The sequence below is a fragment of the Microcystis sp. M20BS1 genome (assembly GCF_020245305.1).
Classification (GTDB): Bacteria; Cyanobacteriota; Cyanobacteriia; order Cyanobacteriales; family Microcystaceae; genus Microcystis; species Microcystis ichthyoblabe_A.
Genome location: NZ_JADBUZ010000061.1, coordinates 1 through 57128 on the forward strand (window position 1 = coordinate 1; position 57128 = coordinate 57128).

Here is a 57128-nt window from a genome sequence, read left to right on the forward strand (position 1 = left end):
ATCTAATCGGAAAGCTAGTTGTTTGACTTCTTGGGAAGTAAATCGATAATTGCTAACCCTAGCATCGGGTTGAGCGATTAATTCAAAGAACGAATCGGGAAAATCGAGAAACATTCGATAGAATATGCTGTCAGTTTTCATACTGCCACAAAATTGCCTGTAATTTCAGCTTAATCCGCCTATGATCATCCCATCATTTCTGCAACCCGGTGCTAAAGTTTCTCTGGTGGCCACCAGTGGAGCCGTCAAGGAATTAGCCGCCCTCGAAAAAGGCGTAGAAATCTGGCGATCAAGGGGTTATCAAGTGGAATTTAGCGAGAATTGGTCTAATCGTCTCGGTTATCTCGCCGGTAGCGACGAGCAACGTCGTCAAGCTTTAGCCCAAACATGGCAAGATGACGATTGTCAAGCAATTCTCTGCGCTAGGGGAGGTTACGGTAGCGCTCGCCTCTTGGAAAATTGGACATGGGCAAAAACTAACCCGAAATGGTTAATCGGTTTTTCCGACGTGACGGGGATTTTATGGAGTTTAGCGAAACAGGGCATTTGTAGCGTTCACGGGCCAGTTTTAACCACCTTAGCCCAAGAAAGTCCCCAATCAATCGATCGCCTCTTTTCTCTTCTGGAAGGTCGTCCTTTAGCCCCTCTTATCGGTCAAGGTTGGGGTGGGGGCAAAGTGCGGGGACGCTTATTACCAGCCAATCTAACCGTAGCCACCCATCTCCTCGGAACCTCGGTTCAACCCACCCTAGAGGGGGTAATTTTAGCCCTAGAGGACGTAACCGAGGCCCCCTACCGGATCGATCGAATGTTAACTCAGTGGCGAATGCTGGGCATTTTCTCCCAAATTAAAGCCATTGCTCTCGGTCGTTTTAGCCGTTGTCTGGCAGCTCCCGGTAGTGATAGTCAAACCGTGGAGGAAGTCTTAAAAGAGCGTTTGGGCGATTTAGGCATTGCGGTTATTGCTGAGTTACCTTTCGGTCATGATGGCGATAATGCCGCTTTACCTGTGGGAACAATGGTAGAACTGGACGGGGATCGGGGAATCTTAGAATTTTTCTATCCCTAAATGATCCACTTTTTTGATACTATCTTAGAGAAGTGTTAACAAATGTAACAAAAAATTAATTATAGATGAAAGTATTAGTTGTCGGTGCGACGGGAACCCTAGGGCGACAGATCGTGCGTCATGCCATCGATCAGGGACATCAAGTGCGTTGTTTGGTACGCAGTCAGAGAAAAGCGGCTTTTTTGAAGGAATGGGGCGCGGAATTAGTCGGGGGAACCCTGCGGGATAAAAATACCATTATTGCTGCTTTAGAGGGAATGGACGCGGTGATCGATGCCGCTACAGCCCGGGCGACGGACTCAGCCAGCATTAAACAGGTGGATTGGGATGGTAAAGTTAATCTGATTCAAGCGGCTAAAACCGCCGGAGTTGATCGCTTTATTTTCTTTTCGATCCTCAATGCCGAAAGATATTCCAACGTGCCTTTAATGGAGATAAAACGCTGTACCGAGAAATTTCTAGCAGAATCGGGTTTAAAATATACAATTCTGCGTCCCTGTGGCTTTATGCAGGGTTTAATCGGTCAATACGCCATCCCGATGTTAGATAATCAAACCGTCTGGATCACGGGGGAAAGTACAGCGATCGCCTACATGGACACCCAAGATATCGCTAAATTCGCCGTTCGCGCTTTAGAAGTCCCCGAAACCGTCGGTCAGTCCTATCCCGTGGTCGGCAGCAAAGCTTGGAAAGCTGAAGAAATTATCGAAGTTTGCGAACGCTTATCGGGTAAAGAGGGGAAAATTTGGCGTTTACCCATGGGATTACTGCGTTTTATGCGAGGAATAAGCCGTTGTTTCCAATGGACCTATAATATATCTGACCGACTAGCTTTTGCGGAAGTTCTCGCTAGTGATCAAGCCCTTGATGCCCCCATGGCAGAAGTTTATCAAGTATTTGGCCTTGATCCGAGTCAAACAACTACTTTAGAATCCTATTTACAAGAATACTTTAGCCGCATTCTCAAGAAGCTCAAGGAAATCGACTTCGAGAAACAAAAAGCTCAGAAGAAGAAGAAAACTCCTTTCAAAAAGAAAGCGTGATTCAGCAGTAGGAAAATTTGTCAATGCCCAAAATCGGCATTATTTACAACGATATTAAGCCTATCGCTTGTAAAACAGCCAATCAGATACAAGATCAGCTACTTTCCCTAGGTTGCCAGGTGTTTATGGCTACCGGCAGCGGTGGTCTGCTAGGCCATTCTAAACCCTCTCGTCCGGTTTGTTTTACCCCGATCGATCAGTTAGTCCCCCCCCACTTCGAGCAAGATTTAAGTTTTGCGATCGTGCTGGGGGGCGATGGTACAGTCCTATCGGCAGCCCGGCAGTTGGCCACCCTTAATTTGCCCCTGTTAACGGTCAATACGGGACACATGGGCTTTTTGACCGAAATTTACCTAAATCAGCTTGAACCCGCCTTAGAGCAGGTTCTAGAGGGGAAATACACCATCGAAAATCGCTCGATGATCACGGTGCGACTGTTTCGCGAAGATACCCTCCTCTGGGAGGCACTTTCTCTCAATGAGGTGGTCGTCCACCGGGAACCCCTCACCAGTATGTGTCATTTTGAGATTCAAATTGGTGAACACGCACCTGTCGATATCGCTGCCGATGGGGTTATTCTCTCCACTCCTACTGGTTCTACTGCCTATGCTCTCAGCGCCGGTGGCCCGGTAATAACTCCCGATGTGCCGGTATTACAATTAGCTCCCATTTGTCCCCATTCTTTAGCTTCGAGATCCTTGGTATTTTCTGACAAGGAAACTGTAAATATTTTCCCAGCAACTGCTAATCGGATGGTGATGGTAGTGGACGGTAATGGCGGTTCTTATATCTTGCCAGAAGATCGAATTAATGTGCAGAAATCGCCCCACCAAGTCCATTTTATTCGTCTGCAATCGACGGAATTCTTCCGCATCCTTCGGGAAAAATTGGGTTGGGGTTTGCCTCATATTGCTAAACCAACTTCGGTGGAATTACCTTAATCAGTTATCAGTTATCAGTTATCAGATGCGAGCTTTCAGTTCATTGATTGCTAGTTACTGTTTACTGATAGCTGAATTTATGCTCTCTTTTCGTGCCAAGATAGCTTTTTATTTAGAGGATGTCACCACGGCGATCGGACTGACGGTAAATCTGCTTATCCTAGCATTAATTTTACTCTCGTTGGGGATTTATGTGGCTCAAACCTATCCCTTATCCGCCACTTGGCAAATGTGGTTACGTCAGCTTGATTGGGGAATTTTAAGCTTATTTTCCCTAGAGTATTTAATTCGGTTTTGGTGTGCGGAATCAAAACTAGGCTTTGTTTTTAACATTTTTTCCATCCTAGATTTATTATCAATCCTGCCTCTATTTTTTGGTTTTTTTGATATTAGGTTTTTTAGAATTTTTCGCTGGTTTAGAATTTTGCGAGTGATTCGTTTTTTTGGTTCCGATCTTTCTATTTTTCAAATTAAAACTTCCGATCAGATAGTATTTACTCGCATATTACTAACTCTATTTTCGATTATTTTTGTTTATGCGGGTTTAATTTATCAGATCGAACACCCGATTAATCCTCAAGTCTATCGGACATTTTTTGATGCTTTTTACTTCGCCGTTGTGACTATGACTACCGTGGGATTTGGGGATGTGACTCCCCTTTCTGATGGGGGCAAAATGGTGACAGTTTTAATGATTTTAACGGGAGTTTTGTTAATTCCCTTGCAAATTAGCACTCTGACTAAACAAATATTAAAATCTGGCACTCAAATTGATTATCCTTGTCCAGATTGTGGTTTACCCCGTCACGATATAGATGCCAACTTTTGTAAAAACTGTGGCGCAAAACTCTTAAAAAAACCTGATTGAGACTAATTCTGGCGAAATGGGTAGATGGGGAAGTGGGGAAATGGGGAAATGGGGAAGTGGGGAAATGGGGATAATAAAAAAAAGTAATCTCCTGTCTCCTGACTCCTAACGACCGACGACCGACGGAATCATGACAATTTACAATTGCTTAATAATTGTTGCCGCTGCCGTGATAATATGTCTTGTGGCTTACCTGAGCGTCATAGCTGGGAAAGCAATCCAGATATTGAGATTAGTCTATCGCTGATTTAGGTGTACCTTGTCTGACCCATCGATCGAATCTCCCCCAACCCCAGAAACAAACCCGCCGTCAGATCCGATGCGGGAATACTATCAACTACAAAACACCTTATTGATCACCACCCTGATCTTAAGCGGTCTGATCTTTATACCCGTGTGGCTGTTTTATTCCCTCAATACCGCCCTTAATTACCTATTAGGGGCAATGGTGGGAGTTGTTTACCTAAAACTCCTCGCCGGGGAAGTGGAAAAATTGGGGGTAACGAAAAATCGCGTGGGCAAAAAAGGATTAGCCCTATTCGCCGGATTAATCATCATCGCCAGTCGTTGGCAAGAACTGCACATAGTGCCAGTTTTTTTGGGGTTTTTGACCTATAAAGGGGCGATCATCGTCTATACCCTGCAAACCATCTTCAAGCTGGAGCAGAAAGCCGATTCCTAAACCCTTTGACCGTTAAAAATAACCCTGATTTGCGAACCCGAATCTCTCTAAGGTAGAAATGTTAGACAGTTTAAGTGTGCTTAATTTTTATAGCCTCGCTTCTCTGGAAGTGGGACAACACTGGTACTGGCACATCGGCGGACTAAAAATTCACGGGCAAGTGATCGCGGTCTCCTGGATCGTCTTCGCTATCTTAATCATCGCCTCGATCGCCGCTACCCGCAAAATCCAGAAAGTCCCTAGCGGTATTCAAAACCTCATGGAGTACGTTCTCGAATTTCTGCGCGATTTAGCCAAAAACCAGCTAGGAGAAAAGGAATATCGACCCTGGTTGCCCTTCATCGGCACCCTATTTTTATTTATTTTCGTTTCTAACTGGTTAGGGGCCTTGATTCCTTGGAAGTTAATCGAACTGCCCGAAGGGGAATTAGCCGCCCCCACTAACGACATCAATACCACGGTGGCGTTAGCCCTACTGACTTCCCTCGCTTACTTCTACGCAGGCATCAGTAAAAAAGGACTCGGTTACTTCGCTCACTACCTAGAGCCGATTCCCGTGCTATTACCGATCAAAATTTTAGAAGACTTTACCAAACCCCTCTCCCTCAGCTTCCGTCTTTTCGGAAACATCCTCGCGGATGAGTTGGTAGTAGCAGTATTAGTCTTCCTTGTCCCCCTAGTCGTACCCCTACCCCTGATGGCTCTCGGTTTATTTACCAGCGCTATTCAGGCCCTTGTCTTCGCCACCCTTGCCGGGGCCTATATCCATGAGGCACTGGAATCGGAACACGAAGAAGAACACGCTTAAAAGCGAGAGACGAAAACAGAAAAATTTCTTAGGGAAAAGTGTCCAAATAATAGGATAATAACTAAGAAATTATTGGTCGAATTCAGGATGAGCAACTGAATTCCAGGATCGTTCTTTCCCAAAAACTCTTTCGGGAGTTTTGAGCAGAAAACCAGCCATTTTTTACGGCTGAGAACGCGCTCTGTAAACAACAGATTGAAATTGATTAGTAAATAGAGGAAAAAATCACCATGAACCCCACAGTAGCTGCCGCTTCCGTTATCGCCGCCGCCCTCGCCGTTGGTTTAGCCGCTATCGGCCCCGGTGTTGGTCAAGGTACCGCTTCTGGAGAAGCTGTTTCCGGTATCGCCCGTCAACCCGAAGCTGAAGGAAGAATTCGTGGTACCCTTCTCCTCAGCTTGGCATTCATGGAATCCTTAACCATCTACGGTTTGGTTATCGCTCTCGTTTTACTGTTCGCTAATCCCTTCGCCTAATTAAAAAAGCAGTGGGCTATCAGCCCCCAGTCCCCAGCTTGGCAGCAGAGTTTTAAAAACTCTCAAAAAACGCCAAAGCAGCCCACTAAAAAATCTGGTTTTTGGGACGGAAGGCTGATAGCTAATTAAGGGAATTTTAGTGATTCCCCCTGACTGTTTATTCTTAAAGCAGGGGGATCATCTTCCTTTTTTGAACCTGTCTATAGCTTCTATTTATCAGGAATAAATCAATGTTTGATTTCGATGCCACCCTGCCAGTGATGGCACTACAGTTTATTCTTTTGGCAGTGATCCTGAACGCCGTTTTTTATAAACCCCTCAGTAAAGTTTTAGATGAACGGGCGGAGTATATTCGGCAAACGGAAGGCGGAGCCAAAGAACAACTAGCCAAAACCGAAGCACTGGTACAAGAGTACGAATTGCAATTAACTTCGGCTCGTAAACAATCCCAAGAGATTATCGCCCAAGCGCAAGCTGAGGCCCAAAAACTAGCCAGCGAACGAGTTGCCGCAGCCCAAAAAGAAGCGATCGCCCGTAAAGAAGCCGTCGCCGCCGAAATTGCCCAACAGAAAGAAGAAGCCTTTCGTTCTCTAGAAGGACAAGTGGCCTCTCTTTCCCGTCAAATTCTCGAAAAACTCCTCGGCCCCGAACTCGTTCGCTAAACCCCAGCCCTTGGTTAATAAAAGTGATCAGTAAAAAGATAGAAGTCAGTCGTCAGGAGTTAGAAGACTGATAACTTACCTCTGATAACTGATAACTGAATAACCTACTCCCCGCCCTCAATAACCATGATCATCGACACAGTTTTATTATTAGCCACGGAGGCGAAGGAAGCGGCAGCAGAAGGATTCGGCATCAACACCGATATCCTAGGAACTAACCTATTTAACCTCTCGATTCTGCTCGGTTTAGTCATCTTCTACGGCCGCAAAGTTCTCGGACAAATCCTCGGAGAACGTCAGTCGAAGATTGCTGAAGCTTTAGCCGAAGCTGAAGACCGGAAAAATATTGCCGCTACCGCCCTCGCCGAAGAACAGAAAAAACTCGCCCTAGCAAAACAAGAGGCGGAAAAAATTATCAATAATGCTCGATCTAGAGCTAAAACTGTCACCGCCGACATCGCCGCCCAAGCCGAACTCGATATTCAAAGAATGCGCGAAAGTGCCGCTAAAGATCTCTCGGCAGAACAGGATCGCGTTTTAGTAGAATTACGCCAAAGAATTACCGCTTTAGCCTTAGCTAACGTGGAATCCCAATTAAGCGCCGGCCTGGAAGAATCGGTACAACAAACCCTAATTGATCGCAGTTTGGCCAACCTAGGAGGTAAATAGATGCAGGGAAGTTTAATCAGTTCAGAAATAGCCGAACCCTACGCCCAAGCATTACTTTCCGTCGCCCAAAGCAGCGGACAATTAGAAGCGATCGGCGGCGAAATAAAATCCCTCTTAGAATTGTTGGAAAATGCTCCCGATCTAAGAGCTTTTATCGGCAATCCCGTCATCAAAGAAGAAGCTAAAAAAGCCGTTCTTTCCCAAGTAATGGGGACCAATGCCAATCCCTATTTAACTAACTTCATGATGTTATTAGTCGATAAACGTCGGATTCAATTTTTAGCACCCGTTTGTCAACAATATCTCACCCTGGCTAGAGTGCTGACTAACACCGTTTTAGCGGAAGTTTCCTCGGCCACCGAATTGAACGATAGCCAAAAACAAATCGTCATCGACAAAGTGAAAACCCTGACCGGGGCGAACGTGGTCGAACTGAAAACCAAAGTTGATGGCAGCCTAATCGGTGGTGTGGTGATCAAAGTCGGTTCTCAGGTCTTTGATGCCAGCATTCGCGGTCAACTACAACGCCTCAGCCTCTCCCTGCGCTAAGGTCATCTAATCTCTCTTTTTTGCCGTTTTTTCACCTTCTTAATTTTTTACTTTTTCCCAGATTAAACTATGGTAGCTATCAGACCCGACGAAATTAGCACGATTATTCGTCAACAGATCGAATCCTATAACCAAGAAGTACAGGTCTCCAACGTGGGAACCGTCCTGCAAGTGGGTGACGGTACTGCCCGCATCTACGGCCTACAACAAGCCATGTCGGGAGAACTATTAGAATTTGAAGATGGAACCGTCGGCATCGCCCTTAACCTCGAAGAAGATAACGTCGGTGCAGTGTTAATGGGTGACGGTTTCGGGATTAAAGAAGGCGGTACGGTGAAAGCTACCGGTAAAATCGCTCAGGTTCCCGTGGGTGACGCCTTAGTCGGCCGCGTGGTTGATGCCCTCGGTCGTCCCATCGACGGGAAAGGGGACATCCTCGCCAGCGAAACCCGTCTGGTGGAATCCCCCGCCCCCGGTATTGTCGCTCGCAAATCCGTCTGTGAACCGATGCAAACCGGCATCACCGCTATCGATGCCATGATTCCCGTCGGTCGTGGCCAACGGGAGTTAATTATCGGTGACAGAAAAACTGGTAAAACAGCGATCGCCATTGACACGATCATTAACCAGAAAAGCGAAGACGTGATCTGTGTCTATGTCGCCATCGGTCAAAAAGCCTCCACCGTCGCCCAAGTAATCGACACCCTCACCCAAAGAGGCGCCATGGATTACACCGTGGTGGTGGCCGCTAACGCTAACGACCCCGCCACCCTCCAGTATATCGCCCCCTACACCGGAGCTTCGATCGCCGAATACTTCATGTATAAAGGCAAAGCGACCCTAGTTATCTATGATGACCTCACCAAACAGGCTCAAGCTTATCGTCAGCTATCCCTGCTCATGCGTCGTCCTCCCGGTCGGGAAGCTTACCCCGGCGACGTTTTCTATCTCCACTCCCGTTTACTAGAACGTGCCGCTAAACTCAGCGATGCCCTCGGTGGTGGTAGCATGACCGCCCTGCCGATTATCGAAACCCAAGCCGGTGACGTTTCTGCCTACATTCCCACCAATGTAATTTCGATTACTGACGGTCAGATCTTCCTCTCCACCGACCTCTTTAACGCTGGTTTCCGTCCCGCGATTAACGCTGGTATTTCCGTATCCCGCGTGGGTTCGGCGGCCCAAACGAAAGCAATGAAGAAAGTTGCTGGTAAATTAAAACTCGAATTAGCCCAGTTTGACGAATTAGAAGCTTTTGCTCAATTCGCTTCTGACCTTGATGCGGCCACCCAAGCACAACTCGCTCGCGGTCAACGTCTGCGTCAAATCCTGAAACAGCCCCAAAACTTCCCCCTCTCCGTTTGGGAACAGGTGGCGGTGGTTTATGCCGGTTTAAACGGTTATCTCGACGATATCGCCACCGATAAAGTTATCGATTTCTGCACCGGTTTACGGGAATACCTGAAAACCAGCAAACCTCGCTACGTTGAGATCGTCAGCACTGAAAAACAACTCAACGACGAAGCAGAAGGCCTGCTCAAAGATGGCATCAACGAGTACAAACAGGCTTTCAAGTAAACTTCTGTGAGCTTTAAGCTGTCAGCCTTTTCAGTTATCAGTGACCAGTAAACAGTGATCAGTAAACAGTGATCAGTAAACAATGAAAAGATGGCAAGAAACTGCTATTTAATACTGCTCACTTAACACATACTGCTCACTTAAAACTCCAATCTGATAACTGATAACTGATAACTGATAACTGATAACTGATGACTGATAACTGATAACTGATAACTGAATTATGCCTAATCTCAAAGCGATTCGCGACCAAATTCAATCGGTCAAAAATACCAAAAAAATTACTGAGGCCATGCGTCTGGTGGCGGCAGCAAAAGTGCGTCGCGCCCAAGAACAAGTTCTCTGTACCCGTCCTTTTGCCGATGCCCTCGCTCAGGTACTTTATAATCTCCAAGGTCGTTTAGCCTTTAGTGATGTTAATTTACCCCTGCTGGCCCAACGGGAAGTAAAAACCGTGGCTCTGTTGGTAGTCACAGGCGATCGAGGTCTTTGTGGCGGTTATAATACTAACGTCATCCGTCGTGCCGAACAACGGATGAATGAATTAAAAGAGCAAGGGATTAACTATCAATTAGTTATTGCCGGCCGGAAAGCGGCACAGTATTTCGAGCGCCGCAATGCTCCCATTGCCGCTAAATTTATTAACCTCGAACAGATTCCCACTGCTGACGAAGCTGGCACGATTGGGGATGAATTGCTTTCCTTATTTTTATCGGAAACAGTTGATCGCGTCGAGTTGGTTTATACTCGTTTTATCTCCCTGATCAGTTCCACCCCGGTGATTCAAACCCTGTTACCTTTAACTACCCAAGGTTTAGCGGTACAGGATGACGAGATTTTCCGTTTGGTGACTAAAGAGGGAAAATTTAAGGTACAACGGGAAAAAATGGCCAGCCAACCGGCGCAGGTTTTTCCCCAAGACATGATTTTTGAGCAGAATCCCGTCCAAATCCTCGATTCTCTCCTACCTTTGTACTTAAATAACCAATTACTGCGCGCCCTCCAGGAATCGGCAGCGAGTGAATTAGCAGCCCGGATGACAGCGATGAGTAACGCCAGCGAGAACGCCAGCGAGTTAATTGGCACTTTAAGCCGTACCTACAACAAAGCGCGTCAAGCAGCTATTACCCAAGAATTGTTAGAAGTAGTAGCGGGGGCAAACGCTCTCTAGATTTAAGCCAGTTTTTCTTTTGATTATCAGTAGGAGTGATTATTTTCACTCCTTTTTTTATATAGGGCTTGCGGCAAAAAGTAGGGACGGTTAGATAACCGTGGTTTAGACTTCTCTGCCCCGAATTAGGTTCAAATAGAGTCAGGGCAATCCCTTTTCTGATATCTTCTGGCCCCTTGAAAAGCCCCATCTCATCCTGTATTGTAAGTCAGCGTGAGAACTATAAATGTCAATCGATTAAGCTAGATATTAAACTATAATCCTTAAACTATAATCATTACCCGATCGCCCGGTATTGGAGGAACAAAACAACTCGTGAGTATAACTGATTTAATCCAAAAAGGCGGAGTGGCCATGTGGCCGCTGCTTTTTCTGTCTATTTTAGCTCTTAGCACTATTATCGAACGAATTTGGTTTTGGAGTCGCACCCTCCTCAGTGAAGGCCAGATTTTAAATCGGATTATGGAATCGGCCACCCGTAACTGGGACTTAGCGGCAAAAGTCGCTAGGGATTCCCGCAATCACCCCATCGGTAGCTATCTCTACGCACCCCTGCGCTTAGAAAATCCAGATCCAGAGGTTTTTCACTTTGCCCTCGAATCGGCTGCCGATGAACAATTATCCCTAATGAAACGGGGCGATAAAATCCTTGAGGCAGTCATCGCCCTTTCTCCCCTGCTAGGATTATTAGGGACGGTACTCGGTTTAATTACCTCTTTGGCCAATATTCAACTGAGTGACCTGGGAACTTCCTCCACAGCCGGAGTAACTTTAGGTATTAGTGAAGCTTTAATTTCCACCGCTACCGGCTTAATTGTCGCTATCTTTAGCCTCGCTTTCTATCGTATTTTTCAGGGACTCTGGTTCAATCAAGCTAGAATTTTTCGCAAGGCCGGCAGTGATTTAGAAATTATCTACCGTCAACGTTGGCTAGATGGAGAAGACCAACAATACTCCCTCAGTGCTAACCTAGAAAAACCCCTCGATCGCTAAGTCTCCCCCCTATAACCCATGGCCGAAACTAAATCTCTTAACCACAAAAAGCCCAAAAGTAGCCATATTACGGCTCGTCCCCTGAAATTATGGCATGATCAACACCGCATTCAAGAGGATGTGCAGGTTAACATCATTCCCTTGATCGATGTAATTTTCTGTATTCTCACCTTCTTTATTCTCGGTGCAGTGGGATTATCTCGCCAACAGGCTATCAGTCTTGATTTACCGAAAGCTAGTACCGCTACCACCCCGATGCGGGAAATGTTGGTGGTTAGTCTCGATGATTTCGGACAACTCTACGTCGAAAAACAGATGGTGACTCGCCCCCAGTTATTCGAGGCAATCAAGAATTATCATCAATATAGTCCCAATGGACTGATGGTACTGAATGCTTCGCGTAATGCCAGTTATAACGAAGTGGTTGGGGTTTTAGACCTACTGCGACAGGTGGGTGGCGATCGCGTGGCCTTAGCCACTCTATCGGGGGAAGCTAACAATCCCACAATAGAAAATGGCAATCCTTTGCCTAATTTACCCACTAACCCCACCTTACCCGGTTTAACCAATCCTCTGGGCAGAAATTAACTAGGAATGGATGCGATAGCTGAGTAATTGTTCTTCGAGAGCTGCAATGCGATTGTAGGCCGCCGTCAATTGTGCCGTTAATCGGCGAATTTGGATTTCATCGGAAAAAGAATTATCGCCATTGACAGCCGGGGATTGTTTGCCACCGTGATCTCGGAGAATATCTTTATGATCGTAGAGGCTATTATCGGATAACTCGGAAAAACCGACCATTTCCAAAGATTCACGCGGAGAACGACTCGATTTATCCCCAGCTAGGATAGCAATTTGCCGGCTGAGGCTCTCGACAATATCCTGTAGATGATCGACTTTCCGATCAAGACTGATAATCTGTTGTTGTAGTCCATTCATGCAATTACCTGGGTATAAAGGAGGCTTCCCCTCTATGCTAGGCTCTGGAGGAAATGGACTATGACAATTTATGATTGATTTAACGATTCCTTTACTGCCCTTAACTAATCTTAATATATTGCCCGGGTCAACCGGCTGCACCCGATAGCACTTCTATTAGAAATTAAGGTAAGCTGTTGAGCAGTAAGCCTCGATTTTAAGGAAATAAATTATGTTTAAAAATTGGTCTTTCGATGATTGGATGAATCATATCCTTTTTCTGGCTACAATTTTGGCTTTGCTGACGATTTGGCTGGGTAGATAAATAAAAACTATTTTTCTTTCCTGGTTTACCGAAAATTTGGGTTTAAGTTTCCCCGTCCATTTTACGGCAGGGAGTGTCAAAATAAGAAACAAAACCCTCAGCGATCGATATGACTGACTCAAACCCAAAAATTTGTATTCTCGGTGGTGGTTTTGGTGGACTCTATACTGCTTTACGTTTGAGTCAATTGCCTTGGCCCGATCAACACCCCCCCCAAATTACCTTAATTGATAAAAGCGATCACTTTTTATTTTCTCCCCTTCTCTACGAATTAGTCACCTCAGAACTGCAATCCTGGGAAATTGCTCCCCCTTTCAGCGAATTGCTCGCTAATACCCCCGTTGACTTCCAACAGGGAACCGTCACGGCGATCGATGTTAATAATCATAAAATAACCCTTGACAATAAAAACGATATATGCTACGACCGCCTCGTGATCGCCCTCGGTGGTCAATCCTCCCTTGAATTCCTACCCGGGGCCAGAACCCACGCTATCCCCTTTCGTAGTCTAGAGGATGCCTATCGTCTTCGGGATCGACTCAAAACCCTAGAACAATCCGATCGCGATAAAATTCGGGTCGCCATTATCGGGGGCGGTTATAGCGGCGTAGAATTAGCCTGTAAGCTGGCCGATCGTCTCGGAGAAAGGGGAAGAATTCGTCTGATCGAAAGAAATAGCGATATACTTGGCCCTTCAACCCAATTTAACCGCGACACCGCCAAAAAAGCCCTAGAAAAACGTCTGGTTTGGTTAGACCTAGAAACCACCGTCGCCGATATCCAAGCGGATCGCCTCTCCCTTGACTACAAAGGACAGATCGACAATATCCCCGTTGATCTAATTCTCTGGACCGTTAGCCCGATCGCCTCCCCACTGATCGCTAATTTGCCAATAGCACATAGTGAGCGCAAATTACTAAAAGTTAATCAATATTTACAAACTGTCGAAAACCCCAGCATCTACGCGATCGGTGATGCGGCCGATAGTCGCGACCAAGAGGATAAACCATACGCTGCCACGGCCCAAGTGGCCCTTCAACAGTCCGACTACTGCGCTTGGAATATTTGGGCGAGTTTCCACGATAAACCGGCTTTACCCTTCCGTTATCAACCTTTAGGCGAAATGTTGACCCTCGGCATCGATGAAGCTACGATTAGCGGTTTAGGACTAGAATTAGCCGGTCCCCTTGCCCATCTTACCCGTCGCTTAGTCTATCTCTACCGTCTGCCCACCCTTAACCATCAAATCGCCGTAGCATTCAACTGGATTACCCAACCGCTTCTATCCCTCATTTCTGAATAGCGAGTTCAGATATTCCTCCACTAATAAACTATCTCGATCGGTCAATTCCTGACCATCGAGACGATTTAAAAGCATTACTGCACCAAATAACCGATTATTAACCCTAATTGGCACAGCTAAAGCCGTTTTTATCCCCAAAGCCACCGCTATATCCTGACGGATGCGATTATCTCCGAGAGTTTGTCCCACCACCACCGGACAACTACCCTGGTAAACCACCGTACACAATCCCGACGTGGCAATATCACCCCTTTTGCCCACAATTGCCCCGGTGTTTTTACCCGCACCCGCCCGATAATAAATACTATCACCGTCAAATTCGGCAATGATAACCGTTTCTGTTGGAATTAAACCTAAAATTTCTTCAGCAATGCGATCGAGATTAGTTAATTTTTCCATAATGGGTTAGGGGTTGAGGAAATGGGGTGTTATACTCAAAAAAACAGTAATTCATTAACTTTAGTCTATAGTTTGTGAACTCAAATGAAAGATAACACCCCCAGAGTAACAAGTCTCAAATCTTATCTTCAGCATTTGCCTCAAGATGCGTCGGAAGCGATCGTTAGCACCAACTTTGCACGTTACCTGATATCATATTTAGGATTTTCAACCACGGAGATAATCCCACAGTACGACACGGGAGGCGGTGGGATTACCGACTTTGCCACTCGGAGAAACCCAGAAAACGATATTTTTTTGCAGACAAAGAGTAATCCTTTTCTGCTGATAGAGTTAAAGGGTAGAGATATTAACCTAACTGAAAATAGTCCAAGTTATAAGGCAACTGTCAATCAGTTAAAGCGTCAGTTATTAGGGAATAACTGTCAAGCAGCCCAATGGGGAATTATCAATAATAGTTCACACATCCAGTTATTTAGAAAACATGGTAAAACCATTTTTCCTGCCACTACTTGCATAGAGCTAACTCCTGATAACATTGATGACACTATAGCTCTAATCAAGACAAAAATTGACAGCACTCCCAAAGCACTAACGGTTACTGTTTACAATAATAAAGGCGGTATAGGCAAAACCACCACCACCGTAAATCTTGCAGCTTTCCTTGCCCTTTTAGGTAAAAAAGTTTTAGTTTTAGACTTTGATTTTAATCAACGAGATTTAACTAAATCTATCCTAACTATAAACCCAGAAGATGGACTACTAGAAAAGGCTTTAACTGACCGCAATATTGATATAAAATCAGTGATCATTCCCTATATTTTTAAGAATTCAAAACGACAAATTACCTTCGATGTTGTTCCTGCTGATCCTAAAATGGCAGAGTATCCGGAATTTCAGTATAATTCTCAAATGAAAATATTCACTCTCCATAGAAAATTAGACTTAGCTAGATATGAATATGATTACATCTTTATAGATGCAGCTCCCAATTGGCGATTTCCTAGCCAGCTGGCTGTTTATGCTGCCGATGTTGTCCTCTTACCCACAAAACATAACAATTCATTCTCCCTTAATAATGCAGCCACTGCCATCAAGGAGTTTCTGCCGCAAATGCAAAAATTAAAAAAAGATGGGACTCCCATAGCCTTACCAATTTTTTTCAACGGTGAGAAGATTACTCAACCACAGTTAGAGCTTGCCCAAAAAGAAATTAATCAAATACTCAAAAATGACAAAAACCTTGTACACTATTTTTATCCCAGATATACTAATGCCAAAAAAGATTTACATATTCATCACCTGCCAGAATACGCTATTATAGCCAGTGCTGCCTTCGCTCGCGTGCCAGCCGTTTATAAAAATCGTTCCGCTTATGACTATTACAAAGACTTAGCAAAGGAGTATTTTTTACAATGATGGAATATACCGATATTGGTACTTTAAAGTATCTCTACTTAGATGAAATAGAAATTACCAATGGGACCGATGCTGATAGTTTTTTAATTGAAGCTACTGCTAAACTATTACAGCAGACAGGTGGACGCAATTGGCTGCCTGTAATCGTGAAAGAACTATCAGAGGATCGCTATGAAGTTATCGGCAACTCATTTGTTTATGCTGTGGCTGAAAGGGCTGGACTAGAAAGAATTTGGTGTATTATTGCCGATGGAACAGAAGATGCTAGGAATATATCCAGAGTTTTGGCAAGAGAAGAAACACCAAAACTCAATCTGTCAACAGCTTCAAGAGAAGAAATTAAATCTGCTTTACAGTTCTTAATTGAACAACCGAATAGCCCCCTAAAAACAGTTAAATTAGCTACTGCTACTGCTAGGATTGATGAGGCTCCCCGTCAATTCTGGAAGAGTTTAGATTCAATTGTTGCCCTCAAGTGTGGAATTACAAAAGGGAAGGGATTAGATTTACTCAAAACTGTCTTTTATCTCACTCCTCAATCTCAACAAGATGCAGTGATTGAGGAGTTTTCAGAAGAAACTCTCAAACTCAAGACTGTTTCTGAATTAAAGACTCTAGCCAAAGAAAAAGGAATCGTTGGTTTAAGCAAGATGAAGAAAGCAGAGCTAGTCAGAATATTGGCGCAATCAGAAAAAGGAGTATGAATTATGAATTATGAGTTAGGAAGTGGGAAGAAAAAAGCTGCCGACTGCCTCCTGACTTACCCTTTCAGCAATAAATCGCCAATTTCCGACTGACAATGACTAATTAAACGATTAAGGGCTTTTTTTCCTTGTTTACCTTGATAATCTGAGCGATCGCTTTCAGTAATTCCATAGGGACGACCGATCGCCACCTTGACACGATGATAAAAGACAACGGGATGCCAACCATCTTGATCGAATAAAGGTTCTGTGGTATCTAATAAGCGCAGCAAACGCACGGGAAAAGGACTAATAGTAGTTTCCGACTCGGAGAGAATAGCCACAGGTAAGACAGATAGATTCTCCACGGGACAACCCAAGGCTAAATGGGCAAATCCGCTTTGAAAACGGCTAATTTGACGAGGAGCAGTCAAATTTAACATCGGCGATCCACCTTCTGGAAATAAACCGATCCATCGTCCGGACTGTAAAAAATCCGTTGCTTGCCGAAAAAAAGTCTGGTGGCGCTTTTCGGGGGTATCAAAGGGAAAACAGCCCAATTCTCCGATTAATTCCCGCAAAAGCGGCGTTTTTCCCATGTAGTGATGACAGGCGATCGGGAGAGTTTTGCCCAAAGCTTGAATTAAGATCGGCGCGTCCAAAAAGCTGCGATGGTTACTTACCACGATCGCCACTCCTTGGCCGGGTAGATTTTCTTGACCGACGGTAAACAGACTCGTGCGCGTGGTATCAAGAATTAAACGAGAGGTAGATAGGGGGGTAAGCAGCGTCATGGAGAAAAAAAATCGGCCTTAAGATTGTTTTTATTGACTTAGATCACAACTAAAGGATAAAACAGAATTAGAGGATCATAAAACATAGGGATTGTCTCCCAATCATCTACGGATCAGCCTTGGGGCAGCCTCGTCTATTTAAAAAAATAAATTTCATGAATGATTTGAATGAGCGAAAAACATTTGCTTTAACAACACCTCTTTATTATGTCAACGATATCCCCCACATCGGTAGTGCTTACACGACGATCGTAGCGGATGTTATGGCACGATGGCAGCGGTTACAGGGCAATTCTGTCCTCCTGATTACAGGAACCGACGAACACGGACAGAAAATCGAACGGACTGCGGCAGCCAAAGGACTCAATCCCCAGGAACACTGCGATCGCATCGCCACCAGTTTTGCCAATCTCTGGGCCAAGCTACACATCCAGTATGATCGCTTTAGTCGCACCACTGCCCCCCGTCATCAGGCAATTGTTAACGAATTTTTTGAAAGAGTCTGGGAAAAGGGCGATATCTATCTCGATCGCCAACAGGGTTGGTATTGCGTCGCCTGTGAAGAATTTAAGGAAAAAAGAGAACTGTTAGATAATGGCTGTTGTCCCATTCATACTAATCTGGCCGCCGAATGGCGCGACGAGGAAAACTATTTTTTCCGTCTCTCTAAATACCAAGCACAACTAGAACAACTTTACCAAGAACAACCCGATTTTATTCAACCGGAAAGCCGACGTAATGAGGTTCTCAACTTCGTCAACCAGGGACTACAGGACTTCTCCATCTCTAGGGTTAATGTGGCTTGGGGGTTTCCCATTCCCCACGATGGTCAGCATACCATCTACGTTTGGTTTGATGCCCTTCTTGGCTATGTTACCGCCCTTCTCGACCCCGAAGACGAACCCACTCTAGAAAATGCCTTGGCCAAATGGTGGCCGATCGATCTGCATCTGATCGGTAAAGATATATTAAGATTCCATGCCATTTATTGGCCGGCTATGCTAATGTCGGCGGGTTTACCCTTGCCTAAAAGAGTCTTCGGCCACGGCTTTTTGACCAAAGACGGGCGGAAAATGGGCAAAAGTCTCGGTAATACCCTCGATCCCTTCGATTTGGTTGATCGCTATGGGGCCGATGCCGTCCGTTACTATTTCGTTAAAGAGATTGAATTAGGACAGGATGGCGATTTTCAGGAAACCAGATTTGTTAATATTCTTAACGCAGATTTAGCCAACGATTTAGGCAACCTCCTCAATCGCACCCTAGGCATGGTTAAAAAATACTGCCAAAATATCCCCCCCCAGTTGACTGGCGTAGATATCCCCAACGATAATCGTCTTAAGAATATGGGGATCAATCTAGGGGGCATTGTTGAACAGAAGTACAATGCGCTACAATTTGATCAAGCCTGTGAGGAAATATTGGCGTTAATTCGTGCTAGTAATAAGTTTATCGATGAGAGTGCGCCCTGGAGTTTATTTAAACAGAAACAACAAGCAGCAGTAGAACAGGTTCTCTACGCAGTTTTGGAATCAGTAAGACTCTCTGCCTACCTACTCTCACCGATAATACCGACCTTAAGCAGTAAAATTTATCAACAACTAGGTTTTGTTATTGATTTTAATACTTTCAGGTCGGAGGATGGGGAAAACTTCCCTGATGGTGTCTCTTTTTCCCAACACTGTCAATGGGGATTACCCACAAATCCACAACTAGGAACACCTGAACCGATCTTTTCTAAACTAGAACTGCCGTTAAACGATTCCTAAGGGAATTTTTTGATAACTCTATTTTTTAAGGTCTGTTGTCCTTTGGGACACAACTGGCAAACACCCAACACTAAACTTTTAACAAACGAGGAAAAATAAAATGTTTGATGATTATGACACAGCCCCAGTCTTCACCCCCGAACAAGTGCTAGAAAATCGCGGTCGTGTGGCGATTTTCATCGATGGTTCTAATTTATTTTATGCGGCTCTGCAATTAGGTATCGAAATTGACTACACCAAATTACTTTGTCGTTTGACTGCCGGTTCTCGTCTCCTGCGCGCCTTCTTTTATACTGGAGTTGATCGCACTAACGAAAAACAGCAGGGATTCCTCCTCTGGATGCGTCGCAACGGTTATCGAGTCATCGCTAAAGATCTGGTACAATTACCCGATGGTTCCAAAAAAGCCAATCTCGACGTGGAAATTGCCGTAGATTTAATGGCGCTAGTGGGTTCCTATGATACCGCAGTAATTGTCAGTGGTGATGGGGATTTGGCCTATGCTGCCGATTCCGTCAGTTACCGTGGTGCGCGAGTGGAAGTGGTTAGTTTGCGATCAATGACCAGTGATAGTTTAATTAATGTAGCCGATCGCTATGTTGATCTAGATCAAATTAAAGAAGAAATTCAAAAAACTAGCAAACATCACGTTGGTTATAATAATTTCCCCGTCAGCGTCTTAGACCAAGATCGGAGCAGTCGCTAGAAAAATTCAGCAAAAATCAAGTTTAAGGTGGGTAATTCCCACCTTTTTCAGTGATCAGTGATCAGTGATCAGTGATCAGTTATCAGTTATCAGTGATACTAAATCCGGTTATTAAAGACTGATTATTTATTCCCTCTTTTGCCTCTTACCTATTGCCTTTTGCCTGTCCTGATATGTAGCCTATACTCAACAGATTTACTATCAAGCGATACTACTGCGTTTTCTCGCTTCCTTATAAGATGTTCCCACATCCTGTAAACCGACTTTAATCATCTGTTGTTCCAAAAGGGCAAAAAAACGCAAGCGATCGCCACCTTTAATCACAGCTAAATTGTGCGCTTCCGCTAAGGCGATCGGATAACCATAACCTTTTAACACCTGGGCCAGTAAAATACTCAAAGAGCGATCGAGTAATTCTCGCTCCTCCACCACCCAAGCAGGAACCTCTACCCTAGCGATTTCCGTCCCCACATGGAGATAACAGAAGTAAATGCGATGCTCATCCCCATAAAGATCGAGTATTTTCAAAGAACTGCGCCAAAAAGGACTTCTTTGTCCTGGTTCCAATAAATAACCCCAGAGAGAAGCATCTCGGAGAGGATCGACAACGCGACAAGGGGTTTTTTCTGGGTCTAGATCACCGCAATTGATCAAGCAATTGGGAGTATCATGGGGACAAGATTGTAAACGGAGGAAATTTAAGCTTTCCGTGCTACGAGAAGCACTAATATAACCCATAAGCGGGATTCTAGCTGATTTTAAATCGTCCCAAGACTGAAAAATCGGTGGCAAAATTAAATCTTTTGCTTCCGGGGGGAGACTATCGATAAACCAATAGATCAAAGAACCATCCACGAGGGCTAAATTTGGTTCATAATGGGCCCCAGGGGGTTTTACCCAACGGGTAGCCATTTCTGCTAACATTTGGCTTTCTAATACCGTCCGACGATAACTCATCCACTCATCCACGCGAATACCCCACTGTTTAGAAATGTAGAGGTCTTCTGATTTGTAATAGACTTCGGGAATGCTATCGAGGAGCGGGTGCAAATTTTGACCATAGTGCAACATAATCCTACCGATATTAATTAGATAACAGTAGGCGATTTCGTGGTGAGAAGGGGCAATTTGGGAACCATCCGTGGCAAAAACGCTATGACTTTCGGGAGCGGGAAGGATAGTAACGCGGGTGTCGAGAGGTTCGATCGGTAGTGCAACGGAGAAAATTAGGTGATCGTGCCAGTTATGATAGAGTTCTAGCAGTTTTTCCTGTTGCTGTTGAGCCTGTTCTAAAAGAATTTTAGCCCGTTGCACGCGCTCGCGACTAGCTGCCACTTCCTGTTGAAAATGTTGACTGATTCCTGGCATTTTTGCCGCTAATTTCGCAAGATCGAGCATAGCTATCCTCTCCCTGACTTTTTTTGATTTTATCGCAATTTTGTCACTTATTGCCAAATTTATCCATAGTAATCTCCGCTTACAGCAGTTATCTCAAGGGTGAGATAGGAAGTTTTCCTTTTGGGGAGTCGCTCGTCAATACCAAAAAGGAATATTGCGTATTTAGACAATATTTGTCCTTGAGATCATTGCAGTTTTGATAAGAAATAATTTGCTCATGTTGCATTCTACCCACAATAATACCAGGGTGTATTTCTAGTTGTTCAGCAAATTGATTAATAGCTTTTTTACTGAGAGAATTATTGGCGATAAATCTCTGCCAATCTCCAGGATCAATTAAGAAATTAGCCGCAAAAACATCCGCCTCTTTTTCTTTAATTTTATCTTGAATATCTTGCCCCTCTAAAAATAAAATTCGTTTCCCATGTAATAAAATATGACCAGCTTCATGAAAAAAAGAAAACCAAAAATGATCATTTGTTTTGTATCGATCGCTCAATTGAATTAAAGCTTTCTGAGAACCTAACCAACGGGTAGCACCGTGTACCCTTGTTTTCGGAAGTTCAGGAACAAAAACCAAGGCAACTCCCGCTGCCGCACAAAGCTCGATAATTTGCGGTTGAAATACCTCGATAGACTTAATAGTTAACGAACGAATTTGTCGCAAGGCATCTCTGAATTTCAACTCGTTGTAATCAGCACAATTAATTTTCGATGCTTCTATTTCTCCTTGACGTAACCATGCTGTTATTGCCCCTCGATCGCTATCAAATGCTTGAGACTTTCTAAAATCAATCGATAAATTTCTCCCCCAAATCTCCTCCCATTGCTCAGGGGAAACAACGGCAAAAAAATTCAAACTCTCCCGTAATTGCTCTATTTTATCCTCATAAAACTTGAGCCAGCCTAGTTTAGTCATCTGGCGATAAGGAATTTGTTTTAACCAGTCTAAATAACCTTTTAATCTTTGAGTCTCGTTTTTTCTCGCTAAATATTCCCGATAAAGTCTTTCGCGCTCTATCCAGAAACTGGCGGGAGTTCCTAACACTAACTGTATCTGTAAGGCGGTATCGATAGTAATCTCCGCTTTACCTTTTATTATCTCATTGATAGTCTTTTTTGGTCTGCCCATGCGTTGGGCGAGTTCCGATTGAGACATATTTCTTTCTTCTAGGATTTCGGCAAGGGTTTCTCCCGGTGGAGAAATAAAATCCGGTGCATATCTGTTCTCAATAGTATTAGTCATGGGTGTCATCTATGCCAATAATTACGACTGCGGTTACTTTCTTCTAATCAATTCCCCCGTCTGCTTTTTGAGGAATCGGTATATTAGCCGGCTCAAAAATTAGTCTGAGAGGATGAACTAAATCTAGGGATAGTTGTCCAGCAAGGTTATATAACAATTCGTGGCAACGTCCCGGCAGCGATCGCATTTCCTCCAGGACAATAACTGCTTTTAAGTCGTCGAGTCTTTGCCTGATTTTCTTAGCCATCTTCTCTCCATACTGTTTTTTCAGTAGTCTTTGGCTATTGCATTCGTTCTCAAATTTTTTTTCCTTAAAGACAATATCCATTGTAGATGACCCTTGTAATATTGTTAACCTCAAAGGTTAACAATATTTTATGGTAGCCTGTGGTGCATCCAGTACAAAAGCTCTAAATATAGCGTTAAGAGCTAATAGTCTAGACACCAGTTCTGAAAATGAGGTTAGCTAGAGACAGTTTTTCAGATATTAGCCGATTAATCAGGTGATAATTATCGCTAAAATTGCACTATCAAGCCAAAACAACGAAGCTGTAATTTTATCGTCTAATAACGCCAGAATTGAGTGCCGCCGCTGCCCAAGAAAAAGACAATCTCTAACCTCCGAAACCAGAGAAAAGCACAATAAGCGACTTGACAACAACAGCGGCAATTTGCTATAATGGCCTTTTGTCAACGATTTGACCTTCGGTAACAAGGAGTTCAGAGTAACCTTAGATACAGCCCTATCATGCCCACCATTCAGCAATTAATACGCGACGAAAGATCCAAAGCGAAAAGAAAAACCAAATCTCCCGCCCTCAAACAATGCCCCCAACGTCGGGGAGTTTGTACAAGAGTATATACCACCACACCCAAAAAACCCAACTCAGCCCTACGGAAAGTGGCTAGGGTACGTTTAACCTCTGGATTTGAGGTGACAGCCTACATCCCGGGCATCGGTCATAACCTGCAAGAACACTCGGTCGTCCTCATTCGCGGCGGTCGGGTCAAAGATCTACCCGGAGTCAGATATCACATCATTCGCGGCACCCTCGATGCCACCGGGGTGAAAAACCGTCAAAAGGCGCGCTCTAAGTACGGAACCAAACGCCCCAAACCCGCCGCTAAATAAACAGGGAATTGATTAACCAAAAAAATACTCCCACCGAGTCGGTCAAAGTTAACCCAAGAGACTGAAAACTCGCAGGAGAGGGTTTGAGATGGGCTGTAATCATCCGACTGTCAAGCAAAAGTTAAAGTTAACCTAGAAAATTCAGGAATACTCCGATGTCTCGCCGTAAAAACGTCAAAAAACGTCCTATTCCCCCCGATCCCGTTTACAATAGCTGTTTAGTCAGCATGACCATCCGCCGGATCATGCGATCGGGCAAAAAATCCTTGGCCGCTAACATCGTTTACGATGCCCTAAAAACCGTCGGCGAACGTACCGGTCAAGAACCCCTAGAAGTATTTGAAAAAGCCGTTAAAAACGCCACCCCCCTAGTGGAAGTGAAAGCCCGCCGGGTCGGTGGAGCCACCTATCAAGTGCCGATGGAAGTACGCACCAATCGTGGTAGTACATTAGCACTACGCTGGTTAGTCCATTATGCCAGAACCAGAGGCGGCAAAACCATGGCTGGTAAACTAGCTAACGAGATCATGGATGCGGCCAATGAAACCGGCGGCACGATCAAAAAACGGGAAGAAACCCACCGGATGGCAGAGGCAAACAAAGCCTTTGCCCACTATCGTTACTAAAAAGATACTTTAAGGGCGGTGGACTACACCGCTGCCGCCAAAAAACTGTCAAGAAAAGTATAGAATTGTAAATAGTGTAAAAAATCCTAGAACAAAATCCCATCACTGGCAAGCAAAGCAAGGAGGTTGCTGTGGCACGGACTATCCCGCTAGAGAGAGTGCGAAACATCGGAATCGCCGCTCACATAGACGCGGGCAAAACAACGACAACAGAAAGAATCCTGTTCTATACGGGAGTCGCTCATAAACTGGGCGAAGTCCACGACGGAACGGCAATTACCGACTGGATGGAACAGGAACGGGAGCGAGGAATCACCATCACCGCCGCCGCCATCAGTACCAGTTGGCAAGATCATCGCATCAACATCATTGATACCCCTGGCCACGTCGATTTCACCATTGAAGTGGAACGTTCCATGCGGGTACTCGATGGCGTGGTGGCGGTTTTCTGCTCTGTTGGTGGTGTACAACCCCAATCGGAAACCGTCTGGAGACAAGCCGATCGGTACAAAGTACCCCGGATTGCCTTTATCAACAAAATGGACAGAACGGGAGCGAACTTCTTCAAAGTTTACGAACAATTAAGAGATCGCCTTAGAGCTAACGCCGTTCCCATCCAAATGCCGATCGGCGCAGAAAGCCAACTGAGCGGGATCGTTGATCTCGTCAAGATGCGCGCCTATATATATAAGGACGATCTAGGGAAAGACATAGAAGAAACCGACATTCCCGAAGACTTATTGGAAAAGGCCGAAAAATTCCGCGTGCAGCTGGTGGAAGCAGTAGCGGAAGCTGATGAAGAACTCCTAGAAAAATATCTAGAAGGTGAAGAACTCACCGAAGCCGAAATCAAACGCGGTCTCAGAGAAGGGACGATTGCTGGTACAATTGTTCCCGTCCTCTGCGGCTCGGCTTTCAAAAACAAAGGGGTACAACTGCTCCTCGATGCCGTTGTCGATTATCTGCCCTCACCCTCGGAAGTAGCCGCCGTTAAAGGGATTCTCCCCGATGGTAGCGAGGCAATCCGGGAAGCCAAGGACGATGCGCCCTTCTCGGCCCTCGCCTTCAAAATCATGGCCGATCCCTTCGGTCGTTTAACCTTCCTGCGGGTCTATTCCGGTGTACTAGCTAAAGGCAGCTACGCCTACAACTCCACCAAAGGAACCAAAGAACGGATCGCTCGCCTGATCGTCCTCAAATCCAACGAACGGATCGAAGTGGATGAACTGCGCGCCGGTGATCTGGGAGCGGCGATCGGACTGAAAAACACCATTACCGGGGATACCCTCTGTGATGAGAAGAACCCAGTTATCCTAGAATCCCTCTTTATCCCCGAACCGGTTATCTCCGTGGCGGTGGAACCGAAAACCAAACAGGACATCGAGAAACTCAGCAAAGCTCTGCAAGCTCTCTCCGATGAAGATCCCACCTTCCGGGTCAAAGTTGATCCCGAAACCAATCAAACGGTAATCGCTGGAATGGGAGAACTGCACCTGGAAATCCTAGTCGATCGAATGCTGCGGGAATACAAAGTCGAAGCAACCGTGGGCGCTCCCCAAGTTGCCTATCGGGAAACCGTGCGGAAACCTGTACGGGCCGAGGGTAAATTTATCCGTCAAAGTGGCGGTAAAGGACAGTACGGCCACGTCGTCATCGAACTCGAACCGGGTGAACCGGGGTCGGGCTTTGTCTTCGTCTCCAAAATTGTCGGTGGTGCTATCCCCAAAGAATACATCAACCCGTCAGAACAAGGGATGAAAGAAGCTTGCGAATCGGGGATTGTAGCGGGTTATCCCGTCATCGACCTGAAAGCAACCCTTGTGGATGGTTCTTTCCACGATGTGGACTCCTCCGAGATGGCCTTTAAGATTGCCGGTTCCATGGCGATTAAGGAAGCGGTGATGAAAGCTACCCCCGTTCTCCTAGAACCGATGATGAAGGTCGAGGTGGAAGTACCCGAAGACTTCATCGGTAACGTCATCGGTGATCTTAACTCCCGTCGGGGACAAATCGAAGGTCAAGAAACCGAGGCCGGCATCGCCAAAGTCTCCGCTAAAGTTCCCTTAGCGGAAATGTTTGGTTACGCCACTGATATTCGCTCCAAAACCCAAGGACGGGGCATCTTCACCATGGAATTTAGCCATTACGAAGAAGTCCCCCGCAACGTGGCTGAGGCGATTATCACCAAAAGTAAAGGGAACGGTTAATCAGTTGCCAGTGACCAGTGAGCAGTGGGGATAAACCGATCATTTAAATTCGATCGGTCAACCCTAATAACTGCTAACTTAAAACTGATCTCCAGTAACTGATTACTGTTCACCCAGCTGAAGAAGAAAAAAAAACAAAGGAACAGAAAGTAAATGGCACGCGCTAAATTTGAACGGACGAAACCTCACGTTAACATCGGTACGATCGGTCACGTTGACCACGGCAAAACTACCCTCACCGCCGCTATCACTATGACCCTAGCGGCTCTGGGTAATGCCCAAGCTAAAAAATACGATGAAATCGATGCCGCTCCCGAAGAAAAAGCCCGCGGGATCACCATCAACACCGCTCACGTTGAGTACGAAACCGCTGATCGCCACTATGCACACGTGGACTGCCCCGGCCACGCCGACTATGTAAAAAACATGATCACCGGTGCGGCACAGATGGACGGTGGTATTCTCGTGGTCTCGGCCGCCGATGGCCCGATGCCCCAAACCCGGGAACATATCCTGCTGGCTCGTCAGGTGGGTGTACCTAACCTGGTGGTCTTCCTCAACAAAAAAGATATGGTGGACGATGAGGAGTTACTGGAACTCGTAGAACTGGAAGTACGCGAACTTCTCACCAGTTACGACTTTGCTGGCGACGATATCCCCATTATTGCCGGTTCTGCGAAAGAAGCCCTCGACTACATGACCAAAAATCCCAAGGCCCAAAAAGGCGATAACGAGTGGGTGGACGCAATTTATGAATTAATGGAAGCGGTAGATAGCTATATCCCCACCCCCGAACGGGATATCGATAAACCCTTCCTGATGGCGGTAGAAGACGTATTCTCGATTACTGGTCGGGGGACGGTGGCTACCGGTCGGATCGAACGCGGTATTGTGAAAGTGGGTGATAACGTGGAATTGGTCGGGATCAGAGAAACTCGCCCCACCACCGTCACCGGGATCGAAATGTTCAAGAAAAGTCTTGAGCAAGGGATGGCCGGTGACAACGCTGGTATCCTCCTGCGTGGTATCCAAAAAACCGACATCGAGCGCGGCATGGTGATCGCTAAACCGGGTACAATCAAACCCCACACCCAGTTTGAGGGGGAGGTGTATGTGTTAACTGCAGGAGAAGGTGGTCGTCACACTCCTTTCTTTAAAAACTATCGTCCTCAGTTTTATGTACGCACAACCGACGTAACTGGCACTATCAAAGACTACACCGCCGATGATGGCAGCACTGTAGAAATGGTCATGCCGGGAGACCGGATCAAAATGACCGTGGAACTGATCAACCCGATCGCTATTGAACAGGGTATGCGCTTCGCTATTCGCGAAGGTGGTCGCACCATCGGTTCCGGCGTTATCTCGAAAATTATCAAGTAGGCTAATCTACTAATTAACGGGGCAGTGAATTTAAAAGCTGCTCCGTTACTGTCTTTATTTTGTACCTTGACAATTGCAATAGGTGAAATTATGGCTACGCTACAACAACAGAAAATTCGCATTCGTTTGAAAGCTTTTGACCAGCGCTTACTCGATACTTCCTGTGAGAAGATTGTCGATACTGCCAATAGAACTAACGCCACAGCGATCGGACCGATTCCCCTACCGACAAAAAGAAAGATTTATTGTGTCCTGCGTTCCCCTCACGTTGACAAGGACTCCCGTGAACATTTTGAAACCCGCACCCATCGCCGCATTATTGATATTTACCAACCCTCTTCTAAGACAATCGATGCCTTGATGAAATTGGATTTACCCGCAGGGGTTGATATTGAAGTTAAGTTGTAAATGCCAAAAAGATGTTAGCGATAACATCTTTTTTTCTTTCCCACTATCCTATAACTTTTAAACAGGATTTTTGATAAAAGGAAGTTATTAAAAGAAGGGCAGTACAATTGGTAGGGGTGCATCACCAAAGATGCCCAGATCGCTAGACCTTTTGTAGGGGAAAACCTAAAGCTTCTCGTTGCTGTAAATACAATTGAGCAACCTGTCGAGCTAAATTGCGAATTCTGCCGATATAACGGGTTCTTTCAGCTACAGCAATCACACCTCTAGCATCAAGTAAATTAAAAGTATGGGAACATTTGAGAACATAATCTAGACTGGGAATCACCAGAGAGCGATCGATTAATTGTTTAGCTTCCTGTTCATATAAACTGAATAAACTAAATAATAACTCAGGATTAGAAGCCTCAAAATTGTAGGTACATTGTTCGATTTCATTTTGTAGAAAAATGTCACCGTAGAGGATATTTTCATTCCATTGAATTTTATTAATTGCCTCCACATCTTGCAGATACATGGCTAATCTTTCTAAACCGTAGGTAATTTCGATCGCCACGGGACGACAATCGATACCTCCACACTGTTGAAAGTAGGTAAATTGGGTGATTTCCATCCCATCTAACCACACTTCCCAACCCACACCCCAGGCGCCGAGGGTGGGAGATTCCCAGTTATCTTCCACGAAGCGAATATCGTGATCTTCTGGGTTAATTCCTAACACCCGCAGGGAGTCTAAATAGATATCCTGAATATTATCGGGAGAGGGTTTAATTAGGACTTGATATTGATAGTAATGCTGAAAACGATTGGGATTTTCGCCATAACGGCCATCCGTAGGACGACGACAGGGTTCCACATAGGCAACGGCCCAAGGTTCCGGACCAATTGCCCTTAAAAAAGTGTGGGGACTCATGGTTCCTGCACCTTTTTCGGTATCATAGGGTTGAGCAACCAAACAACCGCGATCAGCCCAAAATTCATTTAATTTAGCGATAACAGCTTGGAAAGTTAGAGACATGGGAAAAAGTAAAAAAGCGGGTTAGGGGTTGGGGAAGTGGGGTGTAGGGTGTGGGGTGTAGGGTGTGGGGTGTGGGGTGTGGGGTGTGGGGAGATGGGGGGTTGGGGAGAAAAAAGCTGCCGACTGTCTCCTGTATCCTGTCTCCTGACGGTTAAAGTCATTGACTTACTTTTAACTGCAAGCGAAAGTGAACGGGGGTAGAAGACTGGGGGAGAATAACTAATTCATAAAATCCCTCTTCGGGTAATTGACCAGACCATTGCCGATCGCTAGACTTATCTAAAAGGGTAATATTACCCGTGGGAGAGTAGAAAGATAGTAAAACTTCGCCTTCCGCCTCTAAATTTAAGTTTAACCGATCACTGGAACGCAATTTTATTGCATAGGCTTTTCCTTGTCCCTCGCTGAGAATTGCCTCGATAACTTCCTCCCCCCCCGCGTCTAAACTTTCGATCGCTTGGTAGGATAGGCCAGACTCTAAAGATTGTAACTGATTCCAGGCCAAACCACTCCATAGTTGACCCAGGCTTGTATCAAAACTTGGTCTTTCTGTCAATTCGGGAAATAACTGAAAAAAGGCAGTATCAGTGAGTAAATTAAAGACTCTACCGCTTAAGCGTAATTGATTCACTTGTTCTCGCCATTTTTCTCGCTGTTGCTCGTTGTAGCTGCCTAATGCTTCTCTAGTGCCAGAATCGAGACGTTCTAAGCGATCGAGTATTTCTGCTCCTAGAATGTCTCTTTGTTCCTGTTTCTGTTTTTCCTCTTTGATATCCCCATAGCGGAGGTTAAACAATTCATTGACGAGATTTTTAAAAAACTGACTATCAATTCCCAACTCTAGACGACGCTTTCTCATCTCAGTTTTCCGTTGCCATGCCCTATCTGTGGCAGAATTAAAATTATTTTCCTCCGTGGCAAAAACTGGTTTAACGGTTTCGTGTTGATTGCTGTGTTTAACCCACTGTTTCCCAATTAACCAGCCTATTGCCGCCGATAATAACATCAAGAGGCAAAAAATAGCGATTCTGCCAGAACAGCCGAGAAAAACGGGCGATTTATTCCGAGAATTGGCGGCCATTGTCTTCTTAGACGATTTAGGGTTTTGGTCTGTAAAGATGAGATTAACACAAATAATAGGCTAAGACGCATTTTAATCGCCTATCCTGAGATTCGCCGAATCTTCCCCAATCCCTTCACCAATGCAAAAATGAAAAGCATCATTGAGAAATTGTTTGAAAATAGGGAATAAATTGTGAAAAAATTAAATGAACCTTCAGACCGATCACAATTAACCCCAAAGAAGTCAAAAATCCCCCTTCAGAACCCCGTGACACTAATAACTAATAACTGAATAAAACTACATTCCCATAATTTCGTAACCGGAATCTACATAAATAATCTGACCGGTAATACCACTAGAAAGATCACTGGCTAAAAAAGCGGCCGTATTTCCTACCTCAATTTGTGTCACGGTGCGATGTAAAGGAGCGATTTCTTCCACATGATGGATCATATCAAGAATTCCCCCCACGGCCGAAGATGCTAAGGTGCGAATTGGACCGGCAGAAATACCATTAACTCGGATCTTTTGGCCACCTAATTCCGCAGCTAAATAGCGAACACTCATTTCTAAACCGGCTTTTGCCACCCCCATTAAATTATAGTTAGGAATTACCTTGACACCGCCGAGATAGGTAAGAGTGATAATACTTCCCCCTTCCGTCATCAAGGGTTTAGCCGATCGCGCTAGACGGGTTAGGGAAAAAGTGCTAATATCTAGGGATTTAGTGAAAGCTTCCCGGGGGATGGCGGTAAAATCGCCCGTTAAACCCTCTTTATCGGCAAAAGCGAGACAGTGAATCAAAATATCCAGTTTACCCCATTTTTCCGCCACTGTAGCGAAAGTATCTTCTACCTGTTGGTCATTTTGGACATCGCAGGGGACATAAAAAGCGGGATTAAGTTCATCGGCCAATTCTCGCACTTTTTTCTCAAAACGGCCTTTTTCGTCGGGGAGATAGGTGACACCGATATTTGCACCAGCTTGATGGAGTTGTTGAGCAATTCCCCAAGCGATCGAGCGATTATTGGCAATTCCTGTCACTAGGGCGTTTTTTCCCGTTAAATCTAACATAGTTCTCGTTTCTCTTACAAAAATCTCCCCAATAGCCGACCCCAGCGAGATTCGGTATAATAGGGATACAGATAACGGGGCAGCAATGATCACCCCTCCCCTATTGTCTGGCAAAAAGCGCCCAAAACTTTTCCCAGTTTAGCGAGCGGTTGTGTTTAATAGAGGTGACACTCGTTGGATAATAAAAACAATTTTCCCCTTTTTTGGATGTGAGATGGACTTATCATTAATACAAGATAAACCCCTAGCAGATGTGTTCCGTCGAATCGGCAGCGGCAATTTCCCCCCGGTGGTGGAGTTGTTCGAGCGTGGCAAAACGATCTTTTTCCCGGGAGATCCCGCCGAAAGAGTCTATTTTTTGCTGAAAGGAGCCGTTAAGTTATCGCGAGTCTATGAAGCGGGAGAGGAAATTACCGTGGCTCTACTGCGGGAAAATAGCGTCTTTGGTGTGCTATCCTTACTGACTGGTCAGCGATCGGATCGTTTTTATCATGCCGTGGCTTTTACTCCGGTAGAATTACTCTCGGCCCCGATCGAGCAGGTAGAAAGATCCCTCCGCAATAATCCCGATTTATCAATGTTGATGCTGCAGGGGTTGTCCTCGCGGATTCTGCAAACGGAAATGATGATCGAAACCTTAGCTCACCGGGATATGGGTTCACGTTTGGTCAGTTTTTTATTAATTCTCTGTCGTGATTTTGGGGTTCCCACCACCGATGGCATCCGGGTGGATCTAAAATTGTCTCACCAAGCGATCGCAGAAGCGATCGGTTCTACCCGCGTCACTGTCACCCGTTTATTGGGAGAGCTGCGGGATCAGGAAATGGTCTCAATTTACAAGAAGAAAATCACCGTCCATAATCCCGTCGCTCTCAGTCAACAATTCACTTAAATTCTGGATGACTAGCGCTTATATTTTAGTTTTGGCCATCGTGGTTTTAGGTGGTCTGATAGCGGCGATTGGCGATCGTATAGGTAGCCGTATCGGTAAGAAAAGGATGCGTTTATTTAATCTGCGTCCGAAACAAACCGCAACTTTGATGACGATTGTAACGGGAATTTTGATCGCCGGTTCGACTTTAATTGTCTTATTTGCTTCTAGTAAATCCCTGCGTCAAGGGGTTTTTGAACTGGATCGTCTCTTAAATGAACGTCGTGCCGCTATCAAAGATTTAGAAAGTCAGGTAAGAAAAACCACCGAACAAAAAAATCGAGTGGAAAAGGCTTTAAAAACGGCTAAAAGTGAACAGATAGCTGTGCAGAAACGTCTAGAGGTTCTTAATAAAAATTATCAAGCTTCTCGTCAACGTTTGCGATTAGTTTCGGGACAGTTGGAAAAGTTTCGCAAGGAAGTGGCTAATTTAAATAATGAACGAGTTATTTTAACTAATCAAAAAGCGCAGTTAATCAGTCAACGGGATCAATTGTCCCAACAAAAATCAATTCTTTCTAGTCAGATCAATCAACTACAAACCACCCTTCAAGTTAGAGATAAAGAGTTAGCTAATCAACAAAAATTATTAACAACCAGACAAGCGCGACTTCAACAGTTGGAAACTCAACAAAAAACCCTACAGCTAGAAATTGATCGCCGGGATCAACGTATTGGAGAACTCGATCGATCGATTGTGGATAAAAATTTTGCTTTGGAACAGCGCGAGGGAAAATTAAAAGATTTAGAAACCCAAATGGCTTTTCTTAAGCGGGAAGTGGAAGTTTTAGAACAATACTATCAAACCTATCAAGAATTGCGGGAAAAACAAATCGCTATTTTCCGGGGACAGGTGTTATCTTTTGGAGCTTTTCGTATTGTCGATCCCCAAGCTATTGTCGCTGTTATTGATAAGTTATTGCGGGAAGCGAATATAAATGCTATCCGTGCCACCCAACCGAATCAGCCTAATTTTGACCAGCGTTTAGTTAAGATCACAAAAGCACAGGTAGAACAGTTAAGTCAACAATTACAGGACGGTAAAGAATATGTGGTGAGAATCCTTTCCGCAGGTAATTATGTCTTAGGAGAAAGCGAGATTCGTGTCTTTGCTGATGTGGTTCCCAATCAAAGAGTTTTTGAGGAGAAACAGGTGATCGCTACCGTTTCTATTGATCCCCAAAATATGACAGAAGAAGATCTACAAAAGCGATTAGATTTACTCTTAGCTTCGGCTCAATTTCGCGCTAGAAGTGCGGGAGTTTTAGGGTCAATTCAAGTGGAAGATGGTTTATTAACTACGGTAGTTAACTTTATTGGTCAAGTGAAAAAGTCGGGTAATTCTATCGAGACACTTGAGGCAGTTGCTGCTAGTAAAACTAATACATCTGGACCTTTAACTTTGCGTTTAGTAGCGGTAAAAGATGGTAAAATTGTTTTTAGTACGTCTTCTTAAAAGATAGCTAAAGTTAGGATTTGAGATTAAAATCAACTCCTTCGTAAATATCGGCAAGATTTAAGCTAATTCCTAAAGAATCTAGGGATATAATTCCCCTTGCTGGGGTGTATTCTTGCAGTAACCAATTATTTTCCGAGGTTTTGCTATAGGATTCTATTAGTATCTCCTCTTGACTGACGAGAAGATATTGGTTTAATTGGGGTATAGAACGATAATAACGAAATTTATCACCCCGATCATAACCAGAGGTGGAAGGAGATAAAACTTCGATAATTACACAGGGATTTAAAATTTCATCGTTGCGATTATCACTAAATAATGGTTCCCCAGCAATGATCATTAAATCTGGGTATAAACCGCGATTATACTGGGGTATCCATAGTCGTAAATCACTGGGAAAGACTTCATAAATAGTTTTCCTTAAAGCATTGTCTAACAAGCGAATTAAATTGCGTACCAGTCGATTATGATTGATGCTTCCCCCTGTCATCTCGATAATTTCCCCGTCGTGATATTCCTGTTTAGTTTCCGCTCTAGTTTCTAAATTACGATATTCTTCTAAGCTGAGGGTTTTGGTAGGAGATCGAGTTAGCATTTTCTCTGTCACAGAATTTTTAATCCTCCCGATTATAACCTAGATCACAGAAAAAAGGTTATCATTCATCAATTATTCTTCAATTAAAATCAACTCCTTCGTAAATATCGGCAAGATTTAAGCTAATTCCTAAAGAATCTAGGGATATAATTCCCCTTGCTTGGGTGTATTCTTGCAGCAACCAATTATTTTCTGAGGTTTTGCTATAGGATTCTATTAATATCTCCCCTTGACTGACGAGAAGATATTGGTTTAATTGGGGTATAGAACGATAATAACGAAATTTATCACCCCGATCATAACTAGAGGTGGAAGGGGATAAAACTTCGATAATTACACAGGGATTTAAAATTTCATCGTTGCGATTATCACTAAATAATGGTTCCCCAGCAATGATCATTAAATCTGGGTATAAACCGCGATTATACTGGGGTATCCATAGACGTAGATCGCTAGATTGAAGACGATAATTAGTTCCTCTTGAAGCTAATTTTAGCAGGACAATAAGATTAATGAGAATACTATTATGATTGATGCTTCCCCCTGTCATCTCGATAATTTCCCCGTCGTGATATTCGTGTTTAACCTCGGCAATGGTTTCTAAATTACGATATTCTTCTAAGCTGAGGGTTTTGGGAGGAGATTGAGTCAACATTTTTCCAGATTAGATATTCTTTTATTTAATCATAACACAATTAATGCTACCTATTTAATTCTAATTCCCCTTGGAGAAAATCAACAAATTGTCTGGCAGTTCTTCCCGATCGCCCATTATGTTGGGTTGCCCATTGTTTGGCACGAAATTCTAAGTCTTCTAAGCTAATTTTTAATTTAGCTAAACTGGCTAAATGACGCACTATTTCCAGATACTTTTCTTGATTAGCTGGTTCAAAAGTTAGGGTTAACCCAAAGCGATCACTAAAGGATAATTTTTCTTGTACTGTGTCCCAATTATGCACTTCATCCCCATCTTTTGGTCGGGGTCGATCGGCAAAAAATTCTCTGACTAAATGTCGGCGATTAGAAGTGGCATAAACTACGACATTTTTCGGTCTAGCGGTGATACTTCCCTCTAAAACAACCTTTAAAGCTTTAAAAGCTTCATCGTCTTCTTCAAAGGATAAATCATCGACAAAGATAATAAATTTTTGCGGTAAATATCGCAGAATTTCAATAATTAATGGTAGGTCTTTTAATTGGGATTTGGCCACTTCAATTAAGCGCAATCCTTGACTATGGTATTTTTGCAATAATCCCTTGACTAGAGAGGATTTTCCCGAACCACGACTGCCATAGAGTAGCACATTTAAAGCGGGATAACCTGCTAATAAAAACTCAGTGTTTTTAATCAAGGTTTCCTTGGGCATTTCATAACCGACTATTTCTTGAATCTGCACGGGATCGGGATGAGTAATTCCTTGTAATCGACCTTCTTGCCACCTTAAAGCTTGATAACGGGCAAAAATTCCCGTACCACATTCGCGATAATAATCTGCTAAATCTTCAACTAATTCCCTCCAATCTAAACCGGAATGTAAAAAACTTTCTAATTTATTGTCCATTTCCCAAGCGGGGAAACTGAGAAATTTAATTTGTTCCAAAATTGTCGAATTGCTGAGGCTATAAATGCTAGAATTATAGAGAGATTGAAGGATAGATAAATCCTGTTTCACGCCATTAATTAAAGATTCGGGTAACTCCCAAAAACTTTTTTTCTGTACCTGTTGACTAAAGGGATTGTCATCTAATAAAATTTGTTCGACTAGAAAATCATTCCAACTGATATCTTTAGATGCTAAAGCTTGAAACCATTGACCATAGGCTTTAAGAAAATCGGCAATATTATCCGTAGATAATAGGGTAATAAATGCCTTGCCAATAGCATTATCAAAAACCCCTTGATACAAAACTAACAAGCTGACTTTTTGGTAAATTTCAGAAATCATTTTTTATTCTCCACTAATAACTAACATTTCATGGCTGTTTTTTTGTAATTCCTAATTCGATTTAATAATTGCCGTCCTGTAGCTAAGGGAATGCCAATCAGTTGTTATTATATCAAGATAGGTTAATCTTTGCAAAATTAAGGTTAAAAAAGGGAAAATACCTACCGACTAATTCCCCAGATTTCTTGAGATGAGGTACAAGGTTTTCCTTTTGGGGAGTCAGGAGAAGGCTCTTCTAGGTTCTGTGTGATAAGTTAAACTTACAATATGATCGATCAATCTTTGTGTCCTTTGTGTCTTTGTGGTTCGTTCCACCCCCTCGCTCTTGAGAATGTATCTTAGAATACATTATCCAAGAGAGCCAGGAGAAGATACCCTGTCGGGCTACACTTCCTCTTGATGAGAAACGTTATATTTGATAAAATTTAACCAATCTTGGATTTCCTGTCCTAACCAGAGACATTCATCCTCGCGGAGATTCTGGCCGATAAGATAGTAATTTTTAGCTGTCCGCAGACGAATCTGATAGTTACCTTCTGTACCATTGCTATGAAGAAAAATACCCCATAAGTCTTGAGTTTTGAAAGCAAATTTTTTGTAGATAAAATTGAAAAGTTTATATTTAATTAAAACTTCTTGAGGTGTAAGAATTAATTGCATCTCCCGCGAAAAAATAAAACCAATCAGAGCTATAATAAAGGTAATAATTGGGGAGATAAAGACAGTGACAGTAAGGAAAATCGCCAAAGACCAGAGAGTAGGCGCATCGGAAGGTAGCTTAATTGTTGGTGGTAAATTAATCTCTAAATTATCCCGGTGTTTAGCGATACGGATGGAACTGTGGGGAGGTTTTGGTAATTTCTTAGGATCGATTAAACTTGATACTTGACGATAGTAGGGATGTTGGAGAATTTTCAGAGCTTCTCTGGCACTTTTAAACCGCTTTTCTACTGCCATATCGGTCATAGTTTCTAACCAATCGATTAAATCATCATCGATTGTCACCAGTTGGCGAAATTGAATTTTAGAGTCGCGGTAGGGCAGTTCTATTGGCACAATTCCTGTCAATAAATGAATTAAAGTCATACCCAAGGCATATAAATCAGAACCCGGAACTGCTCGGCCCCAAAATTGTTCTAGGGGTGCATAACCACTCGTCCCCACCACGGTAAAAGTAACTCCCGTCACTGCACCCCTGGACTGGACTGCCCCAAAATCCACTAAATAAACGTTATTTTCCGAGTTAATAATTAAATTACTAGGTTTAATATCTCGATGTAATACTGGGGGCGATAATTCATGCAAATAGATGAGAATTTCGAGAACTTCTTGGGCAATAGTCCGAATTACCGTAGCGGTGAAATGTTGCCCCCTTTCTAAGTGATCACTTAAGGATTCTCCCGGTATATAATCTTGTACAAGTACAAACCAAGGAATCCCATCACCTTGATTTTTATCGAGGGAAAAATAATCGCGATAGCGGGGAATACGGGGATGATGGAGAGAAGCTAAGACGGCTGCCTCCCGTTCAAATAATTTTAATTCTTCCCACTCCATCTGGGGACTAAAAGCGAGGAGTTTAATAATTACCGATTCTTGAGATAATACATCGGTAGCTAACCAAGTTTGACGACCGATAGCGGTATTTCCCAGGCGTTGTTGTAGTCGGTAACGTTCCGCTAAAAAAGAATCAGAAGTAAAGGTCATAGTGGCTTTTCCCTTATTTAGACCTGTTTTTTGTCAGTAAAACTGCTGTGGAGGTACTAATTAATATCGATTTGTTTTTTTTCTGTCCAACAAAGGGCGATTCCCTTTTCTTTGTAGGAAGATTCTCCGACAAAGATAGGATATAATTCAGATTCACCACGATAGATAATTTCCTGACCATCAAATCCTAGAAAAATCGGTTGATTGGGTTGAATTGCCTGATAATCTCGTTGGAGAATCTGAGGATGTAACATGGCTTTAATTTCACCCTGTTCATCCCTAGGATAATCGATCGAGCCTAAACGTTGGTAAACTGTTAGGGATTCGCTGAAAGTATCGAGATGGGCAGCGAGATAATTTTCCTGTTCGATGTAGTCTAGGATTTGATAAATGAGTGTTTCGGTTTGACGAAAAAGATAGGGACAGATGACACCATGGTTAATTGGACCGATTTCTAGGGTAAAAGCTAGGGGACAAATTCCTTTCAGAAAATGATTTTCTTCCTCGCTGACGGGATGATAAATTAAGCGCACATCAGGATTAATTTTAGTCAGATAGGTAAAGAGTTTTAATAGCCAAGGATGGGGATTAGAATAAATAATCGCCAGCATCATGTTAGATGTGGTGCTGTGAATATCGATTAATAAATCAATGGATTTTTCTCGGATTTCTTTGACTATTTTTTTGGCTCGTTTTTGTTCGTATTGCTGACAATCGGGATTCACTAAATCTTTCTGGTTAAAACAACGATTTAAATCCGTATCGATATATCTAACTCGTTGCTTTAGGGCCAAGGGGTTAGCGATGAGACTGTGGGATTGAAAACTGCTGCGAGCAATAAGATTAGGTGAGTTTTGCAGGTATTTAACCAAATAAGCGGGAGTTAGTTCATTGCCATGCACACCGGCAATTAAAGCCAGATTTTTAATAGTAGTTTTTTGATCGATCATTTTTTATAAGTTTTGAGAATTTGTAATTATTTATCTAGGGCAAAATTGCCGTAATTAAATAACAATTATAAGCCTTAAAAAAGGGTAGTCTAGAGGGGCAGGTTTGCCAACCCACCCCTATAACTGATTTAGAAAAACCAACCGTAGGAATGAAGACCTTTACCTAAAAGATTCACTCCTAAATAACATACCCAAACCACAACAAAACCACTCGCTGCTAGAATAGCTGGTTTTCTTCCCTGCCATCCCCGGGTAATGCGGGCATGGAGATAAGCGGCAAACACTAACCAAGTGATTAGCGCCCAAGTTTCTTTCGGATCCCAACTCCAATAGGAACCCCAAGCTTCATTCGCCCAAACTGCTCCGGCGATGATACCGATAGTGAGAAGGGGAAAACCGAGACCAATGACCCGATAACTGATATTATCGAGGGTTTCCGCCAAGCTAAGACGTTGGGGCGAAAGAGTCGCCATCGCTGTTAGGGTGGGAGTTAAAAGGGCGGTTGTGCCACCGTTAGCCGTTTCCATGAAAACTGGCGCAGAAAGAGTGGTAGATAACTTATTTTGGAGACGATAGGCCCCCGTACCCACGGAACTGCCTTTTAACTCGATATTTTGACCTCTCGTGACGATCAGAAAAGCGATCGCCATCAGGGAACCCACCATCAAAGCAGCATAACTTAACATCATGACGCTAACGTGCATCATCAACCAATTCGATTTTAAAGCCGGAACCAAGGGCGCCGAAGTTTGCATTTCTCCGGGTAAGGACAAAGTGGCAAAAGCAGTAATCCCCATGGCTACAGGAGTCGTCACCACCCCCACCAGGCGACTGCGGCTAGTGTACTCAGCAATTAAATGAACCGCAGTTACACCCCAAGCGAGAAAGAATAAAGATTCGTAAAGATTGCTAATGGGGAAATAACCCGCTTCTAACCAACGCGCTCCCAATAAAGCGGCGATACAGAGGTTAGCGATGGCCACTCCCGTGCTGCCCAGGCCCGGCAACAAAGGTATGCTAGGAAAGGCTGCCCCGCCCCAATAAACCAGCATGGTTAAAAACAGGACTAAAAAAGAAGTGTTATCGAGAAAGTTCTCTAAGCTAACTAAATTCATGGGATTTCTCTCGTTTGTCGCTCGCTCGCTACCAAGTATTCCATCCTCTATCCTATCCCATCGGTAAGGCGATCGAGACAGGGAATTGTTAGTATAAACTTTGCATTTTCACTCTGACCCACCCTAAAAATTATGACTAATCAAGAAGATAATCAATTTTTCTGGTCGCGTTTGCCTCTGTTAGGCAAAATCCTGATCATTTGTTCTGGTGTTGCCGCTTTAGGCTATTTTCTTATCCCTCGTCCCTCAGAATTATCCAATATTCCCCTCGAACCCTACAGCGAATTTATCAATAAAGTGGAACGGGGCGACATCAGTAGGGTCAGAATTGGCAATCAAGTCATCTTGTATCAATTAAAAAATCCTTTAGAATCCCTGGCTATTCCGGGTAATCCCCCCCTTAATCCCCCAGAATCAAGTAATCCCTTTCACAGTGATTCTAGTTCTCTGGCCAGCAAACCAAGCAGTAATCTAGCCCCCGGACGAGTATTGGCCACAATTCCAGTCGATAACCCCCAATTACCCCAACTATTACAGCAAAAAGGCGTAATATTCGAGGCGATTCCCGTAGCCGAAAACAGTTGGATCAGCACTCTCCTCGCTTGGGTGGTTCCCCCCTTAATTTTAGTCGCCGCTATGCAGTTTCTGCTCTATCGCAACGATGACACGCGTAAATCGCTGCTTTTTAACAAAAATCTCGCTAAAGTTTACGGAGACGACGAAAAATATCCGATTACCTTCACTGATGTGGCCGGGGCCGAGGAAGCAAAAACCGAGTTAAAGGAAATCGTCGAATTTCTCAAGGATGCCGAGCGCTTTAATAAAATTGGGGCGCGTATTCCTAAGGGTGTTCTCTTAGTCGGACCGCCGGGGACAGGAAAAACCCTCTTAGCAAAAGCGGTCGCGGGAGAAGCGGGAGTAACTTTTTTTAGCATTTCGGCCTCGGAATTTGTGGAATTATTTGTCGGCACTGGGGCAGCCCGGGTGCGGGATCTATTTGCCCAAGCGAAGAAAAATGCCCCTAGCATCATTTTTATTGATGAATTGGACGCGATCGGTAAATCAAGAAGTTCGGGATCGGGAACTAGCGGCAGTAATGATGAGCGCGAGCAGACTTTAAACCAACTTTTGACAGAAATGGACGGTTTTAGCCCCAAAGAAGCCGTCGTCATCGTTTTAGCCGCCACCAATCGCCCGGAGACTCTTGATGCCGCTTTATTGCGTCCGGGGCGCTTTGATCGCCAAGTTTTGGTGGATCGTCCCGATTTAGCGGGACGATTGGCAATTTTGGAAATATACGCCCAACGAGTCCAGATGGGTGAAGATGTTAACCTCAAAGCGATCGCCACCCAAACCCCCGGTTTTGCCGGTGCCGATTTAGCCAACCTCGTCAATGAGGCTGCTCTCTTGGCTGCCCGTAATAATCGGGAAAAAGTCAGTCAAATCGACTTTAAAGAGGCGATAGAAAGAGTTATCGCTGGTTTAGAAAAGAAAAGTCGGGTTTTATCGGAAAAAGAAAAGAAAATCGTCGCTTATCACGAGGTCGGCCATGCTTTAGTTGGTGCTGTCATGCCGGGAGGTGGTCGCGTCGAGAAAATTTCCATCGTTCCCCGGGGTTTATCCGCTTTGGGTTATACCCTGAAAATTCCCACGGAAGACCGTTTTTTGATGACAGAAACCGAATTTAAAGAACAAATTACTATGTTATTGGGCGGTCGGGCAGCCGAAGAATTAATCTTTGGCAGTGTCACTAATGGTGCTTCCGATGATTTACAAAGGGCGACGGATATTGCGGAAAGAATGGTGACAATTTATGGTATGAGTAAATCCCTGGGTCCCCTAGCCTACGATAAAACGGGACAGGCTAATTTTTTAGGTAATAATCAGGGTAGTCCCCGGCGTTCGATCGGGGAAAATACGGCCAAAGCGATCGATGAAGAAGTCAAACAAATTATCGAAGCTAGTTACCAAAAAGCCCTAGCAATTCTTAGTCACAACCGCAATTTATTAGAGTCGATTACTGCTAATCTTTTGACCACGGAAGTAATCGAAGGAGAAAAATTGCAAGAATTCTTAAATCAAGCGCAAATGGTCTGAGCAATCCTCATAAACAGGGTCTGCTGAAAAAGTTTTTCGTGGGGACAGGGTGTGGGGTGTGGGGTGTGGGGAGAACAAAGCTGCCTTTTGCCTTTTGCCTTTTGCCTTTTGCCTTTTGCCTTTTGCCTTTTGCCTTTTGCCTTTTGCCTTTTGCCTTTTGCCTCTCCTCATAACTAGGGTCTGCTGAATAAATAGTCGAGAATATCTAACTTAAGGAGAAGACAGAATCAAAGCATTAGAAAATTGATATTTCCCTGCTTTGACGGTTAATTTGCCCTCTTTCCATCCTAAAGAAACGGGAGAGTTATCTCGACTTAAACTGTTATAAAGGGCGAAATTTTTTGACCAATCGTGCTTTTGACCGTTACGAATTAACATCGGCAGTAGATTGATTTGATTATAGGTCAATTGTAAACTCTGCCCTTGACTGCCTTTAAATAAAACCCTGCCTTGCTTAATTTGAGTTAAATTTACTTGACTTTTTTGCTTAAATATGCTCTTGAAATTCTCATAACTACCCTGGGTTGCCGCTTCCCCCACTTCCAGAGCAAAACCCGCATAATTGTTACCTGTGGGTAAAGCTTGGTAGGTATTATCATCGGGATAAGGGGAATTAGGAATCTCGATCATTTCAGGAGAAGAAAGATTTATTAATCTCAGGGCTAACCAAGTTTTTTCTAATTGAATAAACCAGATATTATCATCTTTTTCTACCTTGGCAGTTTTCGGTAATTGCCAGAAAAAAGCTTGGTCTGCTGGACGTAACCAGATTAAAAGATTACGATATTGTCCGATTTCATCCCCGGGATTTTTGCCCGGTTTTACGCCATTTTTGCCAGTGTTAGCCACAAAAAAATCCACACCTTTGTGTTGATTAAAGGCCATTAATTTAAACGGGGCCACATCGCCATCGGGGAAAGTTCCCGCCAGACTACCCATTTGATAACTAGCCCCAATAAATTGAGTTTCCCAATAACCCGGACTCTGATTATTGCCCGGTTTCCAGTTTTCATATAGGGGTTTACTGGCGAGAATTTCTACCGGTTTATTAAAGTTTTTTCGGGCTAATTCCATCACTGCTAAAGGAGGACGATAACCACTGGTAATTAGATAAAGAGAGTCCAATTCCTGGCGATTATTGGCGACGGGAGTATCACCAAAGTATAACCAAAAAGTGCGACCTGCGTGTGATCGCATTACGCCATGGCCATCACCATAATCACGTTTTACAGGGCCACCCCAACCACCCCGATAATATTTAACACTAGCGGCCATGGATAACCAATCTAAGGCCATTTTTGCCCATTGTTTAACTTCCGTATCTTGAGAAAAATCGTAGAGATTGAGATAGGCAGCAAAGGTATGACCTTGATAAACTTCTGAATCCCATTCTCCCATACCGATGTTATATAAAGCTGAAACGTAGCGCTTAATTTTACTTTTATAAAGTTGACGAGTTGCCTCATTTCCTGTTTCTTCGGCCATCAGATAAACCGATGTTTCGCGCATCGCTCGCAGGTTATCAGTATTGCGACTATCTACCCATAAACCCCGTCTTTTCATACTCCAATCATTACCCGTTCCTTGGCCGGTGCCGTGGATAGGATGGGGCCGTTGTAAAGGGTCGGTTTCTGTCCAAATTTTCGCCGCATTATACATTCTCTGACGATAAACTGGATCGAGATACTTTCCGAGAAGAAAATATTTTCTAATTTGTCCTTTTAGGGTAAAAGAAAAATAATAATCTATATAATCAGTGTGGGACTGTTCCCGTTTTTGTGGGTCATCCTGCTGCAGGAAATCTAGGGCTTTTTGCCTGTTTCCTGCCAAGAAATCAAACATGGCCATAGCATAGGATTTTTTCTCGTTTTCTCCCCACAAATTGCCATAACTTTCTGCCCTAGCAAAATGGTTAATAACTTGCTTTGCCCTTTGTTGAAATTCTGCCTCTAATTCTGGTGTCCAATCGTTAAGATATTGGGCTTCAACTTCGGCAACAGGGAAGGAAGCGATCAAGTTTTGAGAAACCGAATAGAGGGAGTTAAAGCCTACAGTAAATAGGGCAATGATTCCCGCTAAAATTAGATATTTAATTCTAGATCCAATCGTCATCTTCGGCAAATTCATCGATGTTTCCTTGATTTTCTGGGGTCTGAGTTTGATTCTCTTTATCTAATTGTAAAGGAACTGGTTCAGGAGCGATAATTTCTGGTAATAATTCTTCGGGTTTTTGACCATCTACCTCCACCACAATTATTTCTGTGACGGGAAACCAAAGTATCCGGCCTTGATCATCACAAACCGTCACCGATCGCGATTTATCTGGAGTCTCGGTTGCGAAGAAATCTCCTAACATTTTGGTGGGTAAAATATTCTTACTTTCACCCCCACTAACTCCTAGGAATATATATTCGTTACCTGTGGTCAAATGTTGAACAATAATCGCCATAGTTAAAAGGTTTTAGTCAATGAAATGTACTGATTGATAGTTGACTCTTGAATGATAGCTTTCAGCCCGAAGCTTTCCAATGATAACTGATAACTGCTTACTGCTTACTGCTTAACTTGACTGCCGTGACTGCGGGGATCGGTTTGACTAGCACCCACAAGGATATTAAAATCAGAAGTCTCTCCCGTAGTGGTGGCATAGGGTAGGGTAGAATTAGTTAAAAGTGCTTCTAAATTAGCAGTTAAAATTGATTTTGGTTGTTCTCCGATCGCTTGGGCAACCGGTTGTCCTTGGTTATTTAAAAATACAAAATGGGGAATTCCATCCACACGATAACGGAGAATTTCCGGCAACCATTTATTATTATCAACGTTGAGCATAACAAAATTAATGGCATTACCGTATTGTTTTTTAATTTCGGCAATTTCAGGGGCCATCGCCTGACAACTGGTACACCAATTAGCATAAAATTCTGTCAGGGTGGGTTTACCATTGCTGACGGCAAGATCGAAAGGTGTCGCTTTTTCCGCTTGCGCTTCCAAAGATACAGAACTAGCGGTGGTTTGAAACCCCAAGAAAATCGCTACACTAAGGATAACTGCCGTTACTGCCAGCAGAAGATTTCTGGTTTTGTTGGTGGGTGTGGTGGCTGTCATGGATATTTAATCAAAGTTTACTTTGTCCTATTGTAACGACTGCTGCGCTCTTTTAGTATTGGTGTCGATTGAGTTACAATTAAGTTAGAGATGGGTAATAATTATGACAGAAGAAAGACTCGATCGAATAGAGGGACAGCTAAAAAGGCTAGGAGGGGACGTTCATACAATTGAGGGGCGATTAGAAACTTTAGAAAGTAACGTTCAAAACATTGAAAAAAAGCTAGGAGACGTGATCAACCAAATCCGTGAACTTAGTCTTAGCATCGATACCTACCAAAAAGCTGATCAACAGGTAGTTAATTTGGCTTTTGGTCTGATCGTTGCCGCCACTGCTACTATTGTAATTCCAGCCGTTTTCGGCAAATAAGCAAAAAAAGATTCTTTGATTGGAAAGGCTGCATGAAAAAACGCGTTACTCTCACTTTTCCCAAAAAAGCCGTCCATATGCCCGTTACCTATCGACTGGCAAAGGATTTTAACGTCGCCGCTAATATTATCCGCGCCCAAGTTGCCCCCAATCAAGTGGGAACATTAGTATTAGAATTATCGGGAGATATCGATGAGTTAGAAGCGGCGATCGAATGGTTACAATTACAAAATATTGGCGTTTCCCAAGTTAGTCGCGAAATCGTTATTGATGAAGAAAAATGCGTCGATTGTGGCTTATGTACGGGAGTTTGTCCCACGGAAGCTTTAACCCTTGATCCCGAAAGTTTTCGTCTTAAGTTTTTGCGTTCCCGTTGTGTGGTTTGTGAACAATGTATCCCCACTTGTCCCGTGGTGGCAATTTCCACAAACTTGTAAAATAGAAATTATTAAATTAATTTTTTTGCCCATTTAAATAATAGCCATCTCTGGAGATTTTAAGCCTTGATGTGTTGCCAAGGAGGTTAATCGCCACAAATATCCCGCTCGCTTTCTGCCTAAAGACCCTTTCTCCGATACCATAGTTAAAAAGAGAGCCTTGACTCTGGCCACATCTGTGGGGATTACATACCATTAATCATGGTTTTTTTTGCAAAAAATACAAAAAACTTGACATGACTTCTGCCGTTCCTCGCCTTTCCTATCCTGATAGTCCGATTGCTGATCTTCGCGGCCTCTATAACTTTATCCTCAACCCGCAACTGTTAGCCGCAGAAAAGGGAAATCGGTCGATCGTCAGTTTTTGTCAAAAAATTTCCCCCCTTGATCTCCTAGAAATTCTCTCTCGGATTGCTTCTAGCTATCCCACCCATTGTTATTGGGAAAATCCCGAACGAGAAACTGCTTTTCTCGGCTACGGCATCGCTTTTACTGCTACTTTCCACGGCAAACAACGTTTTTTAAAAGCTCAAAAATTTATTGAAAACTGTCAACAAAGAATTATTAAAATTGATAACTATAGCGAGATTACTCCCCGCATCTTTTGTAGTTTCACTTTTTTCGACTCGGCAACAGCTACCCCCTTTCCCTCAGCTACCCTAACCCTGCCTAAGTTTCAAATTATCAAAAAACAATCGGAATATTTTTTCCTGACTAATCTCTTAATCACCGGCGAAAAAGAAATAGAAAACTCCCTCGAAGAAACTATTAATAACCTCAAAATTATCCAAAATAACTCCAGCAATTGCCGACAAAATCCTCACCAGGATTCCTGTAGTTATTATATTCGTCCTACCTATAATTTTCAAGCGGCTGTTGCTGATGCCATCCAATCTATCCATGCTCAAAAATTTAGCAAAATTGTCCTCGCTCACGCTCTTGACGTGATTTCTCCTCGTCCTTTTCATCTAGTAAACTGTCTCGATAATTTGCGTCAGCGTCATCCCGATTGCTACACTTTTTCCCTCGGCAATGGACGGGGAGATCATTTTATCGGTGCTAGTCCCGAACGATTGTTAACTGTCCATCAGGGGCAATTAATCACCGATGCTTTAGCGGGATCCGCCCCCCGGGGAGAAAATGCGATCGAAGATGCTCTCTTTGCCAATAAACTCCTCGCTAGTGAAAAAGAACAACGGGAACATCGGGCTGTTAGTGACTTTATTAACCAAAAACTGCGACAAATTGGCTTAAATCCGCAAAATTCTCCCTCTAGATTGTTAAAACTCTCCAATATTCAACATCTCTGGACTCCTATCCATGCCAAACTAAAACCCTCTATCCATCCCCTCGAAATTGTTGCCCAACTACACCCCACTCCTGCTGTTGCTGGGGTTCCCACCGAGATCGCTTTAGCACAAATTCGTCATTATGAAACCTTCGATCGCTCTCTTTATGCCGCTCCTTTGGGTTGGATTGATTGTCAAAATAATAGTGAGTTTATTGTTGGTATTCGTTCGGCATTAATTAAAGGCGATCAAGCGCGATTATACGCCGGTGCGGGTATTGTTGCCGGCTCCGATCCAGAAAAAGAACTAGCAGAAATTCAGCTGAAATTTCAAGCTCTCTTAAAAGCTTTAACTTAAACTGTAGCTTTTTAGCGAACTAATAACTTAAATAAGTTTAATTTACCCTTAAAAGGCGGATATTTTAAAGCGGGATTGAACCAAAGAGGTGTTTTCATAATCGCTTTTTGGTGACTAAAATTCTCAAAGGAAAAACGACCATGATAGCTACCAATACCGCTATTTCCTCGACCACCAAAGGGTAAACTAGGATTAGTAAAATGAAAACTATTGTTGTTAATACAACCTCCCCCAAACTGGACTGATTCTAACCATTTCTTTTCGGTATTTGCCTTGGTAGTAAACAGATAAAAAGCTAGAGGGTTAGGGTTTTTAGCAATAATTGCTAAAGCTTCCTCAAAAGTGCTAAAGGCAATGATCGGTAAAATTGGACCGAATATTTCCCCTTGCATAATAGGAGCATCAAGGGAAACATTAGTTAATAAAGTTGGTTGAATATATAAATTTTCTCGATCAGTTTTGCCACCAAAAACAATCTCACCATCTTTGAGCAAGTCAATCAGGCGATCAAATTGTTTATCATTAATTATCTTACCATAATCAGCACTTAATCTGGCATCTTCACCAAAAAAATTAACAATAGTATTAGCTAATTCTCTGATCAAATTCTCCTGCTGGGATTGATGTACTAAAACATAATCAGCTGCGATACACATTTGACCACAATTAGAGAATTTTGTCACGGCAATGCGACGAGTTGCCACGGAAATATTAGCATCAGCTTCGATAACACAGGGACTTTTTCCCCCTAATTCTAGAGTAACAGGAATTAACTTTTCTGCCGCTAGTTGATAAATAATTTTTCCTACCCTTGTACTGCCAGTAAAAAATATATGATCAAAGGTGAAACTGTCTAACATATTCGGAATTACTTCCGCACCATCTCCGGGTACAATTAACACATATTCTTCAGGGAATATTTCTTGAATTATTTCAATTACTAATTTTTCCGTCGCTGAGGCAAATTCACTCGGTTTTAATACCGCACAGTTACCGGCAGCAATAGCACCAACTAAAGGCACTAATAACAATTGGAGGGGATAATTCCAAGCACCAATAATTAACACCACTCCCAAAGGTTCCCGAATAATTTGACTGGAGGAAGGAAAATTTAAGAGATTAGTTTTAACAGGTTTGGGTTGCATCCATGAGCGCAAATTTTTTAAAGCGTTATTAATTTCCCCCAAAAGGAAACCATTTTCAGTAATCCAACAATCTTCGGGACTTTTCTTTAAATCCCTATATAAAGCTTGATATATCTCTCCTTCATATTTAATAATTGCCTGTTTTAACTTCTCTAACTGCTGACGACGGAATTGATAGGAACGAGTGGCACCACTAACAAAATACTGACGCAATTTGGCTAATTTTTCTGAGTTTGACAGCATCGAAATAATTCCTAACTTAATGATGGTAATTCTATGGCATCCACTGGGGACGAATTCCCGCTAGAGGTAATTCAATTAAATCAGATTTACTTGCTTTCACTCCATCTTGTAGGGGAGGAATTAACATCCACAAACGACCACCGATAATTGTTTCTCCTGAGTCAGTAGTCAAGGGATTAGTCGGATTAGTATCATAACTGGTGCGAAGTTGATCAAAAATAATCGCTAAACTATCGGGAGATAAACTAATGTGAATATCACGATAATCGGCTAATTCCAGTAGGGGAGTCACTTGACCAGTCTTCACATCTATTTTAGCAAAATAGGGTTTTTCTTTGTACTCTTGACTGTTAGTAACTAACTCAGTTAACAAACAATATAAATCACTACCAGTGGCATTAAATTGACAATCTATAATCGAACCTTGTAGATTGAGTAAGCGTTTTTGTAATCCTTGATTATTGACATAAAAAAGCGATCGAATATAACGCATTTTGGCATTATCAGTATTAAAATTCACCATTGCCGCAGCCGTACCATCAGCAGAAAAATTCAAAATTCGCCCAAATTTTGGTAAAAAATCTAGGGGTTTTGTTTCGGGTTTTAAGGGCAAAAGCGCAATTCCTTCCCCCTGGGTGACAGCCAAAGTTTTACTATCAGGTGCGATCAAAAATTCGCCACCTTGAATGTTTAATTGTTGGGGTTTTTCCCCCGATTTAACTGCCCATAAATCGAAGTTAATCGGATTGCGGCGCTCAATTCTCTGCACGACAATAGTTTCCCCATCTTTAGATAAATCAAAATGATTATTTTGATAATCTTTATTGTCTAGTACTAACTCAATTTTTGGGGAAGATTGGCCAAAATCAACTTGGTAAAGCTGTAGTTCACGAATTCCCTGTATTCCCTGATTTTTCGCCACAGCCGAAAAGAGGATTTTTTTACCATCAGGATAGAATTCAAAAGCCATAACGGTCAAATTTGCGGGGGTTAAGAGGGTTTTCTTCTCCTCGGTCAAGTTATAAAAAATTAATCTTCCCTGTTCTTCCCCATTAGTGCCAATATAGGCAAAAGCACGATCCCGACTTTTAAATTCTCTTTCAAAAATTGCTAGGGTTTGTCCTAATCGATTACCGCTGGGAAATTGTTCCCTCGCACCTTCAATTTGCAGATGATATTTTTCTCCGTAGGGAATGGGAGAAGTGAGGGTATAAGCTAATCGTCTTCCGGCCCAACTAAACTTCCCCGGCAGCGCAGGATCGATAACTAGATTTTTTTCTACACTAGCATGATCCATGGGGCGATCAAAAGTGATAATAAATGCTTGATCTTCCACTCCAATTTCTCGATTTTCCCAGCTAAATTCCTTGACTCTTGGACCAGTTTGTAAAAGACATTGATTACCACAGCTATTACCCAACCAAATTAAGCCACCAATTACTAAGGTTAGGGATACAATTAATGTTATCGCTAATTTATCAATCGGTTGTAGTTGTAAGGTTTTCAGCATTATAGTAGATGGTTAGTAACAACAACTGCTCACTGCTCACTGATAAGTAGGGAGGCACAATTATTTGTAGGATGGGTTAGCGGTAGCGTAACATGATTGGGCGTTGGGTTTCATGCTTCAACCCAACCTACGTTCATCTTATATTTAATTCCACCCACCTACTTAACTGATAACTGATAACTGATAACTGTTAATATCCGTAGGGATCCGCAGGAGTGGGTATAGGTTTCACGGATTTGGCCTTAATTACTAATTGTCTTCTGGTGGTTGATTTTCCTACCTCTACGGGTAAAGATTCCGTGGCCATTTCTCCGGTGATTTCTAACCAGGTATCATTGGGATATTGACTGCGACTTCCTGATAGTTTCACTGGTAAACCCACGGGATAAGCATCCACGGCACAACAGGTAAGAATAAAGCGACTAATTAATAAATAATTATCGGGTAATTGGGGCAATTGCACCACAAAACCTGTGACTTTTACCGGTTGTCCTGTGTAAGCATCAGGTTCAGGGTAAGCATTCAAAGTTCTTACCCATTCAATTAAACTTTTTTCCTCCGGTTTAACGGTAGTACCAAAGGATTGAGTTTGCACGCGAGTTAGGGGTAAAGATTCACTAATTCCCCTCTGTAATGCGATTTGACTACTGAGGGGCTGCGGGGCGATAAATAGGCCTAAAATGGCAGTTATTACTAATAAACCTGAGCCAAAATGTTGAGGAAGAATAGTAATATGCGATCGATTATCGTTACTATCTAAATTAATCTTTTTTTGCCACTGTTTTAATAATGTCCAAAGCTTGACCAATCCTAGGGCAAATAAAGCAATACTGGTGATGAGAACCAGAATAAAATAATTAGGATGGATCAGTAAATTTAACTGTCCAGTTATCCAGTATTTAAATAGTAATGAACCCCAACCGATTAGGGCAATAATATCGATAAATTGGGGGGCGATTATTTTTAGACGTGATGAATTCATGGGAAAAACTATCTAGGGACTGACCTAAAATAAATAACTGTGAGCCAAGGTGAGTAAAAAAGTCATTTGCGCTGCTAAAGCAAAGAGATAAATTAACATTCTCGGTTTAAAAATAGACAACATTAAACCAATCCCTTTCAGGTCAATCATTGGACCAAACACTAGAAAAGCCAGCAGGGAACTACTGGTAAAACTAGATGCAAAGGAGAGAGCAAAAAAAGAATCAACTGTGGAACAAATCGAAACAATGACCGCTAACAGCATCATTGCCAAGATCGAAGTAATCGGATCCTGACCCAAATTAAGAATAAATTCCCGGGGAACAAACACCTGTAAACCAGCCGCTATAGCACTTCCTAAGATTAACACTCCTCCTAATTCCCGTAATTCCATCACCACGTTTTCCAGAAAAGTTAACCAGCGCCTTTTCATCGGGATAGCTTGCACTGCCGGTAGGACAGCAGTAGCGGCAAAACTTTCGTCTAAGCGCAAAGTTTTGCCGGAATTACCGATCAGAAAAGAACCGGATTGTAGTAGTAGTGGGATAGATTCTTTTTCCGGTGTTTGCGGTTGCCAATTGAGACTTTTTGCCAAAGAGGTTTGGAGGAGCGGTCGGGGATCTTTTTGGATACTAAAGATAATCCCGATAACCGTAGCGATGAACAAAGAAAAGATAACTCGATAGAAAACAATTTCCGGTTGATCGCGAAAAGCTACCCAAGTGGACCAGATAACAATCGGGTTAATTGTCGGCGCTGCTAAGAGAAAACTAACCGCTACTGCATTCGGCATTCCTTGCACAAGTAAACGTCGCGCCACTGGCACATTGCCACACTCGCAGACGGGGAACAAAAACCCAATACATCCCCCCACAAATGCTCCTAAAACAGCATTGCGAGGCATCAAGGCAACTAGGCGACGTTCATCGACAAATATTAAAAGAATACTAGAGAGAATCACCCCTAGCAGTAAGAAAGGCATCGCTTCCACCAACAGGCTCAGGAATAGGGTAAAGGCATTTTGTAGTTGACTCATCTATCCTCGCCTTGGCAATTAGAGGTTTAAGGGTAAAGACTTAGGAACCCTAGAAAAAGGTTCATCTATCAGTTATCAGTGACCAGTTATCAGTTATCAGTGACCAGTTATCCGTTATCCGTTACAGCCTTTCTCGTCAAGATGAAGTATAACTCAATTTGGTATTGACGACCAGCGACCGGCTCCCCAAAAGGAAAACTTCGTACCTCACCATTAAGATAACTGTTAGAGCAGATTTGAGTTTTCAGTCCACTGATTACTGTTTACTGATCACTGAACTAGAGGACTCGATTAAGCTTGCCGCTTTGATAACCTTCTAGATCGAGGGTGACATAGATAAAGCCTAATTTTTGCAGATCAGCGACTAATTCGCTTAAATTTGTCCGATTAATAAAGTCGGGAATTTCCGCTGCCGGTAATTCAATCCGTGCCGTATCGCCGCTCGATCGCACCCGTAATTGACGATAACCTAATTTTCGCAGATAAATCTCCGCCCGTCCGACTCTTTGCAATTTCTCCAGGCTAATTTCCTCCCCGTAGGGAAAACGGGAACTTAAACAGGGTTGCGCCGGTTTATCCCACCAAGGTAAATTTAAGTAACGGGATAGTTGACGAACTTCGCTTTTTGTGATAGCAATTTCCGCCAAAGGTGAACGAGCGCCGCGTTCCCTAGCTGCTTGAATCCCGGGACGATAATCCCTTAAATCATCAGCATTAACGCCATCGATGACGTAGGAATAACCACGAGCTAGAGCAAGGGGTTTAAGGGTGTCGTGTAGCTCACTTTTGCAGAAATAACAGCGATTAACGGGATTACTGGTGTAATTAGGGTTATTCATTTCCTCGGTTTCCACCAATTCATGTCGAATACCGATATAATCGGCCTGAGCGATCGCTTCTTCCAATTCTTCCGGCAGTAGGGAGGGGGAAACCGCCGTAATTGCCAATGCTTGACTCCCTAGCAAATCATAGGCCACTTTGGCCACTAGGGTACTATCCACGCCCCCAGAATAGGCAATCAGCGCTTTTTCGCTGGTTTGTAAGAGGTTTTGTAATTGTCCGAGTTTATCAAGTAATTGACTGTCCATGGCGGCGATTTTAGCAACTGGTTTAGGGAGACCGTTTTTCATTATATGCCGTGCCGTAATTAATCAGGGCTACCCCTCGATTAATAGACTAACTAAACGAGGTGATAAATTGTGATCGAAAAGTAATTTCATTAGTTAACTAAAATGGTTTGACGTTCACGCTCGGCGGCATAACTCAAACAGGCTAAAATATCCGCCTTGGTTAAGTAAGGAAAATCTTCTAAAATTTCCTCATAAGTCATTCCCGAAGCCAGATAGGAGAGAACATCATAAACAGTAATTCTCATTCCTCTAATACAAGGTTTTCCGCTCCTTTTTCCCGGTTCTATGGTAATAATATCTTTGTATGACATAATGTTGATTAACTGGTGATCAAATCTAAAATTGATGATAGCATTTCGGGACAACCCCTCTGTAGTTGCCCCTGCCAAGGATAATTTATCCCCGACGACGAAGGGAAGCGGCACCCAACGCACCAACAGCGATTAAACTCACTATACCACTAGGTTCGGGGGTTGAAACCGTTGGAGCAGGAGTGATATCCCCATTAAGAGCCACAAACCCACCCCCGGCAACATTAGCGGAGTTATTAGCATAGAACCAGATAGTGGAGGAGTCAGCATTCAGTCCATAGAGACGGAACTGCACCGGTCCGGTTTGGGGTGCTAAACTGCTTAGGTCAAAGCTGTAGGTATTAAAGCTAGTTGTTAAGTTCACTTGTGTCCCTAAATTATTGGTGAACCCATCAACACTAGAGCGCAAGACTAAATCTAGCCGCGTTTCATCCCGCCTCGCATTGAGTTGCAAGTCAGTAAAATCGACTTGAAAACCTGCACTAGGTTGTACGGCAAATTCGACATATTGGCCGGTATTAACAGTGCTATTTCCATTCCACCGATCCGGCGATGTACCAACAGTAGAACCCAAGACGAAATCTGGCTGAACCCGGCGATCTATCCCAGCAGTGTTTAACCCCGTGCTGGTTATATTCGCACCTACATTATCCGCCGCTTTGGGATAGGTTGCGGTAGCGGCATTAAATGAATTCCAACCGGCTACTATTGCCGCTTGAGCAGGAGCAACCCCGGCTAACCCCATCAGAGTCAAGGGGGTTAACATTGTCAGTAATTTTTTCATAGATTTGATGACAGTAATAAGACAAAATTATGATCATATTTAACGCTAGTTTTGCGCCAATACTCTGCAGCGGAGACTATCACAAAAAAAGGGGGGGGTCAAGGGTTATTTAATCATAATTTTTTATTGATTTTTATATTTAAGATAGTTTTGGATTATATAAATATTTTTGACTGGTTGCAAGGTTATAGCTGGCAACGCAGATAAGCGAGGTTCTACCTCTACTTATTTCTTTGACCGAAATGATCACCTTCGCTCCTAGGTTCCCCCGCAATAAATTGACCTGGTGCATCTTACATTTGCAGGAATACCGACAATCAGCAATTATACTAAATCCGTTGAGTATAGGCTACTTATAAAGGAGAGAACCTCATGCAAAAGGGGGAATAAATAATCAGTTTTTAATAACCAGATTTAGTATTAGCTTGTTGGCGAATTTTATCTTTAATATAGTCGGGAATAGGGCTAGGATTCATGCTTCTAATGGTGAAATTAATCCTCTTTTAACCGCTTCATTTAATCCTTGTGCCTTCTTTAACAAGTTTATTTGATAAATTTGCATCAATGACCAAAGTTCCCTATTTTCAAAGGTTGATAAATCCCCCTCTTGTTGTTGATTGAGCAACTCGCTTAATCTTTGATCCTGTTCTGATGCCATTTGTAATTGAGTTAATTTGATAATTTCTTCATCTGATAATGAATTTAGGGATGAGATTTTTTGGCCTTGATAATTGGGACTAATAGAAAAAGCGATCGCTTCTACTAATATATCATTAAGATCACGGTTAATTGAATGGGCTAAGGATTGAGCTAGATTAAAAATCTCATCAGGTAGGGTTAAAGTAATTGAAATGGCCATAAGCCTTTTTTATGTGGGGTTATAGAGATATTATGATTATACCTCAAATTTTTGTTACCCATAGGGATAAACTGGTTCAAAAGTAACAGAATAGCTTCTTTAAGCTTCTTTTATCAACCTCAGATTTCGAGGCAAGATTTACCGATAACTTAACTCACGGCAAGACTGATTAAATTTCGATATAAAATATATTGTCCTAAAGCTATTTCAAAATATCTCATAGGTGAGGGACTTAAAAAGCTTTTGATTTCCACAACAATTTTACGTCCATTTCTTTCAGCAGCCAAAGGTTTTTCTGCTGCTAAATCAGCAAAAATTCAACATCTTTATATTTAATTTTATAAGGATCAGCTAAAATAGTCCAACCGTCTTTAATTAAGGCATTTTTCACGGCTTCATGGTAAATATCTTTTGCTGGCATGGTTCTAAAAAAGTAATTTCATTAGTTATATTTAATTTTATTAACAATCCTAAGTCTGATAAAATCGGTGATCAAATCTAAATCAGTTATCGACTCTGGTTCAAAAGTAACAGAATAGCTCATTTAAGGTTCTATCCCATATATTTTATCCACCTCAGCTGCGGGAATAGTCGCTCTTCCTTGTAATCTTTTTTGTTGGATTTATAATAACTTTTCTTTAGCGGAAAAAACAGTTATAATTCTTTGACTGGCAGTAGGAGTTAGTATCCATAGTCTGGGAATATTTTCTGATAATAAGGGTAAGGGTTGTTGATGACGGTGAGCTTCTCTTTGTAATTGTTCCCGCACAGTAAACAGTTTAGATAAACAGGCAATAATGCCATCAATCGTGACCGGATTGCGATAGGGTTCCAATAAACAAGGGGTTTGAGCTAATTTGCCCAATAGGCCTAATTCGGGCGGTATTTCTGGGGAAGTCGGTCGAAAATACACATCGATTTCTTGAGTTTCTGCCGTCACATCAAGGCTAGTTTTCACGTCACCGGAAGAAGAGAGAAAGGTTTCGAGGTAGTCTTTCACTAAATTTATCCCAAAGAAAGCGAGTCAAGACCTAAGTTATTAAATCAATGATGATGATTATTTTATCATCTTCAAAGCTTATTTATTAGTTCAGCCAATTAATTAAGTCAGCTTGAGTCTCAAAGTCTAGTAATGCTTCTCCTAAGTCTTCTAATTTTTCTACTGAGAGTTTTTGAATAGTTTCGGTGATATGCGGGGGCAATTCACCAAAACGTCGCTTTAGTTGACGTAGCACTAACTTGGATGCTTCTTTTTGAAGTCCGATAGCTTCTCCTTGTTGAATCCCTTCGATTCTACCTTTTTGAAGTCCGATAGCTTCTCCTTGTTGAATAGCTTTTTCTCTATCTTGTTCGTATAAAGGGGCTAAACGCATGATAAATTTTCTCTCCTC

The 57128-nt window shown here is 43.1% G+C and carries 59 protein-coding genes and 1 pseudogene (1 of these 60 running past the window's edge); 30 read left to right on the top strand and 30 right to left on the bottom strand.

What is annotated here, in order from left to right:
• On the bottom strand, nt 1-141 hold a 141-nt coding region (locus IM507_RS06020), incomplete at its 3' end, for a DUF2887 domain-containing protein (RefSeq protein ID WP_287636787.1).
• Between the two features lie 40 nt (nt 142-181).
• Here IM507_RS06020 and IM507_RS06025 point away from each other — a divergent pair.
• The 14 genes from IM507_RS06025 (at nt 182) to IM507_RS06090 (ending at nt 12097) form a co-directional block, all read left to right on the top strand.
• Complete coding sequence (locus IM507_RS06025) at nt 182-1069, top strand: S66 peptidase family protein (RefSeq protein WP_002739736.1); 888 nt, start codon at nt 182-184, stop codon at nt 1067-1069.
• Between the two features lie 65 nt (nt 1070-1134).
• Entirely contained in the window at nt 1135-2112 is a 978-nt protein-coding gene (locus IM507_RS06030) for an SDR family oxidoreductase (RefSeq protein WP_002739521.1), read from the top strand.
• Nucleotides 2113-2135: 23 nt separating this feature from the next.
• A complete protein-coding gene (locus IM507_RS06035; RefSeq protein ID WP_002740094.1) occupies nt 2136-3053 on the top strand; it encodes an NAD(+) kinase in 918 nt (305 codons plus the stop codon).
• A 79-nt stretch (nt 3054-3132) separates the two neighbouring features.
• Complete coding sequence (locus IM507_RS06040) at nt 3133-3921, top strand: ion transporter (RefSeq protein WP_002740271.1); 789 nt, start codon at nt 3133-3135, stop codon at nt 3919-3921.
• Between the two features lie 319 nt (nt 3922-4240).
• Nucleotides 4241-4603, top strand: a complete 363-nt coding sequence (locus IM507_RS06045; RefSeq protein WP_002739749.1) for an ATP synthase subunit I — start codon at nt 4241-4243, stop codon at nt 4601-4603.
• A gap of 58 nt (nt 4604-4661) precedes the next feature.
• Complete coding sequence (gene atpB / locus IM507_RS06050; protein WP_002739857.1) at nt 4662-5411, top strand: F0F1 ATP synthase subunit A; 750 nt, start codon at nt 4662-4664, stop codon at nt 5409-5411.
• A 230-nt stretch (nt 5412-5641) separates the two neighbouring features.
• Nucleotides 5642-5887: an ATP synthase F0 subunit C gene (gene atpE / locus IM507_RS06055; RefSeq protein WP_002740068.1), complete on the top strand. Its 246-nt coding sequence runs from the start codon at nt 5642-5644 to the stop codon at nt 5885-5887.
• Between the two features lie 230 nt (nt 5888-6117).
• Nucleotides 6118-6549: a F0F1 ATP synthase subunit B' gene (locus IM507_RS06060; RefSeq protein WP_002740070.1), complete on the top strand. Its 432-nt coding sequence runs from the start codon at nt 6118-6120 to the stop codon at nt 6547-6549.
• A gap of 126 nt (nt 6550-6675) precedes the next feature.
• Nucleotides 6676-7218, top strand: a complete 543-nt coding sequence (locus IM507_RS06065) for a F0F1 ATP synthase subunit B (protein ID WP_002740013.1) — start codon at nt 6676-6678, stop codon at nt 7216-7218.
• Nucleotides 7219-7767 carry an ATP synthase F1 subunit delta gene (gene atpH, locus IM507_RS06070; protein WP_123231004.1) on the top strand — a complete coding sequence of 183 codons (549 nt, stop codon included), beginning with the start codon at nt 7219-7221 and terminating at the stop codon, nt 7765-7767.
• A gap of 69 nt (nt 7768-7836) precedes the next feature.
• Nucleotides 7837-9345 carry a F0F1 ATP synthase subunit alpha gene (atpA, locus tag IM507_RS06075; protein ID WP_002776476.1) on the top strand — a complete coding sequence of 503 codons (1509 nt, stop codon included), beginning with the start codon at nt 7837-7839 and terminating at the stop codon, nt 9343-9345.
• 223 nt (nt 9346-9568) lie between these two features.
• Complete coding sequence (locus IM507_RS06080; RefSeq protein ID WP_002750073.1) at nt 9569-10516, top strand: F0F1 ATP synthase subunit gamma; 948 nt, start codon at nt 9569-9571, stop codon at nt 10514-10516.
• Between the two features lie 354 nt (nt 10517-10870).
• The gene (locus IM507_RS06085; protein ID WP_002750075.1) at nt 10871-11509 is read left to right on the top strand and encodes a MotA/TolQ/ExbB proton channel family protein; all 639 of its coding nucleotides are present in this window, start codon (nt 10871-10873) and stop codon (nt 11507-11509) included.
• An 18-nt stretch (nt 11510-11527) separates the two neighbouring features.
• Nucleotides 11528-12097, top strand: coding sequence for an ExbD/TolR family protein (locus IM507_RS06090; protein WP_002739744.1), 570 nt, complete (start codon nt 11528-11530; stop codon nt 12095-12097).
• On the opposite strand, the gene IM507_RS06095 is transcribed toward IM507_RS06090, so the two are convergent.
• Nucleotides 12098-12448, bottom strand: coding sequence for a hypothetical protein (locus tag IM507_RS06095; protein WP_002740189.1), 351 nt, complete (start codon nt 12446-12448; stop codon nt 12098-12100).
• 413 nt (nt 12449-12861) lie between these two features.
• On the opposite strand from IM507_RS06095, the gene IM507_RS06100 reads away from it, so the two are divergent.
• Complete coding sequence (locus IM507_RS06100) at nt 12862-14055, top strand: NAD(P)/FAD-dependent oxidoreductase (protein ID WP_004157353.1); 1194 nt, start codon at nt 12862-12864, stop codon at nt 14053-14055.
• Here the strand turns inward: IM507_RS06100 and IM507_RS06105 are convergent.
• Nucleotides 14035-14454, bottom strand: a complete 420-nt coding sequence (locus IM507_RS06105; RefSeq protein WP_002776488.1) for a GAF domain-containing protein — start codon at nt 14452-14454, stop codon at nt 14035-14037. The two genes, IM507_RS06100 and IM507_RS06105, sit on opposite strands and share 21 nt — an antisense overlap.
• Nucleotides 14455-14538: 84 nt before the next feature.
• Here IM507_RS06105 and IM507_RS06110 point away from each other — a divergent pair, with 84 nt between their 5' ends.
• Nucleotides 14539-15873 carry an AAA family ATPase gene (locus tag IM507_RS06110; RefSeq protein ID WP_287636774.1) on the top strand — a complete coding sequence of 445 codons (1335 nt, stop codon included), beginning with the start codon at nt 14539-14541 and terminating at the stop codon, nt 15871-15873.
• Nucleotides 15870-16577, top strand: a complete 708-nt coding sequence (locus IM507_RS06115; protein WP_272015043.1) for a Rho termination factor N-terminal domain-containing protein — start codon at nt 15870-15872, stop codon at nt 16575-16577. Before IM507_RS06110 ends, IM507_RS06115 begins: the two co-directional genes overlap by 4 nt.
• A 56-nt stretch (nt 16578-16633) precedes the next feature.
• Here IM507_RS06115 and IM507_RS06120 read toward each other — a convergent pair whose 3' ends face one another.
• Nucleotides 16634-17350: a lysophospholipid acyltransferase family protein gene (locus tag IM507_RS06120; protein ID WP_287636775.1), complete on the bottom strand. Its 717-nt coding sequence runs from the start codon at nt 17348-17350 to the stop codon at nt 16634-16636.
• Between the two features lie 155 nt (nt 17351-17505).
• Between IM507_RS06120 and metG the strand changes: the two genes are divergently transcribed.
• Entirely contained in the window at nt 17506-19119 is a 1614-nt protein-coding gene (gene metG, locus IM507_RS06125; protein WP_002739922.1) for a methionine--tRNA ligase, read from the top strand.
• Between the two features lie 100 nt (nt 19120-19219).
• On the top strand, nt 19220-19825 hold the full coding sequence (locus IM507_RS06130) for a LabA-like NYN domain-containing protein (protein ID WP_002739868.1): 606 nt from the start codon (nt 19220-19222) through the stop codon (nt 19823-19825).
• Nucleotides 19826-20026: 201 nt separating this feature from the next.
• Here IM507_RS06130 and IM507_RS06135 read toward each other — a convergent pair whose 3' ends face one another.
• The 3 genes from IM507_RS06135 to IM507_RS06145 all read right to left on the bottom strand — a co-directional run bounded on the left by IM507_RS06135 (nt 20027) and on the right by IM507_RS06145 (nt 22797).
• Entirely contained in the window at nt 20027-21223 is a 1197-nt protein-coding gene (locus IM507_RS06135; RefSeq protein WP_002740095.1) for a DNA double-strand break repair nuclease NurA, read from the bottom strand.
• Between the two features lie 88 nt (nt 21224-21311).
• Nucleotides 21312-22469: a HigA family addiction module antitoxin gene (locus tag IM507_RS06140; protein WP_123231008.1), complete on the bottom strand. Its 1158-nt coding sequence runs from the start codon at nt 22467-22469 to the stop codon at nt 21312-21314.
• Between the two features lie 43 nt (nt 22470-22512).
• Nucleotides 22513-22797, bottom strand: coding sequence for a type II toxin-antitoxin system RelE/ParE family toxin (locus IM507_RS06145; RefSeq protein WP_123231009.1), 285 nt, complete (start codon nt 22795-22797; stop codon nt 22513-22515).
• Between the two features lie 420 nt (nt 22798-23217).
• Here IM507_RS06145 and rpsL point away from each other — a divergent pair, with 420 nt between their 5' ends.
• The 5 genes from rpsL (at nt 23218) to rpsJ (ending at nt 28225) form a co-directional block, all read left to right on the top strand.
• A complete protein-coding gene (rpsL, locus tag IM507_RS06150) occupies nt 23218-23601 on the top strand; it encodes a 30S ribosomal protein S12 (RefSeq protein ID WP_002740176.1) in 384 nt (127 codons plus the stop codon).
• A 155-nt stretch (nt 23602-23756) separates the two neighbouring features.
• Nucleotides 23757-24227, top strand: coding sequence for a 30S ribosomal protein S7 (rpsG, locus tag IM507_RS06155; protein ID WP_002739653.1), 471 nt, complete (start codon nt 23757-23759; stop codon nt 24225-24227).
• A gap of 131 nt (nt 24228-24358) precedes the next feature.
• Nucleotides 24359-26434, top strand: coding sequence for an elongation factor G (gene fusA, locus IM507_RS06160; protein WP_287636776.1), 2076 nt, complete (start codon nt 24359-24361; stop codon nt 26432-26434).
• A gap of 153 nt (nt 26435-26587) precedes the next feature.
• Nucleotides 26588-27817 carry an elongation factor Tu gene (gene tuf, locus IM507_RS06165; RefSeq protein ID WP_002740136.1) on the top strand — a complete coding sequence of 410 codons (1230 nt, stop codon included), beginning with the start codon at nt 26588-26590 and terminating at the stop codon, nt 27815-27817.
• Between the two features lie 90 nt (nt 27818-27907).
• The gene (gene rpsJ, locus IM507_RS06170; protein WP_002740287.1) at nt 27908-28225 is read left to right on the top strand and encodes a 30S ribosomal protein S10; all 318 of its coding nucleotides are present in this window, start codon (nt 27908-27910) and stop codon (nt 28223-28225) included.
• 142 nt (nt 28226-28367) lie between these two features.
• Here rpsJ and glyQ read toward each other — a convergent pair whose 3' ends face one another.
• The 3 genes from glyQ to fabI all read right to left on the bottom strand — a co-directional run bounded on the left by glyQ (nt 28368) and on the right by fabI (nt 31380).
• Nucleotides 28368-29243, bottom strand: coding sequence for a glycine--tRNA ligase subunit alpha (glyQ, locus tag IM507_RS06175; RefSeq protein WP_002739739.1), 876 nt, complete (start codon nt 29241-29243; stop codon nt 28368-28370).
• A 157-nt stretch (nt 29244-29400) separates the two neighbouring features.
• Nucleotides 29401-30324, bottom strand: a complete 924-nt coding sequence (locus IM507_RS06180; protein ID WP_287636777.1) for a serine/threonine protein kinase — start codon at nt 30322-30324, stop codon at nt 29401-29403.
• Nucleotides 30325-30603: 279 nt separating this feature from the next.
• Complete coding sequence (gene fabI, locus IM507_RS06185; protein ID WP_002740281.1) at nt 30604-31380, bottom strand: enoyl-ACP reductase FabI; 777 nt, start codon at nt 31378-31380, stop codon at nt 30604-30606.
• Nucleotides 31381-31594: 214 nt separating this feature from the next.
• Here fabI and ntcA point away from each other — a divergent pair, with 214 nt between their 5' ends.
• Both ntcA and IM507_RS06195 read left to right on the top strand, forming a co-directional pair.
• The gene (ntcA, locus tag IM507_RS06190) at nt 31595-32272 is read left to right on the top strand and encodes a global nitrogen regulator NtcA (RefSeq protein ID WP_002750097.1); all 678 of its coding nucleotides are present in this window, start codon (nt 31595-31597) and stop codon (nt 32270-32272) included.
• A gap of 7 nt (nt 32273-32279) precedes the next feature.
• The gene (locus tag IM507_RS06195) at nt 32280-33767 is read left to right on the top strand and encodes a DUF3084 domain-containing protein (protein WP_123231012.1); all 1488 of its coding nucleotides are present in this window, start codon (nt 32280-32282) and stop codon (nt 33765-33767) included.
• 13 nt (nt 33768-33780) lie between these two features.
• On the opposite strand, the gene IM507_RS06200 is transcribed toward IM507_RS06195, so the two are convergent.
• The 6 genes from IM507_RS06200 to ccsB all read right to left on the bottom strand — a co-directional run bounded on the left by IM507_RS06200 (nt 33781) and on the right by ccsB (nt 40083).
• Nucleotides 33781-34365 carry a Uma2 family endonuclease gene (locus IM507_RS06200; RefSeq protein WP_002776514.1) on the bottom strand — a complete coding sequence of 195 codons (585 nt, stop codon included), beginning with the start codon at nt 34363-34365 and terminating at the stop codon, nt 33781-33783.
• A 79-nt stretch (nt 34366-34444) separates the two neighbouring features.
• Nucleotides 34445-35020: a Uma2 family endonuclease gene (locus IM507_RS06205; RefSeq protein WP_042791087.1), complete on the bottom strand. Its 576-nt coding sequence runs from the start codon at nt 35018-35020 to the stop codon at nt 34445-34447.
• Nucleotides 35021-35066: 46 nt separating this feature from the next.
• On the bottom strand, nt 35067-36311 hold the full coding sequence (locus IM507_RS06210) for an ATP-binding protein (protein WP_002740076.1): 1245 nt from the start codon (nt 36309-36311) through the stop codon (nt 35067-35069).
• A gap of 384 nt (nt 36312-36695) precedes the next feature.
• Nucleotides 36696-38018 carry a serine/threonine protein kinase gene (locus IM507_RS06215; RefSeq protein WP_069474805.1) on the bottom strand — a complete coding sequence of 441 codons (1323 nt, stop codon included), beginning with the start codon at nt 38016-38018 and terminating at the stop codon, nt 36696-36698.
• A gap of 56 nt (nt 38019-38074) precedes the next feature.
• Entirely contained in the window at nt 38075-38968 is an 894-nt protein-coding gene (locus IM507_RS06220) for an aspartoacylase (protein ID WP_002750102.1), read from the bottom strand.
• A gap of 128 nt (nt 38969-39096) precedes the next feature.
• Nucleotides 39097-40083: a c-type cytochrome biogenesis protein CcsB gene (gene ccsB, locus IM507_RS06225; RefSeq protein WP_069474804.1), complete on the bottom strand. Its 987-nt coding sequence runs from the start codon at nt 40081-40083 to the stop codon at nt 39097-39099.
• 132 nt (nt 40084-40215) lie between these two features.
• On the opposite strand from ccsB, the gene ftsH reads away from it, so the two are divergent.
• On the top strand, nt 40216-42180 hold the full coding sequence (ftsH, locus tag IM507_RS06230; protein ID WP_123231013.1) for an ATP-dependent zinc metalloprotease FtsH: 1965 nt from the start codon (nt 40216-40218) through the stop codon (nt 42178-42180).
• A 210-nt stretch (nt 42181-42390) separates the two neighbouring features.
• On the opposite strand, the gene IM507_RS06235 is transcribed toward ftsH, so the two are convergent.
• From IM507_RS06235 to IM507_RS06245, 3 genes are all read right to left on the bottom strand, one after another.
• The gene (locus tag IM507_RS06235; RefSeq protein WP_287636779.1) at nt 42391-44307 is read right to left on the bottom strand and encodes a hypothetical protein; all 1917 of its coding nucleotides are present in this window, start codon (nt 44305-44307) and stop codon (nt 42391-42393) included.
• Nucleotides 44276-44629: a hypothetical protein gene (locus tag IM507_RS06240; RefSeq protein ID WP_002739676.1), complete on the bottom strand. Its 354-nt coding sequence runs from the start codon at nt 44627-44629 to the stop codon at nt 44276-44278. Before IM507_RS06240 ends, IM507_RS06235 begins: the two co-directional genes overlap by 32 nt.
• 104 nt (nt 44630-44733) lie before the next feature.
• Nucleotides 44734-45285: a thioredoxin family protein gene (locus tag IM507_RS06245; RefSeq protein WP_002739604.1), complete on the bottom strand. Its 552-nt coding sequence runs from the start codon at nt 45283-45285 to the stop codon at nt 44734-44736.
• Nucleotides 45286-45388: 103 nt separating this feature from the next.
• Here IM507_RS06245 and IM507_RS06250 point away from each other — a divergent pair, with 103 nt between their 5' ends.
• The 3 genes from IM507_RS06250 to IM507_RS06260 all read left to right on the top strand — a co-directional run bounded on the left by IM507_RS06250 (nt 45389) and on the right by IM507_RS06260 (nt 47738).
• Nucleotides 45389-45655, top strand: a complete 267-nt coding sequence (locus tag IM507_RS06250) for a ssr2422 family thylakoid membrane protein (RefSeq protein WP_002740128.1) — start codon at nt 45389-45391, stop codon at nt 45653-45655.
• Between the two features lie 32 nt (nt 45656-45687).
• The gene (locus IM507_RS06255) at nt 45688-46092 is read left to right on the top strand and encodes an NIL domain-containing protein (RefSeq protein WP_002739790.1); all 405 of its coding nucleotides are present in this window, start codon (nt 45688-45690) and stop codon (nt 46090-46092) included.
• Nucleotides 46093-46328: 236 nt separating this feature from the next.
• Nucleotides 46329-47738: an isochorismate synthase gene (locus IM507_RS06260; RefSeq protein WP_069474799.1), complete on the top strand. Its 1410-nt coding sequence runs from the start codon at nt 46329-46331 to the stop codon at nt 47736-47738.
• 11 nt (nt 47739-47749) lie between these two features.
• On the opposite strand, the gene IM507_RS06265 is transcribed toward IM507_RS06260, so the two are convergent.
• The 11 genes and pseudogenes from IM507_RS06265 to IM507_RS06315 all read right to left on the bottom strand — a co-directional run.
• Nucleotides 47750-49126, bottom strand: coding sequence for an aldehyde dehydrogenase (locus tag IM507_RS06265; protein WP_069474798.1), 1377 nt, complete (start codon nt 49124-49126; stop codon nt 47750-47752).
• A 31-nt stretch (nt 49127-49157) separates the two neighbouring features.
• On the bottom strand, nt 49158-50636 hold the full coding sequence (locus tag IM507_RS06270; RefSeq protein ID WP_002740263.1) for an Ig-like domain-containing domain: 1479 nt from the start codon (nt 50634-50636) through the stop codon (nt 49158-49160).
• Between the two features lie 190 nt (nt 50637-50826).
• A complete protein-coding gene (locus IM507_RS06275) occupies nt 50827-51618 on the bottom strand; it encodes a TIGR03943 family putative permease subunit (protein WP_002739829.1) in 792 nt (263 codons plus the stop codon).
• Between the two features lie 24 nt (nt 51619-51642).
• Nucleotides 51643-52653: a permease gene (locus tag IM507_RS06280; RefSeq protein ID WP_002739866.1), complete on the bottom strand. Its 1011-nt coding sequence runs from the start codon at nt 52651-52653 to the stop codon at nt 51643-51645.
• Between the two features lie 278 nt (nt 52654-52931).
• Nucleotides 52932-53741, bottom strand: coding sequence for an ATP-dependent sacrificial sulfur transferase LarE (gene larE, locus IM507_RS06285; RefSeq protein ID WP_002740227.1), 810 nt, complete (start codon nt 53739-53741; stop codon nt 52932-52934).
• 131 nt (nt 53742-53872) lie between these two features.
• The gene (locus tag IM507_RS06290) at nt 53873-54094 is read right to left on the bottom strand and encodes a DUF433 domain-containing protein (protein ID WP_002750124.1); all 222 of its coding nucleotides are present in this window, start codon (nt 54092-54094) and stop codon (nt 53873-53875) included.
• An 85-nt stretch (nt 54095-54179) separates the two neighbouring features.
• On the bottom strand, nt 54180-54878 hold the full coding sequence (locus IM507_RS06295; protein ID WP_069474795.1) for a PEP-CTERM sorting domain-containing protein: 699 nt from the start codon (nt 54876-54878) through the stop codon (nt 54180-54182).
• A 472-nt stretch (nt 54879-55350) separates the two neighbouring features.
• Entirely contained in the window at nt 55351-55737 is a 387-nt protein-coding gene (locus tag IM507_RS06300) for a hypothetical protein (protein WP_002739795.1), read from the bottom strand.
• A 161-nt stretch (nt 55738-55898) separates the two neighbouring features.
• Nucleotides 55899-56158: pseudogene (locus IM507_RS06305) on the bottom strand (element excision factor XisH family protein); the annotation flags it as partial.
• Between the two features lie 201 nt (nt 56159-56359).
• Complete coding sequence (locus IM507_RS06310; protein ID WP_002739479.1) at nt 56360-56737, bottom strand: hypothetical protein; 378 nt, start codon at nt 56735-56737, stop codon at nt 56360-56362.
• Nucleotides 56738-56822: 85 nt separating this feature from the next.
• Nucleotides 56823-57128 carry the 3' portion of a DUF4351 domain-containing protein gene (locus IM507_RS06315; RefSeq protein WP_123231016.1) on the bottom strand. 633 nt of this gene lie beyond the right edge of the window, so 306 of the gene's 939 nt are visible here — the last part of the coding sequence; its start codon lies off the right edge, out of view; its stop codon occupies nt 56823-56825.

Bases quoted from the DNA above. Each gene is read 5' to 3' on its own strand.
- IM507_RS06025 (WP_002739736.1), top strand. From the start codon at position 182: ATGATCATCCCATCATTTCTGCAACCCGGTGCTAAAGTTTCTCTGGTG.
- IM507_RS06030 (WP_002739521.1), top strand. From the start codon at position 1,135: ATGAAAGTATTAGTTGTCGGTGCGACGGGAACCCTAGGGCGACAGATC.
- IM507_RS06035 (WP_002740094.1), top strand. From the start codon at position 2,136: ATGCCCAAAATCGGCATTATTTACAACGATATTAAGCCTATCGCTTGT.
- IM507_RS06040 (WP_002740271.1), top strand. From the start codon at position 3,133: ATGCTCTCTTTTCGTGCCAAGATAGCTTTTTATTTAGAGGATGTCACC.
- IM507_RS06045 (WP_002739749.1), top strand. From the start codon at position 4,241: ATGCGGGAATACTATCAACTACAAAACACCTTATTGATCACCACCCTG.
- atpB (WP_002739857.1), top strand. From the start codon at position 4,662: ATGTTAGACAGTTTAAGTGTGCTTAATTTTTATAGCCTCGCTTCTCTG.
- atpE (WP_002740068.1), top strand. From the start codon at position 5,642: ATGAACCCCACAGTAGCTGCCGCTTCCGTTATCGCCGCCGCCCTCGCC.
- IM507_RS06060 (WP_002740070.1), top strand. From the start codon at position 6,118: ATGTTTGATTTCGATGCCACCCTGCCAGTGATGGCACTACAGTTTATT.
- IM507_RS06065 (WP_002740013.1), top strand. From the start codon at position 6,676: ATGATCATCGACACAGTTTTATTATTAGCCACGGAGGCGAAGGAAGCG.
- atpH (WP_123231004.1), top strand. From the start codon at position 7,219: ATGCAGGGAAGTTTAATCAGTTCAGAAATAGCCGAACCCTACGCCCAA.
- atpA (WP_002776476.1), top strand. From the start codon at position 7,837: ATGGTAGCTATCAGACCCGACGAAATTAGCACGATTATTCGTCAACAG.
- IM507_RS06080 (WP_002750073.1), top strand. From the start codon at position 9,569: ATGCCTAATCTCAAAGCGATTCGCGACCAAATTCAATCGGTCAAAAAT.
- IM507_RS06085 (WP_002750075.1), top strand. From the start codon at position 10,871: ATGTGGCCGCTGCTTTTTCTGTCTATTTTAGCTCTTAGCACTATTATC.
- IM507_RS06090 (WP_002739744.1), top strand. From the start codon at position 11,528: ATGGCCGAAACTAAATCTCTTAACCACAAAAAGCCCAAAAGTAGCCAT.
- IM507_RS06095 (WP_002740189.1), bottom strand. From the start codon at position 12,448: ATGAATGGACTACAACAACAGATTATCAGTCTTGATCGGAAAGTCGAT.
- IM507_RS06100 (WP_004157353.1), top strand. From the start codon at position 12,862: ATGACTGACTCAAACCCAAAAATTTGTATTCTCGGTGGTGGTTTTGGT.
- IM507_RS06105 (WP_002776488.1), bottom strand. From the start codon at position 14,454: ATGGAAAAATTAACTAATCTCGATCGCATTGCTGAAGAAATTTTAGGT.
- IM507_RS06110 (WP_287636774.1), top strand. From the start codon at position 14,539: ATGAAAGATAACACCCCCAGAGTAACAAGTCTCAAATCTTATCTTCAG.
- IM507_RS06115 (WP_272015043.1), top strand. From the start codon at position 15,870: ATGATGGAATATACCGATATTGGTACTTTAAAGTATCTCTACTTAGAT.
- IM507_RS06120 (WP_287636775.1), bottom strand. From the start codon at position 17,350: ATGACGCTGCTTACCCCCCTATCTACCTCTCGTTTAATTCTTGATACC.
- metG (WP_002739922.1), top strand. From the start codon at position 17,506: ATGAATGATTTGAATGAGCGAAAAACATTTGCTTTAACAACACCTCTT.
- IM507_RS06130 (WP_002739868.1), top strand. From the start codon at position 19,220: ATGTTTGATGATTATGACACAGCCCCAGTCTTCACCCCCGAACAAGTG.
- IM507_RS06135 (WP_002740095.1), bottom strand. From the start codon at position 21,223: ATGCTCGATCTTGCGAAATTAGCGGCAAAAATGCCAGGAATCAGTCAA.
- IM507_RS06140 (WP_123231008.1), bottom strand. From the start codon at position 22,469: ATGACTAATACTATTGAGAACAGATATGCACCGGATTTTATTTCTCCA.
- IM507_RS06145 (WP_123231009.1), bottom strand. From the start codon at position 22,797: ATGGATATTGTCTTTAAGGAAAAAAAATTTGAGAACGAATGCAATAGC.
- rpsL (WP_002740176.1), top strand. From the start codon at position 23,218: ATGCCCACCATTCAGCAATTAATACGCGACGAAAGATCCAAAGCGAAA.
- rpsG (WP_002739653.1), top strand. From the start codon at position 23,757: ATGTCTCGCCGTAAAAACGTCAAAAAACGTCCTATTCCCCCCGATCCC.
- tuf (WP_002740136.1), top strand. From the start codon at position 26,588: ATGGCACGCGCTAAATTTGAACGGACGAAACCTCACGTTAACATCGGT.
- rpsJ (WP_002740287.1), top strand. From the start codon at position 27,908: ATGGCTACGCTACAACAACAGAAAATTCGCATTCGTTTGAAAGCTTTT.
- glyQ (WP_002739739.1), bottom strand. From the start codon at position 29,243: ATGTCTCTAACTTTCCAAGCTGTTATCGCTAAATTAAATGAATTTTGG.
- IM507_RS06180 (WP_287636777.1), bottom strand. From the start codon at position 30,324: ATGGCCGCCAATTCTCGGAATAAATCGCCCGTTTTTCTCGGCTGTTCT.
- fabI (WP_002740281.1), bottom strand. From the start codon at position 31,380: ATGTTAGATTTAACGGGAAAAAACGCCCTAGTGACAGGAATTGCCAAT.
- ntcA (WP_002750097.1), top strand. From the start codon at position 31,595: ATGGACTTATCATTAATACAAGATAAACCCCTAGCAGATGTGTTCCGT.
- IM507_RS06195 (WP_123231012.1), top strand. From the start codon at position 32,280: ATGACTAGCGCTTATATTTTAGTTTTGGCCATCGTGGTTTTAGGTGGT.
- IM507_RS06200 (WP_002776514.1), bottom strand. From the start codon at position 34,365: ATGCTAACTCGATCTCCTACCAAAACCCTCAGCTTAGAAGAATATCGT.
- IM507_RS06205 (WP_042791087.1), bottom strand. From the start codon at position 35,020: ATGTTGACTCAATCTCCTCCCAAAACCCTCAGCTTAGAAGAATATCGT.
- IM507_RS06210 (WP_002740076.1), bottom strand. From the start codon at position 36,311: ATGATTTCTGAAATTTACCAAAAAGTCAGCTTGTTAGTTTTGTATCAA.
- IM507_RS06215 (WP_069474805.1), bottom strand. From the start codon at position 38,018: ATGACCTTTACTTCTGATTCTTTTTTAGCGGAACGTTACCGACTACAA.
- IM507_RS06220 (WP_002750102.1), bottom strand. From the start codon at position 38,968: ATGATCGATCAAAAAACTACTATTAAAAATCTGGCTTTAATTGCCGGT.
- ccsB (WP_069474804.1), bottom strand. From the start codon at position 40,083: ATGAATTTAGTTAGCTTAGAGAACTTTCTCGATAACACTTCTTTTTTA.
- ftsH (WP_123231013.1), top strand. From the start codon at position 40,216: ATGACTAATCAAGAAGATAATCAATTTTTCTGGTCGCGTTTGCCTCTG.
- IM507_RS06235 (WP_287636779.1), bottom strand. From the start codon at position 44,307: ATGAATTTGCCGAAGATGACGATTGGATCTAGAATTAAATATCTAATT.
- IM507_RS06240 (WP_002739676.1), bottom strand. From the start codon at position 44,629: ATGGCGATTATTGTTCAACATTTGACCACAGGTAACGAATATATATTC.
- IM507_RS06245 (WP_002739604.1), bottom strand. From the start codon at position 45,285: ATGACAGCCACCACACCCACCAACAAAACCAGAAATCTTCTGCTGGCA.
- IM507_RS06250 (WP_002740128.1), top strand. From the start codon at position 45,389: ATGACAGAAGAAAGACTCGATCGAATAGAGGGACAGCTAAAAAGGCTA.
- IM507_RS06255 (WP_002739790.1), top strand. From the start codon at position 45,688: ATGAAAAAACGCGTTACTCTCACTTTTCCCAAAAAAGCCGTCCATATG.
- IM507_RS06260 (WP_069474799.1), top strand. From the start codon at position 46,329: ATGACTTCTGCCGTTCCTCGCCTTTCCTATCCTGATAGTCCGATTGCT.
- IM507_RS06265 (WP_069474798.1), bottom strand. From the start codon at position 49,126: ATGCTGTCAAACTCAGAAAAATTAGCCAAATTGCGTCAGTATTTTGTT.
- IM507_RS06270 (WP_002740263.1), bottom strand. From the start codon at position 50,636: ATGCTGAAAACCTTACAACTACAACCGATTGATAAATTAGCGATAACA.
- IM507_RS06275 (WP_002739829.1), bottom strand. From the start codon at position 51,618: ATGAATTCATCACGTCTAAAAATAATCGCCCCCCAATTTATCGATATT.
- IM507_RS06280 (WP_002739866.1), bottom strand. From the start codon at position 52,653: ATGAGTCAACTACAAAATGCCTTTACCCTATTCCTGAGCCTGTTGGTG.
- larE (WP_002740227.1), bottom strand. From the start codon at position 53,741: ATGGACAGTCAATTACTTGATAAACTCGGACAATTACAAAACCTCTTA.
- IM507_RS06290 (WP_002750124.1), bottom strand. From the start codon at position 54,094: ATGTCATACAAAGATATTATTACCATAGAACCGGGAAAAAGGAGCGGA.
- IM507_RS06295 (WP_069474795.1), bottom strand. From the start codon at position 54,878: ATGAAAAAATTACTGACAATGTTAACCCCCTTGACTCTGATGGGGTTA.
- IM507_RS06300 (WP_002739795.1), bottom strand. From the start codon at position 55,737: ATGGCCATTTCAATTACTTTAACCCTACCTGATGAGATTTTTAATCTA.